We start from the raw sequence: 55983 nt of genomic DNA, 5'->3' as shown, positions 1-55983 counted from the left end.
CGATTAGAAGAAGTCGTGAGCATCGTCCGCTCGACAGGCGCCCTGGACGTTACCCGCGCCGCAGCCTTCGCTGAAGCGCACCGCGCCATGGCTGCCGCCCGACTATTACCCGCAAATGCCTATTCGAAGGGTTTGCTAGACTTGGCAGCCCAATTGCTGGGGCGGCGAAATTGAAAGAGGCACTAGATCATTCGCGAGTGCTTTTACAAGCTGCGGGGTGTAGCTTAGCCTGGTAGAGCGCTACGTTCGGGACGTAGAGGCCGGAGGTTCGAATCCTCTCACCCCGACCATATATCGCAGTATGGTCGCCTACCAAAATCCCACCCGTTTGTGGCGCCGTTGCCAATATGCGCCGCTGTACAGCCCATGGTTGATCGGTGATGATAGGATGGTTTCTTTTCCACACCTAACACATTCTCGGTTACATGGCCGCTGTTGATACTGCCCTCAAAGAAGCCTCTGCAGTAGCCCTGCCCGGGCTCGGCCGCGCCCTGATGTCTGCGGGCAAGCTGACCCAAAAGTCAGCAGAAGACATTTACAAAAAATCACAAATAAGCCGAACCAGTTTCATTGCTGAGCTGACGGGCTCTGGAGCTGTTTCTGCAGCGGATCTGGCGCACACGGTATCTGCGGTTTTCGGTGCACCCCTGCTCGACTTGGACGCCATTGATCCTTTGCGCCTGCCGAAGGAGCTCTTGGATAACAAGATATGCCAAGCATATCGCGTGGTGGTCCTGAGCAAGCGCAACAACCGGCTGATCGTCGCAACAGCCGACCCGACTGACCAAGAAGCTGCAGAGAAAATCAAATTCACCACCCAAATGGGTGTGGATTGGATTATTGCGGAATATGACAAACTCAGCCGGCTCGTAGAAGCCACCACCAAATCCGCAAGCGAATCCATGGATACGCTAATCAGCGGAGGAGGTGACTTCGCTTTCGATGACGTCTCCATTGAAGATGCGCCTGAAGAAGCGGATACAGGAACAACGGAAGTTGAAGATGCGCCGATCGTCAAGTTCCTGCACAAAATGCTGCTCGACGCCTTCAATATGCGCGCCTCCGATTTGCATTTTGAGCCTTACGAACACCAATACCGAGTCCGTTTCCGCATTGACGGAGAACTCCGCGAAATAGCCTCTCCACCGATCGCGATCAAGGACAAGCTCGCGTCCCGCATCAAGGTGATTTCACGCCTAGATATTTCCGAGAAGCGTGTGCCTCAGGACGGTCGCATGAAGCTCAAGGTGGGGCCGGATCGCGTGATCGATTTTCGGGTAAGCACTTTGCCCACCCTGTTTGGCGAGAAAATCGTGATCCGTATTTTGGATCCGAGCAGCGCCAAGCTTGGGATCGATGCACTTGGCTATGAACCCGTGGAGAAGGAACGATTGCTCCAGGCGATTGGTCGTCCTTACGGAATGATTCTGGTCACAGGCCCTACGGGCTCTGGCAAGACGGTATCTTTATACACCTGTCTGAATCTGCTGAACAAGCCGGGGGTCAATATCGCAACCGCCGAAGACCCTTCTGAAATCAATTTGCCTGGCGTCAATCAGGTGAACGTGAATGAAAAAGCCGGTATGACCTTTGCTGTGGCACTGAAGTCGTTTCTGCGCCAGGATCCCGACATCATCATGGTGGGTGAAATCCGGGATCTGGAAACTGCAGATATTTCCATCAAGGCGGCGCAGACAGGTCACCTTGTGCTTTCCACGCTGCACACGAACGACGCGCCCACGACGCTCACGCGGATGCGCAACATGGGTATAGCGCCATTCAACATCGCTTCCAGCGTGATTTTGATCACTGCGCAACGTTTGGCGCGTCGATTGTGCCCCGTATGCAAGGTTCCCGCAGATATACCCCATGAGACTTTGGTGGAGGCGGGATACGAGGAACATGACATTGACGGCTCCTGGGTGACCTATCGTCCCGTAGGATGCTCGGCCTGCAATAACGGCTACAAGGGCCGACTCGGCATCTATCAAGTAATGCCTATTTCCGAGGAGATCCAGCGCATCATTTTGCGCGACGGGAGTGCACTGGAGATTGCAGAGCAGGCACGCGCCGAGGGTGTTCGTTCGCTGCGCGAATCCGGGCTCTACAAAGCCAAATTGGGCCTGACTTCCCTTGAGGAAGTTCTGGCCGTCACCAACGAATAGCATCCACGGACGAGGGCACCATGGCGACCGCAGCATCAACCAAAGATATCAAGGATTTTGTCTTCGAGTGGGAGGGCAAGGACCGCAACGGAAAGATCGTTCGTGGCGAAATCCGCGCGGTCGGAGAAAACCAAGTGCAGGCGACTTTGCGTCGCCAAGGGGTTTTCCCCACCAAAATCAAGAAGCGCCGCATGCGTTCGGGCAAAAAAATCAAGCCCAAGGACATTGCGCTGTTTACCCGCCAGCTGGCAACCATGATGAAGGCTGGCGTACCTCTGCTGCAGTCCTTCGACATTGTGGGTCGAGGCAATACCAATGCCAGCGTCACCAAGCTGCTCAATGACATCCGGTCCGATATCGAGACAGGGACATCACTCAACGGGGCTTTCAGAAAGTACCCGATGTACTTTGACAGTCTCTACTGCAACTTGGTAGAGGCGGGCGAGGCTGCGGGTATTTTGGAAGCCCTGCTGGATCGGCTGGCTACGTACATGGAGAAAACCGAGGCGATCAAATCGAAGATCAAGTCGGCACTCATGTACCCCATTTCCGTGGTGATTGTGGCTTTCGTGGTGGTGACCGTCATCATGATTTTCGTCATTCCAGCGTTTAAAGAGGTCTTCACTTCGTTTGGAGCCGACCTCCCCGCCGCCACCTTGTTTGTGATGGCGATCAGCGAGGTATTTGTCAAATGGTGGTGGCTGATTTTCGGTGTCATCGGAGGGGGCTTCTACTTTTTCATGCAGGCATGGCGCCGCAGTGAAAAGATACAGATGTTCATGGATCGGCTTCTATTGCGGCTTCCTGTGTTTGGTGCCTTGATCGATAAGTCCTGCGTTGCGCGCTGGACTAGGACGTTGTCCACCATGTTCGCCGCGGGCGTGCCGCTGGTGGAGGCGCTTGACTCGGTGGGTGGGGCCGCTGGTAACTCGGTGTACTCTTTGGCCACAGATAAGATCCAGCAGGAGGTTTCCACGGGTACCAGCCTCACCGCCGCAATGGGCAACGCTAACGTTTTCCCCTCCATGGTGCTTCAGATGTGCGCGATTGGCGAAGAATCCGGCTCTATCGACCACATGCTTGGCAAGGCTGCCGACTTCTATGAAGCTGAGGTGGATGACATGGTGGCTGGCCTGTCCAGCCTGATGGAGCCCATCATCATCGTGTTTCTGGGTACGCTCATCGGCGGTATCGTGGTATCTATGTACCTTCCCATCTTCAAGCTCGGTCAGGTCGTGTAATGGCGCTGGAAGCATGGTTGGATGCCGCTATCGGTGGCGTGATTGGTTTGCTTTTCGGCAGTTTTCTGAATGTGGTGATTTATCGCCTTCCCAAAATGATGGAGAGGCAATGGGCGGCAGAGCTGGCGCAAGTCGAGGTATCCAACCAGGGCAAAGAGCTACCCGAGGACACGCAGCCCACCTTCAACCTCATGACACCTCGCTCCCGCTGCCCGGCTTGCGGGCATGTGGTGCGGTGGCATGAAAACATTCCTGTCTTAAGTTATCTGTTGTTGCGCGGACGTTGCTCGTCCTGCAAAACACGCATCAGCCCCCGCTACCCGATGGTCGAACTGGCAACGGGAGCGCTGTTCTTTTTTTGTATCCACCGCTGGGGCGCGACGCCTGCGGGGTTGGCATGGTGCGGCTTTTCGGCGGCCCTGATTGCTCTGGCGTTCATTGACTGGGACACCACGCTTTTGCCCGATGACATCACCTTGCCTTTGCTCTGGGCAGGGTTGCTGGCGTCCGCCCTGCAATGGACGAACGTACCGTTGTTTGCTTCCGTCATGGGCGCTGCGGCAGGATACCTGTCGCTCTGGCTGGTCTACTGGGGCTTCAAGTTGGCGACAGGCAAAGAAGGCATGGGCTACGGCGACTTCAAGCTGTTTGCAGCATTGGGCGCATGGTTTGGCTGGCAGGCGCTGGTGCCGATCATTTTGATGTCTTCAGTGATTGGCGCCATCATTGGGATTGCAATGAAAGTTTTCAGCAGCTTGCGTGAGGGTGGCTACATTCCGTTCGGCCCCTTCCTAGTGGGTGCAGGGCTCACCGCGATGGTGTTCGGCCCCAACGCCATTTTGGGTACAGTGCTCGGTCTTCTGGGGCTCTGACGAACTCTCATGGCAACCCACCGACAGCCCTTGCGCCTGGGTCTGACCGGCGGCATCGGTAGCGGCAAGAGCACCGTAGGCCAGATGATGGCGTCCTTGGGTGCAAGCCTCATCGACGCCGACCAGATCTCCAGGGAGGTGACTGGGCCGGGCGGTGCGGCCATGCCTGCCATTCGAACTACCTTTGGTGAAGCATATGTTGATGCATCGGGTGCGCTGGATCGTGCGCGCATGAGGCAACTGGCCTTCAGCCAACCGCAGGCGCGCAGCCAGCTGGAGGCCATCGTGCACCCCTTGGTGGCCTTGCAAAGCCAGCAAAGGATTCAACAAGCCCTACAGTCTGGCTGCCGATGGATCGTGCACGACATCCCGCTGCTGACGGAGTCCGGGCGGTGGGCGCGCCAACTCGACGCCGTGGTCGTGGTGGACTGCACAGAGCAGACCCAGATCGCGCGAGTCATGCAGCGCAGCGGTCTGTCTGCCGAAGCCGTGCAAGGCATCATTGCCTCACAAGCTACGCGCCCAGCGCGCAGGGCGGTGGCCGATGTGGTGATTGCCAACGAAGCACATTGCTCACTGGAGCAGTTACAGGCTGAGGTGGGGCAAGTGGCCACACTGTTCGGGCTATGATGCGTACGAAACCGTTTGTGCTTTCACCCCATGCCGTGCGCCACCGGCGTCAGAATACTGCCTGAGCCTCCAGGAACCCGCCAGCGTGATCCTTTACGAATACCCCTTTAACGAGCGTCTCAGAACCTATCTGCGGCTGGAGCAGCTGTTCCGCCGCTTGGGGGAGTTGATCCCCCGGCCTCACGCGCTGGATCACCATTTCGCCCTGGTGACGATTTTCGAGATCATGGATGTGGCCGCCCGGGCCGATCTGAAGTCGGATGTGCTCAAGGACATCGAAAAGCACAAGCACCAGCTCGACACGTACCGAGGCAACCCCTCCATTTCTGAAGCAGCACTGGACGCGGTGATCAGCCAGCTGGACCGGTGCTTCGTGGCACTCAACACCCAAAGCGGCAAGTCGGGCCATGCACTGACGGAAAACGACTGGCTGATGAGCATTCGTAGCCGCATCGGCATTCCGGGCGGGACCTGTGGCTTTGACCTGCCAGCCTATTACGCGTGGCAACACCATCCCCCGGCGGTGCGTCAGCAGGCTCTGGAAGAATGGGCCTCCACGCTGGCGCCCCTCGCTGAGTCGATCTATGTGCTGCTCAAGCTGCTGCGCGATTCAGGCGTACCCCAAAAGGTAGCGGCCGAACGAGGTCAGTTTCAGCAGAATCTGCCCCAGGGCCGCACCTTCCAGCTGCTGCGGCTTCGCATCGACCCAGCGCTGAACCTGATCCCGGAAATCAGTGGCAACCGTCTGATTGTCTCGGTGCGGCTCATGCGGCTGGAAGGCGATGGACGCCTGCACGCCTGCAACGAAGATGCGGCGTTTGAACTGACCCTGTGCGCGTAGGCCTTAGCCAGCCCTAGCCCAGAGACTGAATCGCGCCAAAGCCCGCTAAAGATCGGGCGGGCCGACTTGAGCAAGAGGATCACCCCAGGATGCCCCACTCACCAGCCCCTTCCTCGCAGGCGCGCATCGTCACCTGCCCCAGCTGCGGCGGAGATAGCGTGTACAGCGCCGCGAATGTGTACCGTCCGTTTTGCAGCGAGCGCTGCAAGCAGATAGACCTAGGCGCATGGGCCAGCGAAAGCTTTCGCATGCCCACCGAAGCGCCTCCAGACGACGCCCCCCATGGCGACCCGCGCCAGCAGCATTGACCAAGGTCATAGGCGCCATTCAAGAGCCATTTCACCAAAAACCAGCGGTAGCGCTAATGCTGCACGCCTGAGAAGCTACCAATTCAATAGCAAATCAGTCCCACACAGGCGGGAGTCTCACTCCACCGCAGACTGCAGACCCCGCTCCTCAGCCAGCCATTGCAACACCGGATAGGCACCGGGCAACACCGGGGACACCGTGATCGGCATTTGCTGCCAGGCCATGGCCTGGCCTTCACGCATCTCGAATTCGCCAGTCCACTCCCAGACCTTGCACCAGTGCAGCCGCACCAGTGCGTGGGGGTAATCGTGTTCGGTCACTTTCCAGACGCTTGCCGGGCCGATGGTCACGCCCAGCTCCTCGATCAGTTCGCGGCGCAGCGCCTGCTCCACGGTCTCGCCCGCCTCCAGCTTGCCACCCGGAAACTCCCAGTACCCCGCGTAGGGCTTGCCCGGCGGGCGGGTGGACAGCAGCATCGCGCCGTCTGCGCGCAGCAGGATGCCCACGGCCACTTCGGTGTGTTTGCGTTCGGCAGTGGCCGGGACGCTGTCTGGAGCGAGATGTTCAGCCGCCATGTCGCCCCGCATAGTCACGCGCAAACTGGTACGCCACACGGCCGCTGCGCGAGCCACGCTCCAGCGCCCAGACCAGGGCCTCAGGCCGCGCCTCCTCAATGGCCTGTGCGGGCACACCGAACGACGACAACCACTGCGCCACGATGGTCAGATACTCCTGCTGGCTGAACGGGTAGAAGCTGACCCACAGGCCAAAACGCTCCGACAGCGAAATCTTCTCCTCCACCACCTCGCCCGGGTGCACCTCGCCGTCTTCGGTGTGGGTGTACGTGAGGTTGTCAGCCATGTACTCCGGCAGCAGGTGGCGCCGATTGCTGGTGGCGTAGATGAGCACGTTCGGCGTGGCGGCCGCCACCGAGCCGTCCAGGATCGACTTGAGCGCCTTGTAGCCTGGCTCGCCTTCCTCAAAACTCAGGTCATCGCAGAAGACGATGAATTTCTCGGGCCGGTCAGACACTACGTCCACGATGTCCGGCAGGTCGGTCAGGTCGGCCTTGTCCACTTCAATCAGGCGCAGGCCTTCGGCTGCGTAAGCGTTCAAGCAGGCCTTGATCAGCGACGACTTGCCAGTACCGCGCGCACCCGTCAGCAGCACGTTGTTGGCGGGCTTGCCCTGCACAAACTGCTGCGTATTGCGCTCGATCTTTTCTTTTTGCGGATCGATTTCCTTGAGGTCTGCCAGCCGCATCGCCCCCACGTGGCGCACGGGTTCCAGCGTGCCATGCCCACTGCTGCGCTTGCGGTAGCGCCAGGCAATGGAGGCGGACCAGTCAGGCGCTCCCAGCGGCTGGGGCAGCACCGACTCGATGCGGGCGATGAGCTGCTCGGCACGCTCGACCAAGCGTTCAAATTTTTCGTTCATTATGGCGAAATGCGCTAGTGGAATATGCCTCAACAGCTATCACAAAGATAGCAAGACCCAACTCACGAGCGGTAGTCGGCGTTGATGGTCACGTACTCGTGGCTGAAGTCGCAAGTCCACACCGTGTCCGCTGCGGTACCGCGCCCGAGTAGCACCCTCACGGTGATCTCGCTCTGCTTCATCACCCGCTGGCCGTCTTCTTCGCGATAGGCGGGGTTGCGCCCCCCTTGCAGCGCCACATGCACATCGTCCAGGTACAGGTCGATGCCGGTCTGGTCCAGGTCGTCAATGCCGGCGTAGCCCACGGCCGCCAGGATGCGGCCCAGGTTGGGGTCGCTGGCAAAAAAGGCCGTCTTGACCAACGGCGAATGAGCAATGGCGTAGGCCACCTTGCGGCACTCGTCGCCAGTCTTGCCGCCTTCGACCCGCACTGTGATGAACTTGGTCGCACCCTCGCCGTCCCGCACGATCGCCTGCGCCAGCTTTTGTGACACCGAGAGCATCGCAGCCTTGAGGGCTTGGCCGTCCGTGCTGTCGAGCGAGGTCACGGGCGCATGCGCTGCCTTGTTGGTGGCAACGACCACGAAGGAATCGTTGGTCGATGTGTCACCGTCAATGGTGACGCGATTGAAAGAGCCGTCAGCCAGATCACGCGCCAGTTGCTGCATGACGGCGGGCGCCACGCAGGCGTCCGTGGCCAGGAAGCCCAGCATGGTGGCCATGTTGGGGCGGATCATGCCCGCACCCTTGCTGATGCCCGTGATGGACACCGTGGCGCCACCGATCTGCACCTGCGCAGAGAACGCCTTGGGCAGTGTGTCGGTGGTCATGATGCCCTCGGCGGCACGGGCCCAGTGGTCGGGCTGCGCATCGGCGATGGCGGCGGGCAGTCCCGCTTCGATGCGGTCGTTGGGCAGCGGCTCCATGATCACGCCGGTCGAGAACGGCAGGATCTGCTCGGGCGCCACGCTCAGCTGACGAGCGAGCGCAATGCAGGTGGCGCGCGCACGCGCCAGGCCGTCAGCTCCGGTACCTGCATTGGCGTTGCCCGTGTTGATGACCATGGCGCGAATGGGCTGGCCGCTGCTCAAGTGCTCGCGGCTGATCTGCACCGGCGCTGCGCAAAAGCGGTTCTGCGTGAACACGCCAGCCACGCTGGCGCCCTCGTCCAGCAGGAACACGGTGAGGTCCTTGCGGTGGGCCTTGCGGACACCAGCTTCGGCAACACCGATGCGCACACCGGCGATGGGGTGCAGATCGGCAGCAACGGGAGCGACTAGATTGACGGGCATGAAGGTCTTTCTCAAAAAACTGCGGCCGATTATCCGGAAAACCGTGGCGCGCCAATGAAAACACGGGCCGAAGCCCGTGTTGTCTGGATCAGGAAATCAAGCCAGCTTGCCGTGGCACTGCTTGTATTTCTTGCCGCTGCCACAGGGACAGGGGTCGTTACGGCCCACACGCATACCTTCGGGCAGCGCTTGCTGGGCCACGGTCTGTGCATCCACCGTGGTCTCCACCTCGCCAGTTTCGGTGGGTGCGGTATAGGTAACGTTGGCAATGCTCTCGGCGCGCTGTTCCATGTCTTGCGCGGCCTGGTCGAGCTGCGCCTGCGACTGCACCTGCACGGTCATGAGGATCTTGGTGACCTCGTTCTTGACCTGGTCGATGAGCTGGCGGAAAAGCTCGAAGGCCTCGCGCTTGTACTCCTGCTTGGGCTGCTTTTGCGCATAGCCGCGCAGATGGATGCCCTGGCGCAGGTAATCGAGTGCGCTCAGGTGATCGCGCCAGTTGGAGTCAAAGTTCTGCAGCAGCACCACACGCTCAAACTGCGTGAAGTTTTCGCGGCCCACCTGCTCGACCTTGGCATTGAAGGCAGCGTGCGCGGCCTGCAAGACCTTGTCCAGGATCTCGTCGTCGGTGATCGCATTGGCGCCCTGCACTTCCTGCTGCAGCGCGATTGGCACCTGCCATTCTTCTGCGAGCGCCTTTTCCAGCGCGGCCAGATCCCACTGCTCTTCCACCGATTCGGCAGGCACGTACTGGCGCACCAGATCGGTCATGCAGTCTTCGCGCATGGCCGCAATCACATCCGACAGGTCAGACGCGTCCAGGATGTCGTTGCGCTGCTGGTAGATCACCTTGCGCTGATCGTTGGCCACATCGTCGTACTCCAGCAACTGCTTGCGGATGTCGAAGTTGCGGGCCTCCACCTTGCGCTGGGCCGATTCGATGCTGCGCGTCACGATGCCCGCTTCAATGGCTTCGCCATCGGGCATCTTCAGGCGGTCCATGATCGCCTTCACGCGGTCGCCCGCGAAGATGCGCATGAGCGAATCGTCCAGGCTCAGATAGAAACGCGACGAACCTGGGTCGCCCTGGCGGCCCGAACGGCCACGCAGCTGGTTGTCGATGCGGCGCGACTCATGGCGCTCGGTGGCGATGATGCGCAGGCCGCCCAGCGCCTTGACCTTCTCGTGGTCCACCTTCCACTGCTCACGCAGCGCGGCCACCTTGGCGGCACGGTCGGACTCGGACAGGGATTCGTCGGCTTCGATGGCCGCCACATCCTTCTCGATATTGCCGCCCAGCACGATGTCGGTACCACGGCCAGCCATGTTGGTGGCGATGGTGATCATGCCCTCGCGACCGGCCTGGGCCACGATGTCGGCCTCACGGGCGTGCTGCTTGGCATTGAGCACCTGGTGGGGCAGGCCTTCCTTGTTCAGCAGCTGGTCGATGATTTCGGAGTTCTCGATCGACGTCGTGCCCACCAGCACGGGCTGGCCGCGCTCATGGCATTCGCGAATGTCCTTGATGGCGGCTTCGTACTTCTCGCGCGTGGTCTTGTAGACGCGGTCCAGCTGGTCGTCGCGCTTGCTGGGCCGGTTGGGTGGGATGACCGTGGTTTCCAGGCCATAGATTTCCTGGAACTCGTAGGCTTCGGTATCGGCCGTACCCGTCATGCCGGCGAGCTTGTTGTACAGGCGGAAATAGTTCTGGAACGTGATGGAGGCCAGTGTCTGGTTCTCGGCCTGGATGTTCACGCCTTCCTTGGCTTCCACGGCCTGGTGCAGACCTTCACTCCAGCGGCGGCCCGACATCAGGCGGCCGGTGAACTCGTCCACGATCACGATCTCGCCGTTTTGCACCACGTAGTGCTGATCGCGGTGGTACAAGTGATTGGCCCGCAGCGCTGCATACAGGTGGTGCATCAGCGTGATGTTGGCCGGGTCGTACACCGAGGCGCCTTCGGCGATCAGGCCGTGGGACGCCAGAATGCGTTCGGCAGTTTCGTGGCCTTGCTCGGTCAGAAACACCTGGTGGGTTTTTTCGTCCAGCGTGAAGTCGCCGGGCTTGGTCACACCCTCGCCTGTGCGGGGGTCCGCCTCGCCTTCCTGACGCACCAGCAGGGGCACCACTTTGTTCATCGCGATGTACATCGCCGTGTGGTCTTCGGCCTGGCCACTGATGATGAGCGGCGTGCGGGCTTCGTCGATCAGGATCGAGTCCACCTCGTCCACGATGGCAAAGTTCAGGCCCTGTTGCACACGGTCCTGCGCTTCATAGACCATGTTGTCGCGCAGGTAGTCAAAGCCGTATTCGTTGTTGGTGCCGTAGGTGATGTCGGCACGGTACGCAGCCTGCTTTTCTTCACGGGGCATGTTGGGCAGGTTGATACCCACCGTGAGGCCCAGGAAGTTGTACAGGCGCCCCATCCACTGCGCATCGCGGTTGGCGAGGTAGTCATTCACCGTCACCACGTGCACGCCCTTGCCAGAAAGGGCATTGAGGTACACCGGCAGCGTGGCCGTCAGGGTCTTGCCCTCGCCAGTGCGCATTTCGGCGATCTTGCCGAAGTGCAGCGCCATGCCACCGAGCAGCTGCACATCAAAGTGCCGCATCTTCATGATGCGCTTGGACCCCTCGCGCACCACGGCGAAGGCTTCGGGGAGGATGCTGTCCAGCGACTCGCCCTTGGCCACACGGTCCTTGAACTCCTGCGTCTTGGCCCGGAGCTGCTCGTCCGACAGCTTCTCGTAATCGGGCTCCATCGCATTGATGCGGGTCACCGTCTTGCGGTACTGCTTGAGGAGCCGGTCATTGCGGCTGCCGAATATTTTGGTGAGGAAGTTGGTGGCCATGCGAACAGGACCGCCTGCCCCGCTGCAATCAGCGCGCCAAGCGACCGAAATCCCTAAGATGAATTGAGTTCAGATGGGTCCTGCGACCGATATTGCAAGCATTGCAACTGCGGGCAGAGAACGCCGGACCCGCGATTTTACCTGCCCGGTGCCGGCGCGGCCGGCTGTCCTGCCAACGTGGAGGGCTGAATGGCGGCTACCTGTGCGCCAGTGGCCGTACCGCCCGCATTCAGGAACTTCTGTGGGTCCTGGAAAACCCCCTGCACCAGCACCTCAAAGTGCAGATGCGGCCCCGTCGAGCGGCCGGTGGTACCGATCTCCGCAATCTTTTGCCCGCGGCGCACGATGTCGCCCTGCTTGATCAAGACGCGCGAGGCATGGGCATAGCGCGTCACCAGCTGGTTGCCATGGTCTACCTCGATCATGTTGCCGTAGGCGGGGTGGTACTCCTGGGTAACAACCACGCCTCCGGCGGCCGCCAGGATGGGTGTACCGGTGTCGGCCTGGAAATCCAGCCCGGTGTGCAAGGCCGACTGCCCCGTAATGGGATCGACCCGCCAGCCAAAACCCGACCCTGCGACACGCCCCGTGACGGGCGCATGGGTCGGAATCATCTTCTTGCGGATGTGCTGGTCAAACAGACGGGACTCCAGCACCGTCATCAGGTCCACACGCTGGTTGGTCAGGCGCTCCAGATCATCCAGGGTGGTTTGCAGCTCTTCCATGGACAGATTGCGCGCGCTCACGAGGGCTCCGCCGCGGGCATCCGCTTTCTGAATGTCAGCAGGTGCCATGCCCGCAAGGCCCAGCACGCGATCCCCCAGGGACTCCAGCTGCACCATGCGCGCTTGCATTTCACCCACACGCCGGGCCATGGCATCGAGATTGGCGCGCATGAATCGGTCACGCTCGGCAAACTCATCCTTGACCACAAGGCGCACCAGCGAGCCCACGATGGGCCACCCTTCACGCGCCCCTTTCAGAAAAACCCAGTGGTAGAGCCCGGCAGCCACCACCATCAGGCACAGCGACACAGCAAGCCCCGCCAGGACCAAGCGCGTGCCAGACAAATGAATGGCCCGGCTGCGCGCCAGTCTGGCGTCCGTGATAATCAAATGCACTGCCAATACTCCACGCCCGAAGACGCCACACCATGAATCGCCGCCACTACGCCGTCACCCTGCAGCAAGCCAGCGAGGAATCCCCCACGCTGGCAAAGCTTACAGCGCTGACACGCGACTCCAGTGATCGGCTCAAGGCCATTGAATTGCTGATTCCCGCCGCGTTGCGCCCAGCGGTGCAGGCAGGCCCCATTGACGGGGACAGCTGGTGCCTGCTGGTCAAGAGCAATGCTGCGGCGGCAAAAATACGCCAACTGCTGCCTGCTTTGCAGGCGCATCTGCGCAGTCGGGGGTGGGAGGTTAACGCGATTCGCCTGAAAGTTCAAACCTGACGGCCAGGGCGTCAGTGCCAGGGAATGCAAAAAGCAAGAGAAATGGTGCCGGTTGTCGGAATCGAACTGACGACCTACCGCTTACAAGGCGGGTGCTCTACCAACTGAGCTAAACCGGCGAAGGCGGTATTTTATCCTGTAAAAACCGCCCGAAATTTGAAACTGCAGCTATTTGATGCGCTTCAGCGAGGGGCGTGCTCCACCTTGAGCAGGCGGCGGCCGAGGAGCGTCGCCCCCATCATCCTTGTGGCCCTCTTCCACACCCACCAGCTGCACGACACGGTCTTCGGCAGGCACGGCAGCAGTCGCCTCTTCCGCTTGCATCGGCGCGGGGGACGCAGCAGCAGACAGTGCGGAGGGAGCCCCCTCCGCAGAAGTCAACAGATCCACCGGTGGCGGGAACGCCATACCTTGACCGTTCTCACGGGCATAGATGGCGATCACACGGCCGACCGGCACCAGTATTTCGCGGGGCTTGCCACCAAAACGCGCCTTGAATTCAATGAGTTCATTGCCCAATTGCAGCGCGCTGGTCGCATCAAAACTGATGTTCAGAACGATCTCGCCATCCTTCACATACTCGCGCGGCACCTGCACGGAGTCGTCCACACGCACCGCCACGTAAGGCGTGAGCCCGTTGTCGGTACACCATTCGTACAGGGCGCGAATGAGATAGGGGCGCGTGGAGGTCGATTCCTGTGCGGTCATGGATGGCGGTACTACAGCTGCGATGGAAAGAGGGAAGTCTGCAGGCCGCTGCTTACTTGCGCATGACCTTTTCGGACGGCGTCAGCGCTTCAATGTAAGCCGGGCGCGAGAAGATGCGCTCAGCGTACTTGAGCAGCGGGGCCGCATTCTTGGACAGATCAATGCCGTAGTAGTCGAGGCGCCACAGCAGCGGCGCGATGGCCACGTCCAGCATCGAGAAGTTGTCGCCCAGCATGTACTTGTTCTTGAGGAACACCGGGGCCAGCTGCGTCAGGCGGTCACGGATGTGGGCGCGCGCCTTTTCCAACGCTTTCTCATTGCCCTTGGTCGCACGCGATTCGAGCGTGTTCACATGCACAAACAATTCCTTCTCGAAGTTGAGCAGGAACAGGCGCACGCGGGCGCGGTCCACCGGGTCACCAGGCATCAGTTGCGGGTGAGGAAAACGCTCATCGATGTACTCATTGATGATGTTCGACTCGTACAGGATCAGGTCGCGCTCGACCAGGATCGGCACCTGGCCGTACGGGTTCATCACGCTGATGTCTTCGGGCTTGTTGTACAGGTCCACATCGCGGATTTCAAAGTCCATGCCTTTTTCAAACAGGACAAAACGGCAGCGGTGGGAGAAGGGACAGGTCGTACCCGAGTAAAGCACCATCATGGTGGGAGGCTCCTAAAAATCAAAAGAGTGGGACGCCAAAAGCGCCCACTCTGTAATAAATCCGGCGGCACCCCGCAGGGTGCTAGCGATGGATCTGGCGTTTACTTGACGTCCTTCCAGAACGCAGCGTTCAAGCGCCAAGCAATGATCGTGAACACGCCCAGGAACAACAGCACCCAGACGCCCACGCGCCAACGGGTGTTCTGCGCGGGCTCGCCCATCCACTGCAGATAGTTCACCAGATCACCAATATTCTGATCGAATTGCAAAGGCGTCATCGTGCCAGGCGTGATCTGCTCCCAGCCCTTGAACACATGGGTCTTGTGGCCGTGGCTCTCGTGTTCTTCAAACACGGGACGACGTTCGCCCTGCAACTGCCACAGAACATGGGGCATACCGACGCTGGGGAAAGCCAGGTTGTTCCAGCCGGTGGCCTTGGTGTCGTCGCGATAGAAGGTGCGCAGGAAGGTGTACAGATAGTCAGCCCCCGTGCCGCCGTGGCCTGCACGTGAGCGTGCAATCACGGTGAGGTCAGGCGGATTGGCACCAAACCATTCCTTGGCCTGCTTGGGATCGATCGACGCCTTCATGGTTTCACCCACCTTGTCGGTGGTGAACAGCAGGTTGTCCTTGATCTGCTGCTCGGTCAGGCCGATGTCGCGCAGGCGATTGAACCGCATGTAGGCCGCCGAGTGGCAGCTCAGGCAGTAGTTCACGAACACCTTGGCACCGTTTTGCAGCGAGGCCAGGTCGTTGGTCTTGTTGGGCGCCTTGTCCCAGGCAATGGTGTCGCCACCCGCCGCATGGGCAGCACCGGCGACCAGACCCACAGCGGCGATCAACGTGAGGATGATTTTCTTCATTGTTGTTATCTCCAGGCTCAGTGCGCCACAAAGGTCACGCGGTCGGGCACGGGCTTGGCTTCGCCAATGCGGCTCCACCAGGGCATCAGCAGGAAGAAGCCGAAGTAGAACAGCGTTCCGACTTGCGACACCCGCTCGCCGATCGGCGATGGTGGCTGCACACCCAGGTAGCCCAGGATCAGGAAGATGATCACGAACACGCCGTACAAATACTTGTGCCAGTCAGGACGGTAGCGGATCGACTTGACAGGGCTGTGATCCAGCCAGGGCAGGAAGAACAGGATGATCACAGCGCCACCCATCACCACCACGCCCCAGAACTTGGCATCGATGGACAGCATCATGGCGATGACCACCACGGCCGCACCGGCGATACCCGCCTTCACGAAGCTGGGCAGCTTGGCCTTGAGCACACCAAAACCGGCGCCAGCGACCACGCACAGCACGAGCACGTACATCATCTCAGTGGTGATGGCACGCAGCATCGAATAGAACGGCGTGAAGTACCAGACCGGAGCAATGTGCGCAGGGGTCTTGAGCGGATCGGCAGGGATGAAGTTGTTGTATTCGAGGAAGTAACCACCGAACTCAGGAGCAAAGAACACCACGGCCGTGAATGCCATCAGGAACATGCTCAGCGCGAAGATGTCGTGCACCGTGTAGTAGGGATGGAAGGGCACGCCGTCGAGCGGCTTGCCGTTGGCATCCTTGGGAGCCTTGGGGCCCTTGATTTCCACACCGTCGGGGTTGTTGGAGCCCACGTCGTGCAGCGCCAGCAAGTGCGCCACCACAAGGCCCAGCAGCACCAGGGGCACGGCAATCACGTGGAAGCTGAAGAAGCGATTCAGCGTCGCATCGCCCACCACATAGTCGCCACGGATCAGCAGAGCCAGATCAGGACCAATGAAGGGGATGGCTGCGAACAGGTTCACGATCACCTGGGCGCCCCAGTAAGACATCTGTCCCCAGGGCAGCAGATAACCCATGAAGGCTTCAGCCATCAGGCACAGGAAGATCGCGCAACCGAAGATCCAGACCAGCTCGCGCGGCTTGCGGTAGCTGCCGTAAATGAGGCCACGGAACATGTGCAGGTACACCACCACAAAGAACGCCGAAGCGCCCGTGGAGTGCATGTAGCGGATCAGCCAGCCCCAGGGCACATCGCGCATGATGTACTCGACCGACGCAAACGCCAGGTTGGCGTCCGGCTTGTAGTGCATGACCAGGAAGATGCCGGTCACGATCTGGATCACCAGCACGACCAGCGCCAGCGAGCCGAAGATGTACCAGAAGTTGAAGTTCTTCGGAGCGTAGTACTCCGACATGTGCACCTTGTAGGCGTCAAAGGCCGTCGGGAACCGGTTCTCGAACCAGTTGGTGACCTTGGCGCCTGCGGAGGCGTTCGGCGAGATTTCTTTGAATTCGTGGGCCATGTCGTTCTCCGTCAAGCCTTCTTGTCTTCACCGATCAGCAGGCGCGTATCGGACAGGTACATGTGCGGAGGCACCTCAAGGTTGTCGGGTGCTGGCTTGTTCTTGAAGACGCGGCCTGCCATGTCGAACGTGGAGCCGTGGCAAGGACACAGGAAGCCGCCCTTCCAGTCGTCGGGCAGCGAAGGTTGTGCACCCGTCTGGAACTTGTCCGACGGCGAGCAACCCAAGTGCGAGCAAATGCCCACACCCACAAAAATTTCCGGCTTGATGGAGCGCGCCTCGTTGCGGGCGTACTCAGGCGTGAGTTCAGAGGGCTTGCGCTCCGACTTGGGATCGGCGAGCTGGCCGTCGAGCTTGGGCAGCTCTGCCAGTTGCTCCGGCGTGCGCTTGATGATCCAGACGGGCTTGCCGCGCCACTCCACAGTGACCTTTTCTCCAGGTTTGAGGGCGGAGATATCCACCTCGACAGCAGCACCAGCGGCTTTGGCACGCTCTGAGGGCTGGAAAGTACTCACGAAAGGAACGGCGGTTGCCACGCCGCCCACCGCACCAGCACATGCTGACGTGATGATCCACGTCCGCTTGCTGGAGTCGATTGGAGTGTCACTCATGGGGATCCTCGATGAACATCGCTAGATTGGGGTCAACCGCGAATTGTAGCGGAGTGAAAATGGTTATTTCCAAGTGGTTTGCTGGCTTGACAGGGGTGCGAACCGGGCAATACTCGCCCATCACCGTTTTACAAGGAGAAACTACATGGGGATGATGCAAGAGTTCAGGGAGTTCGCGGTCAAGGGCAATGTGATTGACCTCGCGGTGGGCGTCATCATTGGCGGTGCCTTTGGCAAGATCGTGGATTCGGTGGTAGCGGACCTGATCATGCCCGTGGTGGGGCTGGTCTTTGGCAAGCTCGATTTTTCCAACCTGTTCATCGTGCTGGGCAACGTGCCCCCGGGCACGGGCACCACGCTCGATGCCCTGAAAAAAGCCGGTGTGCCAGTGTTTGCCTATGGCAACTTCCTGACCGTGGCGGTCAACTTTGTGATCCTGGCGTTCATCATCTTCATGATGATCAAGCAGATCAACCGCCTCAAGCGCGAAGCCCCTGCCGCCCCCACCGCGCCGGCAGCCCCTCCCGAAGACATTGTGTTGCTGCGCGAAATTCGCGACAGCCTGAAGAAGTAAACCCTTGGGCCAGCGGCCTTAGTGGCCACATAAAACGCCACCGCTGCGCTGCCTCCACCAGCCGCCGGTGGCGTTGGCTTTTGGGGGTAGCGCCGCCCGCACACCCGCGTCCAGGCTGGCGCAATTTTCAGCAGTTCGTTTGATATCGATCAGCGCTGGGCCCCAAGGCTTCAGCGGCTGACGTCATCCACACAGCGACCGCGCCATGCGCACCGCCTCGATCAGGCTGGAGGCATCTGCAACGCCCTGCCCTGCAATATCAAACGCCGTGCCATGGTCGGGGCTGGTGCGCACCAGGGGCAGGCCCAGCGTCACGTTCACGCCCCTTTCCACCCCCAGGTATTTCACCGGGATCAGGCCCTGGTCGTGGTACATGGCGACGACCACATCGAACTCGCCCGCGCGCTGCGGGGTGCTGCGCGCGCGCATGAACACCGTGTCAGGCGCAAACGGGCCGTGCACATCCAGCCCCTGCGCGCGCGCCGCCGCGATGGCCGGGGCGATCACCTCCAGCTCCTCGCGGCCAAACAATCCGCCCTCGCCCGCATGGGGATTCAACCCTGCCACACCCATGCGGGGCACACGGCCCAGGCTGCGCTGCAAGGCGGTGTGGGTGATTTGCAGCGTCTGCAGCACGTTGTCCTGCGTCACCGCTGCAATCGCGTCGCGCAGCGACACATGGATGCTGACGAGCACGGTGCGCAGCTCGTCATTGGCCAGCATCATGCGCACGGGCATCCGCGCCAGCGGCACCCCCCGGTGCGCAGCAGCCTCTGCCTGCAAGAGCTCCGTATGCCCCGGGAAGTCCACCCCTGCGGCCGACAAGGCCTCCTTGTGCAAAGGGGCTGTCACCAACGCTGCCACCGCCCCACGCAATGCGGCACGCGCCGCCCAGACCACGCTGTCCGCCGCGGCACGGCCGGCGGCGGCGCTGATCTCGCCCCAAGGCTGGGGCCCCGGGATCCCGGGCAGTTGGAGCACGGGGATGCAGCGGGGCGGAGCATCCGCTGCTTCGCCCGGTGACCCGATCTGCGCAACGGGCACACCGGGCACACCGGGGCGCGTGATGGCGTCCGCAGCGCGTCGCACAGTGGCCAGGTCACCGACGACAAAGCAGTGGCGCAGCGCATCGGGCGCATCGCGAAAGGCCTTGGCCACGATCTCGGGGCCGATGCCGGCGGGATCTCCCTGGGTGATGGCGATGGGTTGCATGGGTTTGGAGCCAAAAGTGCTTGTAGCGCTAGTTGTTCATGCGCTATCAGCTATGAATAAATGAGCAAAATGGACCGGATATCCGCACGATGTGATTGCTTGCCGTGCGGTGTCTTGCCATGGGCTAGGCGGGGTTGTCGATCTCGATGAACTGGTGGCTCAGCCCGCACTGGGCTGCCACATGCGCCGCCACAGCGGGGGCGCCATAGCGCTCCGTGGCATGGTGCCCGGCGGCAATAAAGCCCACCCCCGTCTCACGCGCCAGGTGCGCCTGGGGCTCGGAGATTTCGCCGGTGATGAAAACATCCGCCCCTGCGGCAATGGCCGACTCGAAATACCCCTGCGCGCCGCCCGTGCACCACGCCACGCGGCGCACGGGGCGCCGTGCAGCGGCACCACCGCCCACCTCACACGGCGACACCAGGGTCACGGGGCGGCCGAGCGCCTGGGCAACATGGTCGGCCAGAGTCTGGACATTATCGAAAGCCGCTGGCGCTGCAAAGCCCAGGTCCTGCTCGCCAAACCGCGCATCGGCGGCAAAACCCAGCACCCGGCCCAGCTGTGCGTTGTTGCCCAGTTCGGCATGGGCATCGAGCGGCAGGTGGTACGCAAACAGGTTGATGTCGTGCGCCAGCAGCAGCTGCAGCCGCTGCTTCATCCAGCCCGTGATGCGGCCATCCTGCCCGCGCCAGAACAGGCCGTGGTGCACAAAAATAGCATCGGCCTGCGCGGCAATGGCGGCTTCGATCAGTGCACGACTGGCAGTGACGCCACTGACCACTCGCCGGATCTCGGCCTTGCCCTCGACCTGCAGGCCGTTGGGGCCGTAGTCCTTGAAGCGCTCGGGTTGCAGCAGGCTGTCAAACGCCTGCAAAAGTTGACTGCGGTGAATGCTCATGCCGCTATTGTGGCGCGCCGTTCGCGCCCCCACATTCGGAGACAATCCTGTGTGAGAGGGAGCGCCCAGGCCGCCACGGCGAACCTGCAGCGTCCACCTCCATCGCCCACACCCTGTACTACCACCGGCAAGCACCTTTCATGAAGCGACTCTGGCTGTTGTTTTCCCAGTCCGTGACGGTCCTCGTTGCGGCCTACTTTGTTGTCGCCACGCTCCAGCCTGACTGGCTGGGCCGGGGCACCACGCGCTCCGGGGCGGGTATTGCGCTGCTGGAGGCCCCTGCCACGCCACCGTCGCAGCCTGCGGCGGGCAGCTTCAGCGGTGCGGCGCGCAAGGCGGCACCGGCCGTGGTCAGTATCAACACCAGCAAAGAAGTGCGCCACCCGCGCAGCAACGACCCCTGGTTCCAGTTTTTCTTTGGTGACCAAGGCAGCCAGGCGCAGGCCGGCCTGGGCAGCGGCGTGATCGTGAGCCCCGAGGGCTACATCCTCACCAACAACCATGTGGTGGAAGGTGCTGACGAGATCGAGGTGACCCTCACCGACAGCCGCCGCGCCCGTGCGCGCGTGATCGGCACCGACCCCGACACCGACCTGGCCATCCTCAAGATCGAACTGGACAAGCTGCCCGTGATCGTGCTGGGCAACTCCGACGCCCTGGATGTGGGCGACCAGGTGCTGGCCATCGGCAACCCCTTCGGCGTGGGGCAGACCGTGACCAGCGGCATCGTGAGCGCGCTGGGCCGCAGCCAGCTGGGCATCAACACGTTTGAAAACTTCATCCAGACCGACGCGGCCATCAACCCCGGCAATTCGGGCGGTGCGCTGGTCGATGTGAACGGCAACCTCATGGGCATCAACACCGCGATCTACTCGCGCTCGGGCGGCAGCATGGGCATCGGGTTTGCCATTCCGGTGTCCACAGCCCGCATGGTGCTCGATGGCATCGTGAAGGACGGCCAGGTCACACGCGGCTGGATTGGCGTGGAGCCCAACGAGCTGTCGCCCGAACTGGCAGAAACCTTTGGCGTCAAAAAGGCCACCGAGGGCGTGATCATCACCGGCGTGCTGCAGGACGGCCCCGCTGCCCAGGCTGGCATGCGCCCGGGGGATGTGATCGTGAGCGTGGACGGCAAGAGCGTGGGCAATGTGTCGCAGCTGCTGACCGCCGTGGCGGCACTCAAGCCGGGCCAGGCTGCGGCGTTTGACGTGCAACGGGCCGATAAGCGCGTGGAGCTGAGCATCAACCCAGGCGTGCGCCCCCGGCCACAGCGCAATGTGAGGCGCTGAGCCCCTTCAGCGAGCCCGGCTCTGCGCGGTAATCGCCGGGCGGGTACAAGCCATCACCACTGCCGATTGGGGGCGAAGCAGGCGAAGGTCGTCGGCTTTGGGGCCCCTCTGGCAGGGCCAAACCGGGGTGAAGAACAGGCCAACCGAAAGGGTCCAGATGCGGGTGAGGAGTGTCCCTTCCTCTGACGGGCTGCAGTCCTCATACCACTATAAAAAACGTAGCTGCCAGCGCATATCACACTAGCGCTTGTAGCTATTTTTATTGTATTTTCTGTCTCATCGCCCAGGTGGAGCCTCACGGACGCGATCCGCGCATCACCCCCCAGGCAACCCCGCCAGCCTGCGCGGCTGGAAGGTCAGGATGCGGAAGCGGATTCCCCGGGCTCTTCGGGCGCCTGGGTGTGCTTGATGAAGATCTGAGCGGCCCAGATGCCCACCTCGTACAGCAGGCACATGGGCACGGCCAGCGACAGCTGCGACACCACATCGGGCGGTGTCACGACAGCGGCCACCACGAAGGCCAGCACGATGAAATAGCCGCGAAACTCGCGCAGCTTTTGCACGCTCACGATGCCCATGCGGGCCAGCACCACCACGGCAATCGGCACTTCAAACGCCATGCCGAACGCCAGGAACATGGACAGCACAAAACTCAGGTAGGCCTCGATGTCGGGGGCGGCCGTGATGCTCTTGGGGGCAAAGCTCTGAATGAACGCGAACACCTGGCCAAACACCAGGTAGTAGCAAAACGCCACCCCGATGAAGAACAACAGCGTGCTGGACACCACCAGCGGCAGCACCAGCTTTTTCTCGTGCGAATACAGGCCGGGCGCCACAAAAGCCCAGATCTGCCACAGCACAAAAGGCAGCGCGAGCAGGAACGCCGACATCAGCAAGATCTTGAGCGGCACCATGAACGGCGAAATCACCGAAGTGGCGATCAGCGTGGCCCCCTTGGGCAGGTGGGCTACCAGAGGGGCGGCCAGAAAGTCATACAACGCGCCGGGACCCGGAAAGAAGAACAGGATCGCTGCCGCAATGGCGATGGCGATCATGGCCTTGACCAGCCGGTCGCGCAGCTCCATGAGGTGCTGTACGAACGGCTGCTCAGTGCCGGCCAGTTCGTCTTCTTTGGTGGGGGTTTCGGACATGGTGGGTTTTCGTGGGCGTCAGGGCCGCCCATGCAGCGCACGGGGCGCCGCAGGCTGCGTCAGTGGAATTTTTGGGGGCGGTAACGTGCTACGCGGGCTGCGCCAGACTGTGCCTTGGTGCGCACACCACTGCGGGCCTTGTACCACTGGGGCACCGCACCACGCTTGAGGCGCCAGTTCTTGCCGGGGTGCTTGTAGGCAGGCACCACGGCCGCCTGCTCCCGCAGGTCGGCGTTGTTGCTGGAATCGATGGCATCGGTCCAGTCTTTCTCGAACTCGCTGGCGCTGGTCTGGATGGTGTTGTGCACGTCGCGCGCGGCGTTCTCCACCGTGTCCTTCATCTTCTTGAGCTCATCGAGCTCCATGGACCGGTTGACCTCCGCTTTCACATCGGACACGTAACGCTGCGCCTTGCCGAGCAAGGTGCCAACGGTACGGGCCACACGGGGCAGCTTCTCGGGGCCGATGACGATCAACGCCACGGCGCCAATCAGCGCCATTTTGGACAGGCCAATATCAATCATGGATCAGGCGCCAGCGCAATGCAGGCCAAGGCAGCGGGTCAGCAGCACCAGCTCAGCTCTTTTGCTTGGCTTCGACATCGATGGTGGTCTTGTCGGCGGCCTGGCTGTTGGCCACCTGGCCAGCGGGGGGCGTGGCAGCAGCAGGTGCGTCAGACGAGCCATCCTTCATGCCGTCCTTGAAGCCCTTGACGGCGCCGCCCAGGTCAGAGCCCATGTTCTTGAGCTTCTTGGTACCGAACACCATCACAACGATCAACAGCACGATCAGCCAGTGCCAGATGGAAAAAGAGCCCATGAAATATCTCCTAACGAATTGCAATCATTTTAGACGGGGGGCGTGACAGGAGTTCAGTGCCGGGGCAAGCCGACACCTCTCAACATGGCACGATCGTCAGCCTGGTTCAGCCTTTGAGCCACGGACGGGGGCCGCCCATGACATGGATATGCAGGTGGTGAATTTCCTGCCCACCTTCAAGCCCCGTGTTTACCACGACGCGAAAGCCACCATCCGGGTACGGGTTGCAGCCCTGCTCCAGTGCCAGCTTTGGCGCCAGCGCCATCATGCGCCCCAACACCCCGGCATGCTCCGGGGTGACCTGTGCCATGGAAGGGATATGCAGCTTAGGCACCATCAAAAAATGCACTGGCGCCCACGGGTGGATGTCGTGGAAGGCGAAGATTTCTTCGTCCTCATAAACCTTCTTGGAGGGGATCTGGCCCGCGATGATTTTGCAGAAAAGGCAGTTCGGATCGTGCATGGGAGGGATCGGAGCAAAAGGAATCAGGGGTACAGGCGCGGATCAACCCTGAGGGTGCCTCGCGCGCAAGCGAGGGATGTCCTGCATAACCCTCGCGAGTCGGTGTAGTGCGGATCGGGATGGGCCGCAAGGCGTCTTTTTGCAGGCAATAGCTGTGCTATTGGCCAAAAAAGCAACGCAGCGGACCGCCCGAGACCGCGCTATCACGGACCGCAGGGAGTTATGCAGGACATCCCTAGGCATTGTCAGCGATCTTGATACTGGGGCGCACGCCCACGTCCTTGCGGTGCGCGTGCAGCCACTCCTGCCCCGCTGTGCGGCCCAGCGCAAACAGCTTGCGCACAAAGGCCAGGTCCGCACGCAGTTTGCTGTCGGCCCCGAAGGGCGCCAGCACCGAGCCGCCATCGATGCGGTGCATGCGCACGCTTTTGTAGCGGCGGGCATCGAGCTTGCCCTCGGCGAGCAGGCGGCGCACAAACTCGATGGCGCGCAGCTCGGCCAACAGGCTGGCGTTGAAGGTGACTTCGTTCATGCGCTCCATGATCTCGGAGGCGCTGCTGGGCACGTCCAGGTGCTCGACGGGGTTGATCTGCACCAGCAGGATGTCCGAGGTGTCGGTCTGGTAGATCAGCGGATGCAGCGCGGGGTTGCCGGAATAGCCGCCGTCCCAGTACGCCTCGCCCTCGATCTCGACCGCCTTGAACAGCATGGGCAGGCAGGCCGACGCCATCACGGCATCCGCACTGAGCCGGGGCCCAAAAAAAATCTCGCCCCGGCCGGTGCGCACGTTGGTGGCACACACAAACACCTTGGGGCCGACCACGCCGGTGCGGGCGGAGCACAGCAGGCTGAAATCCACCTCGCGCTCCAGCAGCTTGCGCAGGGGGTTGATCCCCAGCGGATTGGTCTGGTAGGGCGAGAACCACTGCGACATCATGCCCACCAGCGGATTAGCGGCAGACAACGGCGTTCCCCAGGTCAGGCTGCCCAGCGCGCCCACCCCTTCCCACAGGCGGGTGAGCGATTCGCGGGCCAGGGTGCAGCCTGCGAGGTGGGCGTCTTCGGGGTCCTTGTGCTGCTGCGCTGCCTGCGCAAACCCGTGCGCCAGGGCCACTGCGTTCATGGCGCCTGCGCTGGTGCCACTGACACCGTCGAACTGCCACTGGCCGTCCTCCAGCAGCGCATCCAGCACGCCCCAGGTGAGCGCGCCGTGCGAGCCGCCGCCCTGCAGCGCCAGGTTCAGACGCGGGCGGGGACGGGCTGCTTCATGCATCCACGGCTTGGCTCTTGTTCATGGCGACCATGCCGCGCACGATGCGGTACAGAAACCAGATGGAGATCAGGCCCCAGGCGATCCAGCCGGGCAGGAAGAACAGCAGCCACAGCGGCGCCGTGACGATGTAGAGCACGCCTGCCCAGATCACGGTGCGGATGCGCCATGAGAAATGGTTGGCCTGCCAGGTGCCTTCGGCATCGCCTTTTTTCACCAGGTCGATCACCAGCGCCACGATCAGCAGCGCAGCGCCGGGCTGCGCGCCCGGGATGACCGCCCCCAGCGCCACGATCAGGTGCAGCACATAGCTGACCCAGCCGATGGCCTTGAGGTCCTCGGCCTTCTGGTCGTTGGTCTGCACATCGATGATGTCGCTCACGGCGTGCCTTCTTCGGCAGCGCGTTCCGCCACCTTGCGCAGGGCCTTTTCCTCGATGCCGCTGGTGCCTTCGCGGCGCTCCAGCTCGGCCACCACATCGGCGGGCGTGAGCCCGTAATGGGCCAGCGCCACCATGGTGTGAAACCACAGGTCGGCCACTTCATAGACGATCTTGGACTTGTCGGCGCCGTGGTCCACATCCTTGGCGGCCATCACCACCTCGGTGGCTTCTTCACCGATCTTCTTCAGGAAGGAATCAGGCCCCTTGTGCAGCAGGCGCGACACATAGCTGGTGGCCGGGTCGCCGCCGTTGGCGGGCTTGCGGCTTTCGATGACGGCGGCCAGGCGCGCCAGGGAATCGTGGGAACTCATGCTCTTGTCGTCCATTGCCATTACTTGTAGATGGATTCGGGGTCTTTCAAGACCGGATCGACCGCGTGCCAGGCACCGTCCTTGAGCACGCTGAAAAAGCAGCTGTGGCGGCCCGTGTGGCAGGCGATGCCGGGCTCGTGGCCCTGCTGGGTGACCTTGAGCAGCACCACGTCGTTGTCGCAGTCCAGGCGGATCTCGTGCACCGTCTGCACGTGGCCGGACTCTTCGCCCTTGAACCACAGCTTTTTGCGCGAGCGGCTGAAGTACACGGCGCGGCCCAGTTCAGCGGTTTTCGCCAGGGCCTCGCGGTTCATCCACGCAAACATCAGCACGTCGCCCGTGCCCTGCTCTTGCGCAATCACGGGCACCAGGCCCTGCGCATCCCATTTCACTTCGTTGAGCCAGTTCATGGGGGTCATTGTCGGTGATCCGTGTGGCGCGCCAGCGCCAACCAGGGCGCGCACCTGCACTTTTCAATTGTTTTTGATTACAAGCGCAGGTATTACATGCGCTTGAAGCTATCAAATCAGGAGCAAATGCCGATCACATCCGCACGGGGATGCCGCGCTCTGCCATGCGCTGCTTGGCCTGGCCCACGGTGTATTCGCCGTAGTGGAAGATGCTGGCGGCCAGCACCGCGTCGGCGCCACCGGTCTGGATGCCGTCGGCCAAGTGGTCAAGGTTGCCCACGCCGCCCGAGGCGATCACGGGCACGCTGACCGCGTCACTCACCGCGCGGGTCAGTTCCAGGTCAAAACCCGCCTTGGTGCCGTCGCGGTCCATGCTGGTCAGCAGGATCTCGCCCGCACCGCGCTGCGCCATCTCGGTGGCCCAAGCAATGGCGTCCAGGCCGGTGTTCTTGCGCCCGCCGTGGCTGTACACGTCCCAGCCCGCACCCACGGGCTGGCCGTTGGCACCCAGGCGCAAGGCGTCCTCGGCAGAGCGGCGCTTGGCGTCGATGGCCACCACGATGCACTGCGCGCCGTATTTGGCCGACACCGCGTTGATCACCTCAGGATTGGCAATCGCGGCCGAGTTGAAGCTGGTCTTGTCCGCGCCGGCATTGAGCAGGCGGCGCACATCGTCCACGGTGCGCACGCCACCACCCACGGTGAGCGGAATGAACACCTGGCTGGCCACGGCCTCGATGATGTGCAGGATGAGGTCACGGCCATCGCTGGTGGCGGTGATATCGAGGAAGGTGAGCTCGTCAGCGCCCTGCGCGTTGTAGCGCGCAGCAATTTCGACCGGGTCGCCTGCGTCGCGCAGCTCGACGAAATTGACGCCCTTGACCACACGGCCTCCGGTGACGTCAAGACAGGGAATGATTCGTTTTGCGAGCATGTCAGTGAGCGATTCGTTGATAAGGCGCTACCGAGGCCAGCAGACGCCGTGGAACTGGCTTCGCCAGGCCACTGGCGTCGTCCCCTGGGGGAAGCGGCGAAGCCGCTCAGGGGGTGATCGGTTTCAGCCGTTCAGTTCGTCGGCACGTGCTTGTGCCGCCGCAAAGTCCAGGTCGCCGCTGTAGATGGCGCGGCCGCAGATCACGCCCTCCACGCCCTCGTCTTCGACGGCGCACAGCTGCTCGATGTCGGCCATGTTGGACAGGCCGCCCGAGGCGATCACAGGGATGCTCAAAGCCTGGGCCAGCTTCACCGTGGCGTCGATGTTGATGCCCGACAGCATGCCATCGCGGCCGATGTCGGTGTAGATGATGGATTCGACGCCCCAGTCCTCGAACTTCTTGGCCAGGTCCACGACCTCGTGGCCGGTGAGCTTGCTCCAGCCGTCGGTAGCCACCTTGCCGTCCTTGGCGTCGAGCCCCACGATGATGTGGCCGCCGAACGCGCTGCAGGCGTCTTTGAGGAAGCCGGGGTTCTTCACGGCCGCCGTGCCGATGATCACGTAGCGCAGGCCGCCGTCGATGTATTTCTCGATGGTGTCCAGGTCGCGGATGCCGCCGCCCAGCTGCACGGGGATGTCGTCACCCACCTCTTTCAGGATGGACTTGATGGCGCTGTAGTTCTTGGGCACGCCCGCAAACGCACCGTTCAGGTCCACCAGGTGCAGGCGGCGTGCGCCGGCATCCACCCATTTGCGCGCCATGGCGGCAGGGTCTTCACCAAAGGTGGTGGATTGGTCCATATCGCCTTGCTTGAGGCGTACGCAGTGGCCGTCTTTGAGGTCGATGGCGGGGATGAGCAGCATGGTGGTGAAGTTCGGGTGAAAAAGGGCGAGACGCAGCTCGGCCCGAACGGGTGGGGGTTAAGGGATCAGGGATTCCAGTGCAGAAAATTGCGGTACAGGGCCAGGCCGTGCTCCGCGCTCTTCTCCGGGTGAAACTGAGTGGCAAAAATATTATCGCGTGCAACCGCGGCAGCAAACAAACCGCCGTAGTCGGCCTGCCCGGCGCAATGGGCAGGATTTTGCGGCACAGCGTAGAAACTGTGCACGAAGTAGAAGTAACTGTTGTCGGGCACACCGGCCCACACCGGGTGCACGCCGCCGCCGTGGTGGGCGTGGGGCATCTGCCGCACCTGGTTCCAGCCCATCTGGGGCACCTTGAAACGGCTGCCATCGGGCTGTGTGCGGCCTGCCAGGTCAAACTTGAGCACATCGCCAGGGATCAGGCCCAGGCCAGGCGTGTTGCCTTCGGCGCTGTGGTCCAGCAGCATCTGCATGCCCACGCACACGCCAAACATCGGCTTGGTGGCAGCGGCTTCGAGCACCGATTCCTGCAGGCCGGACTCGCGCAGCTCGCGCATGCAATCGGGCATGGCGCCCTGCCCTGGCAGCACGATGCGCTGGGCGGCGCGCACGTCGTCGGGGCGCTGGGTGACGACCACGGTCCAGCCCGTGCCCTCGGCGGCGGCCTGCACGGCCTGCGACACCGAGCGCAGATTGCCCATGCCGTAGTCCACGACCGCCACTGTTTTTGCTTCCATATTCATAGCTGCTAGCGCATACAAATCAAGCGCTTGCGCCTGATTTGACTGAAAAATTCACAGAGAACCCTTGGTGGAGGGGATGACACCGGCCGAGCGCGGATCACGCTCCAGCGCCGCACGCAGCGTGCGTCCGAACGCCTTGAAGATGGTCTCGCACTGGTGGTGTGCGTTGACGCCCTTGAGGTTGTCGATGTGCAGCGTCACGCCCGCGTGGTTCACAAAGCCCTGGAAGAACTCGAACACCAGTTGCGTGTCGAGCTGGCCGATGCTCCCGGCCGTGAACTTCACGTCCATGTGCAGCCCGGGGCGGCCCGAAAAATCGACCACCACGCGCGACAGCGCTTCATCCAGCGGCACGTAGGCGTGGCCGTAGCGGCGGATGCCTTTCTTGTCGCCCACGGCGCGTGCAAAGGCCTGGCCCAGGGTGATGCCCACGTCTTCCACCGTGTGGTGGCCGTCGATGTGCAGGTCGCCTTCGCAGTCGATGTCGAGGTCGATCAGCCCATGGCGGGCGATCTGGTCGAGCATGTGGTCAAAGAAACCGATGCCGGTGTGCAGCTTGGCCTGGCCGGTGCCGTCGAGGTTGATGCGCACACGGATGCGCGTCTCGGCGGTGTTGCGGCTGACCTCGGCAATGCGGTCGGCCATCGGGTCGGCCGATGGAGCGGAAGGTACGAGTGCGGAGGAAGTCATAGGGAGGCTTGGAGTGCGGCCAGCATCTGCGCGTTGTCTTCGGCATTGCCTACCGTCAGGCGCAGGCAGTTGGCCAGCAATGGGTGCATTGTAGAAACGTTCTTGACGAGCACCTTGCGGTTTTTCATGCCCTCGTAGGCCTTGGCGGAATCCGCCACACGGATCAGCACCATGTTGGCCTCGCTGTCCCAGCACTTTTCGACCCCCGGCATCTGGCGCAGCGCGGCGATGAGCGTGGTGCGTTCGGCACGGATTTCCGCCGCCTGGGCGGCGAAAACCTCGGCGTGTTCCAGCGCAAACAGGGCGGCTTCGCAGTTGAGCACGCTCACGTTGTAGGGCGGGCGCACCTTGTCGATCTCGCTCACGAACGCCGAGGGCCCGATGAGGTAGCCCAGGCGCACGCCTGCGAGGCCAAACTTGCTGAGCGTGCGCATGAGCAGCACGTGCGCATTGCGCGCAGGCTCGGCACGCATGCGGTCGATCCAGGTGCGGCTGGCAAAGGGCTGGTAGGCCTCATCCATGACCACGATGCCGCCCTGCGCGCCCGCAGCGTCGATGATGCGCTGCACCGCGCCCTCGTCCCACAGCGTGGCCGTGGGGTTGTTGGGGTAGGCGATGTAGGTGATGGCCGGGCGGTGCTGTTCGATGGCGGCCAGCATGGCAGGCTCGTCCAGCTCAAAATCAGGCGTGAGCGGCACGCCGACAAAGTCCAGGCCCTGCAGCTGCGCCGACAGCGGGTACATCACAAAACCGGGCATGGGTGCCAGCATCGTGGCGCGCTGACCCGTGCCGGGCTGTGCGCAGGCCAGGGCCAGCAGGGTGATGAGCTCGTCCGACCCGTTGCCCAACACGATGCCATAGCCCTCGGGCATGCCCGCGTACTGCGCCAGGGCCGCCTTCAGGTCGGCAATGCGGTCGCCGGGGTAGCGGTTGAGTGCCACCGAACCCAGGCGCTGGCCCAGCGCGGCCTGCAAATGCGCGGGCAGGCGGAAGGGGTTCTCCATCGCGTCCATCTTGAGCATGCCGGTGGACGGCTGCACGACATAGGAATGCATCGCGCGCACGTCAGGGCGGATGCGGGCCAGGGCCTGGAGGGGGGACGACGCGGGAGTAGTCATTCGGTGGTGTCCAGTTCGTTGGGGGTGACAAGGAAAGGGTTGATGGGGCGCACGGCGTCCATCGGCTGATCGTGCGGCAGTGCCTCGGTCAGCAGGTAGCGGCAGCCTTGCTGGTGGGCGGACGAGAGGATGAGTGCATCCCAGTAGCCCAGGCGGTAGCGGTCCTGCAGGTCCCAGGCGCCGTCCACGGTGTAGGAGTCCAGGTGCGGCGGCAGCCACACGCGCAGGCGGCGCACCTGGGCGCGCACCTGCTGCAGCACGTGGGGGCCATCAAAACGCTGGATGGCCTGGTTGTACAGCTCGTTGAGCACCTGCGAGCTGATGCGGCCGCTGCGCGTCTGCCAGCAAAAGCTGATCCATTCGCGCGCCCGCGCCTGGCGCTCGGCATCGCGGTCGTCCACGCTGGCGAGCAGGATTTCGGTATCGACAAAGATAGGGACGGTGGCCATGCGTTTTGCCCCGTTCAGCGCAGAAACAGGGTCTCGCGCGGCACATAGGGCCCGCTCGAAGCACCCCAGCTTTCAAAACTCAGCGCCTCGCGCATGGCCTGGGCATAGGCGTCTTCCTGGCGCATCTTTTCGGCCAGCCATTCACCGAGCAGGCGGGACACGCTGCTGCCGCGCTTGGCGGCTTCCACGCGCACCCATTCGGCAACGGTGTCGTCCATGGTAACGGTGATGTTTTTCATGGGTTAAATATTACACGAACTTCGTGCGCCACGAATTTCGTGTTGATTAAAACACCACATTCAAGCCGCCTTGCGCTGTGCCCCGCTTTGCAGCATCTGGCACGCCATGTCACCCACGGTGCGCAGCGCCTCCAGGTGGGCGGGCGTCCAGTCGCCTCCCACGCCGATGCGCAGGCAGTTGCGGAACCGTCCGCTGGCGCTGAACACCGTGCCGGGTGCGATCAGGATCTGCCGGGCCAGGCAGGCCTCGTGCAGTTGCACCGAATCGAGCGCGCGCGGCAGCTCCAGCCAAAGCAGCAGGCCGCCGGGCGGGTCACTCACGCGGGTACCCTGCGGGAAGTGCGCGGCAATCACATGGCGCACCTCGTCCATGCGCGCCGCCACGGCCGCGCGCAGCTGGCGCATGGCGGCGGCGTGGCCCGCCTGGGTGATGAGATCGGCCAGGGCCAGTTCCAGCACGGCGGACTGGCCGCCCGCCTGCAGGTCCTTGATGGCGCGCAGCTTGTCGGCCCAGCGGCCGGCCTCCAGCCAGCCCAGGCGCAGGCCCGGCGCCAGCGTCTTGGAGAACGAGTCGCACAGCATCACATGGCCGGTGGTGTCGTAGGACTTGACGGTGCGGCGCATCTAGTCCACCTCGACCAGGTCGTTGTAGATCGCGTCCTCGATCACCGCCATGTCGTACCGCGCCGCCATCTGCACCAAGCGCTTGCGCTCGGCCTGGGGCATGCAGCTGCCCAGCGGGTTGCTGAGCGTGGGCACCACCATCACCGCCTTGACGGGCTGGGTGTCCAACGCCAGTTGCAGCGCATCCAGCGAGAGGCCGTTGCGCGGGTGGGTGGGAATCTCCAGCGCCTTGAGGTGCAGACCCTGCAGCACCTCCAGAAACGAAAAATGCGTGGGCGACTCCAGAGCCACCACGTCGCCCGGCTGCGTCACCGCGCGCAGGCACAGCGCAATGCTGTCCATGCAGCCTCCGGTGATCACGATGTTCTCGGGGTCCAGGCTGCAGCCCAGGCTGACGGCATAGCGCGCCAGGGCGCGGCGCGCGTCCTCATGGCCCGACGAACCGGGGTAGGTGCACAGCAGGTTGCGGTGGCGCTGCGCGGCTCGCACCACGGCGCGGCGCACGCGGTCAGGGTTGAACAGCTCGGGGCCAGGCGTGCCGCTGCTGTACGAAATGATGTCCACCGGCTGGTTGCGCCCCAGGATGCGCTGGCCCAGCCAATCCACCGACACCTCGCGGGGGCGGCGCATCGGGCGCGGCGTGCTGGGCTCGGGCAGGCTCACCGGCCGCGCCGCCACAAAAAAGCCGGAGCGCGGGCGCGCGGTGATCAGGCGCGCATCTTCGAGCCAGTGGTAGGCCTGCACCACCGTGGTCTGCGCCACGCCGTGCTGGCGCGCCAGCTCACGCACCGAGGGCAGCTTTTCGCCGCGCGCCAGGGTGCCGTTGCGGATCAGCTGCGCAAGCTGTTCGGCGATTTGAAGGTACAGCGGGGGTGCGTCATCGGTGGCCATGCTGCATTCTGTACTGGCATCTTGGCCGGCAGACAGTACAGAGACTGCCCAGTGCGTACAGTACAGATGGGCCGGTTCGCTGTTCTGTACTGGGCCAGATCGCACGCACCTGTGGCTGGTGGCCCACGGCAGCTGGCCGCACAGTGAAGGCATGAACACGCTGCACACCCCCACCCCACCGTCGCCCACGCTGCCCACCCAGCCTGCGGTGCCCCTCACCCTGCAATGGAAGCGCCAGCCCCTGCCGCCGCTGCAGGCCGTCCAGGTGCTGGACTTCCGCGCGGGCGAGATCGCCCTGCTCGAAGTCGAACAGGGCCGCGTCTGGGTGACCTGTGATGGTCTGCTGGAGGATTATTTTCTGGAGGCTGGACAGCGCCTGTCGTTCGCCGGACCGGTGCGGCTGCGCGTCAGCGCCGAAGGCCACCGGCCAGCACGGCTCAACTGGGCGCAGCACCGGGCAGTGGAAGGCGCCGCGTATCCGCCAGCGCCCTCTACAACCGCAGCGCCGGCCGCACCCCCTCAGCCCAGGACAGCAGCCCCCACGCAGGGCGCCCTGCCCCGGGGTGCCATCAGCGCGGCTTGACGGGCGTGGTCAGCCGCATCTCTGCGGCTTGTGCGTGGGCCTGCAGGCCCTCGCCATAGGCCAGCTCGGCGGCAATGGTACCCAGCACCTGGGCACCGGCCTCGCTCACCTCGATGAGGCTGCTGCGTTTCTGGAAGTCGTACACGCCCAGCGGCGACGAGAAGCGCGCCGTGCCGCTGGTGGGCAGCACGTGGTTGGGGCCTGCGCAGTAGTCGCCCAGGCTTTCGGAGGTGTAGGCCCCCAGGAAGATCGCGCCCGCGTGGCGCAGCAGCGGCTCCCAGCGGTGTGGGTCGGTGCTGCTCACTTCCAGGTGTTCCGGTGCGATGCGGTTGCTGATCGCGCAGGCTTCTTCCATGTCCCTGGTGAGGATCAGCGCGCCGCGGCCGGTGAGGCTCTTGGCGATGATCTCGGCGCGCGGCATGGTAGGCAGCAGGCGGTCGATCTCGCGCTGCACGGCGTCGAGGTAGGCGGCGTCGGGGCACAGCAGGATGCTCTGCGCCAGCTCGTCATGCTCGGCCTGGCTGAAGAGATCCATCGCCACCCAGTCGGGCGGCGTGGTGCCATCGGCCAGCACCAGGATTTCGCTCGGGCCCGCGATCATGTCGATGCCCACGGTGCCGAACACCCGCTTCTTGGCGCTGGCCACGTAGGCGTTGCCGGGGCCGGTGATCTTGTCCACCTTGGGCACGGTCTCCGTTCCATACGCCAGCGCAGCCACGGCCTGGGCGCCGCCGATGGTGAAGGCACGGGTCACACCGGCCACGTAGGCGGCTGCCAGCACCAGCTCGTTGCGCTCGCCCTTCGTCGAGGTGCCCTCGCCCGTTCCGCCGGTTGCCACGCTGCCGCGCACGGGCGTGGGCACAACCATGATGATTTCCTGCACACCCGCCACATGGGCCGGGATGGCGTTCATCAGCAGGCTCGACGGGTAGGCGGCCTTGCCGCCGGGCACGTAGATGCCCACACGGTCCAGCGGCGTGACCTTCTGGCCCAGCAGCGTGCCGTCTTCGTCGCGGTAGCTCCAGCTCTCGCCCGAGGCCTTCTTCTGCGCTTCGTGGTAGCTGCGCACGCGCTTCGCTGCAGCCTGCAGGGCGTCGCGCTGAGCCTGTGGAATGGCGTCGAACGCGGCCTTGAAGTCGGCCTGGGTCAGCTCCAGCGCGGCCATGTTGGGGGCGCTGAGGCCGTCGAAGCGGGCGGTGTACTCCAGCACCGCCGCGTCGCCGCGCTTTTGCACGTCGGCCAGGATGTCGGCCACGCGCTGCTCAATGGCCGCGTCGGTGTCGGCAGACCAATGCAGGCGGGCTGCAAAATCAGCCTCAAAAGTGGCCGCAGCGGTGGACAGACGGGCGGGAGCAGCTACCAAAGTCATAGTGTCAGTCGTTGGGTGGAGGTCAGTTCTTTTCGGCCGGTATGGCCGAAGCAAACGCATCGATGATGCGGCGCAGTGGCGCCTGCTTGAGCTTGAGCGCGGCCTGGTTCACGACCAGGTAGGAGCTGATGTCCATGATGCGCTCCACTTCGATGAGGTTGTTGGCCTTGAGGGTGTTGCCGGTGGAGACCAGGTCCACGATCGCATCGGCCAGGCCCGTGAGCGGCGCCAGTTCCATGCTGCCGTAGAGCTTGACCATGTCCACGTGCACGCCCTTGCTCGCAAAAAAGTCGCGCGCAATGCCGGTGTACTTGGTGGCGACCTTGAGGCGCGAGCCCTGCTTGACGGCCTGGGCGTAGTCGAAGTCATTGCGAACGGCCACGCTCACGCGGCACTTGGCAATGCGCAGGTCCAGCGGCTGGTACAGGCCCTGGCCGCCGTGCTCGATGAGCGTGTCCTTGCCAGTCACGCCGATGTCGGCGCCGCCGTATTCCACATAGGTGGGAACGTCGGTGGCGCGCACCAGCACCACGCGCACATTGGGCTGGTTGGTGGGGAGGATGAGCTTGCGCGATTTTTCGGGGTCTTCGAGCACCTCGATGCCTGCAGCGGCCAGCAGCGGCAGGGTTTCGTCAAAGATGCGGCCCTTGGAAAGCGCCAGGGTGATCATGTTGCTGCTCATGCTTTTACTCGTTCGATGTCGGCGCCAATGCCGCGCAGTTTGGCTTCCATGCAGTCGTAGCCGCGGTCCAGGTGGTAGATGCGGTCCACCACGGTTTCGCCGTCGGCCACCAGGCCGGCAATGACGAGGCTGGCCGATGCACGCAGGTCGGTGGCCATCACGGTGGCGCCGGACAGGCGGGGCACTCCTTCGATGACCGCCACCTTGCCATCCACCTGGATTTTGGCGCCCAGGCGAACCAGCTCGTTGACGTGCATGAAACGGTTTTCAAAAATCGTCTCGGTCACCGTGGCCGTGCCCTGGGCGATGCAGTTGAGCGCCATGAACTGGGCCTGCATGTCAGTAGGGAACCCGGGGTACTCCGTGGTGCGAAAGCCCTGGGCCTTGAGCGTGGCGCCGCCGGCGGTTTGCACACGGATGCCGCCCTCGACCGCCTGCACGGTAGCACCGGCCTCGCGCAGCTTTTCGATCACGGCGTCGAGGTGGTCGGCGCGGCCATGGCGCAGCACCACATCACCGCCCGTGGCGGCCACAGCGCACAGGAAGGTGCCGGCCTCGATGCGGTCGGCCACCACGCGGTGGGTGCAGCCGTGCAGCTGGTCCACGCCCTGGATGCGGATGCGGCTGGTGCCGTGGCCTTCGATCTTCGCGCCCATGGCGATCAGCATCTCGGCCAGGTCCGAAATCTCGGGCTCTTGCGCGGCGTTTTCCAGCACCGTCTCGCCCTCGGCCAGCGCAGCGGCCATGAGGAAGTTCTCGGTGCCCGTCACCGTGACCATGTCGGTGGTGATGCGCGCGCCCTTCAGGCGCTTCCAGCCCACGGGCAGCTTGGCGATCATGTAGCCGTGCTCGACCACGATCTCGGCGCCCATGGCGGCCAGGCCCTTGATGTGCTGGTCCACCGGGCGCGAGCCGATGGCGCAACCACCGGGCAGCGACACTGTGGCCTCGCCAAAGCGCGCCAGCAGCGGGCCCAGGGCCAGCACGGAAGCGCGCATGGTCTTGACGAGCTCGTAGGGCGCCTCGGGCGTGCTCAGCGCGCTGGCGTTGATGCGCACCGTGCCGTCATCGGCCCGCTCCGCCGCCACACCCATGTTGCGGATCAGCTTGAGCATGGTGCTCACGTCCTGCAGCTGGGGCACGTTGAGCAGTGTCACGGGCTCGGCCGTGAGCAGGGCGGCGCACAACTCCGGCAAGGCGGCGTTCTTGGCGCCGGAGACCAGCACCTCGCCTTGCAAGCTGCGTCCGCCGCGAATCAGGAGTTTGTCCATCTCAAATCACCAAAATAGGGGTCAAAAGTGCTGCATGCGCTAGTGGAACATGCGCCAGCAGCTATCAAAAAGTGAGTTCTAGTGGGTATGCAGGCGCTACTGCGCCTGGGCGGCCCATTCGGCCGGGGTGAAGGTCTTCATCGACAGCGCGTGCACTTCGTCGGTGTGCATTTTCGCGCCCAGCGTGGCGTACACGCGCTGGTGGCGCTGGATGGCGCGCTTGCCCTCGAACTCGGCCGAGACGATGGTCGCGTACCAGTGGCGGCCGTCGCCTTCGAGCGTGATGTGTTCGCAGGCCAGGCCAGCGGTGATGATGTCTTTGAGTTGGTCAGCGGTCATGGTGGGGCGCTCTGGATCAATGAGGACTGACGCAAATCGGGATGCAACAACCGCCTCGCACTGGAGGGGAGCGCTTGCCTGAACCTTGTTTTGCGTAAGTCATGTCAGTTACGGATTTTGTAGCCCGTGCGCAGCAGGTGCACGGCCAGGGCGCTCACGGCCAGCCAGGCGATGCCCACGATGCCCAGGCTGAGCCAGGGCGAGGTGTCGCTCTGGCCGAAGAAGCCGTAGCGGAAGCCGTCGATCATGTAGAAGAACGGGTTGAGGTGGCTCACGGCCTGCCAGAATGGCGGCAGCGACTGGATCGAATAGAACACGCCCGACAGGAAGGTCATGGGCACGATGATGAAGTTCTGGAAAGCGGCCATCTGGTCGAACTTGTCGGCCCAGAGCCCCGCAATCAGCCCCAGCGTGGCCAGCAATGCCGCGCCCAGCAAGGCGAAGGCCAGAATCCACAGCGGCGCAGCAAATTCGGGCCGCGCAAACGCCAGCGTGACGATGAACACACCCAGGCCCACCACCAGCCCGCGCACGATGGACGAGCCCACGTAGGCGCAGAACCAAGCCCAGTGCGACAGCGGCGTGAGCAGCACAAACACCAGGCTACCCATGATCTTGCTCTGGATGATGCTGGACGAGCTGTTGGCAAAGGCGTTCTGCAGCACGCTCATCATCACGAGGCCCGGCACCAGGAACGCGGTGTAGCTGATGCGGTCGTAGACCTTGACGTGGTCTTCGAGCACATGGCCGAAGATCAGCAGGTACAGCACAGCTGTGAGCACCGGGGCGGCGACGGTCTGGAAGCTGACCTTCCAGAAGCGCAACACCTCTTTGTAGAACAGAGTCTGCCAGCCGGTCATCGTTGTGCCCCCACGCTCGGCACTGCCGTGTCCTCGCTGCCCCCCAAGGGGGCCGCGCCTTGCTTGGGGCGGCCCGGTGCGGCGGCGGACGCCACCCCTTCCTGCGGGATGTTGGACGCCGATGTACCGGACATCACCTGCAGGAACACATCCTCCAAATCGGGCCGGCGAATCTCCATGTCCTGCACCTCGACCCCGGCCACGCGCAACGCAGCCAGGTGGTTTTCGATCTCTGCCGCGTCGTGCGCCGGCAACTGGACGATGCGACCGGTGACCCGTGCCACGGCAGCCAGCGCGGGCGGCAGGGCCGTGTCGGTCTTGAACTGCAGCACGCTGCCCGAGGCGGCCTTGAGCAGCTCGCTGGTGCGGTTGAGCGCCACCACCTGCCCCGCCTTGAGCATGGCGATGCGGCCGCACAGGGCCTCGGCTTCTTCGAGGTAGTGGGTGGTGAGCAGCACGGTGTGCCCCTCCTTGTTCAGGCGGGCGATGAAGTGCCACAGCGTCTGGCGCAGTTCTACATCGACACCGGCCGTGGGTTCATCCAAAACGATGATGGGCGGCTTGTGCACCAGCGCCTGTGCGACCAGTACGCGGCGCTTCATGCCGCCCGACAGCTGACGCATGTTGGCGTTGGCCTTGTCGGCCAGGCCCAGGTTTTCGAGCAGCTCGTCGATCCAGGCATCGTTGTTCTTCACGCCGAAGTAGCCGGACTGGATGCGCAGCGCCTCGCGCACGTTGAAAAAGGGGTCGAACACCAGCTCTTGCGGCACGATGCCCAGCTTGCGGCGGGCATCGGCGTACTGGGCCTGCACATCGCTGCCCTGCACCAGCACTCGGCCGCTGGTGGCACGCGCCAGGCCTGCGAGGATGCTGATCAGGGTGGTTTTGCCGGCACCATTGGGCCCCAGGAGCCCGAAGAACTCGCCCTCCTCAATGTCCAGATTGACCTGGTTCAGTGCCTGAAAAGGGCCTTTGGGCGTGGCAAAGGTCTTGGAGATGGCTTGGAAGGAGACTGCGGGCATGAAGCCTTCGATTTTAAGGCCTCAGCCCTCTGCGGGCGGGGCGGCCGCTTCAATGGCCCCTGGCGGGCGCTGTGGGCCCTCCGTTTCATGGCTTGGGGGCAGAGCCACCCGGGACCATGAAAGCTATTTCATATCAAGGTGCGGCGACCAGCAGCGCATCCACCCCATACAACCCTGCCATGCCCGCCAAACCTGCAGGCATGCCTTGCACTGCAAACTGCTTGCCTTCGGACAGGGCTTCACGCCGACATTCGAGCAGCACGGCCAAGGCCGAGGTGTCGAACACCGTCAGCCCATGGGCATCCACCACCACCGTGCTGTCGCGGTGCACCCGCAACCCCTGCTTGAGCATGTGCAGGCAGGCAGTAGCCTGGCGGTGGGTGAGTTCGGGGGGCAGGACCAGCATGGCGAGGGGGCTGTCAGCCCTTGGCAGTGCCCGCATTGGTCTTGTTGCGGGCGGCCAGTGTCTCGATCAGGCCGTCGATGCCCTTGGCATTGATCTCCTGCGCGAACTGGCCCCGGTAGGTTTCCACCAGCCAGACACCCAGCACATTCAGGTTGTAGATCTTCCAGCCTGCGCCATCACCAGGAGTCTTTTCGAGGCGGTAGTCGAGCTGGATGGGGTCGCCCCGGCCCACGATTTCGGTGCGCACCAGCACGTCCTTGTCTTCGGCCGCCGCGCGCAGGGGCTTGACCTGGATGCTCTGGTCATTGACCTGGGCCAGCGCGCCGGCATAGGTGCGCACCAGCAGGATCTTGAACTCGTCCTGCAGGCGTTTTTGCTGCTCGGGCGTGGCCTGGCGCCAGCCGGGGCCGACGGCTGCGGCCGTCATGCGGCGGAAGTTGACGTTGGGCATCACCGTTTTATCGACCAGGGCGATCACCTTGCTCAGGTCCCCGGCCTGGATGGCCTTGTCGGACTTCACCGTGTTGAGCACATCGGCGGAGAGCCGCTTGATCAGCACGTCGGGCGCCTCGTCGGCTGCGAGGGCAGACAACGGCAGGCTCAGCACGGCACTGGCTGCAATGCAAAGGGCGGCACGGCCCAGGGAACGTCGGTTCATCATCTTCTCGGCTTTCATCGGTGCGGGCTTGTGCCCGTCAAATCATTGTGGAGGTGCGGGCCCACTGGCATGCGTCGCAGCGGTTGCGGATTGCAAGCAAGTGCAACAGGGCCAGACCCAGGGCGGCGCATCGGAACATGCACCCCGCCCGGCATGCCATCAGCGCGCAGGAGGTTCCTCGGGCAGCACGCCATTGCTGGCGCCGCCGTCGTCCTTGCCGTCCGCATTCTGTACCTCACCTGCATGGCTGCGTACTTGCAGGTAGACATCACGCGTAAAGCTGTATTTGTCGAGCGCGGCGCTGTCGAGCACCGAGCTGGCGCGCAACAGGTTGGCCCGCGTGTCCACCACGCGCAGGGCATACAACGAGTTGCGGGCGGAGACCGGGTCCACGTAGCTCACCACGTTGCCCTTCATGTCCACCGGCAGCGCGAATGTGTCGCGCACGGTGGAAGGCCCCAGGATGGGCAGCACCAGATACGGGCCAGTACCCACGCCCCAACGCCCCAGGGTCAGGCCGAAGTCCTGCTTGTAGCGGTCGATGCCCAGCTCGCTGGCGATGTCCAGCAAACCACCCAGGCCCATGAACGTGTTCACATTGACCCGCATGAAGCTGGACGCAGCGGCTTCACCGCGCAGCTGCAGCACGTTGTTCACAAACGACCAGACGTCGCCCAGGTTCCCGAAGAAATTGCTGACCCCCGTGCGCACGGGTGCGGGCGTGACCTCCTTGTAGGCCGTCGCCACGGGCTTGAGCACCATGGCATCGACCTGTTCATTGAAGTTGGTCATGCTGCGGTTGTAAGACTCCAGCGGGTCGCGGGGATCAGGGTTGGCCACCGTGGCGCACCCGGTGAGCAGCACAGCCCCCAGCAACAAGGCCAGGCTGGCTGCAAGGCGGGACATCGACAACCTGCCGTCATCAATGCGGGCACGGAGTGTATGGAGTGAATGCATCATTTTTTCCCACCTGTCCCTGCAGGTTTTGCGCCGTCTTCGGCTTTGCTGTAAAGAAATTGTCCGATAAGGTTCTCAAGCACCACCGCCGACTGGGTGGACGTGATCGTGTCTCCCGCCGCCAGATTTTTTTCGTCGGCACCCGCCTCAATTCCGATGTACTGCTCGCCGAGCAGGCCGCTGGTCAGGATCTTGAGGGAGCTGTCCTTGGGGAAGGCGTAGCGGTCTTCCATGGCCAGCGTGACCCGCGCCTGGAAGGTCTTGTCGTCAAAGGTGATGGACTCCACGCGCCCCACCACCACCCCAGCGCTGCGCACCGCCGCCTGGGGCTTGAGACCGCCGATGTTGTCGAACTTGGCGGTGACACGGTAGCCCGAATGGAATTGAAGGCTCAGCAGGTTGGCCGACTGCAGCGCCAGAAACACCAGTGCCACCGCGCCCAGCATCACGAAGAGCCCTACCCACAGATCGTTTTTGGAGCGTTGCATATGTTTGATTCCTAGAACTGCCAGCACCGCCAGCGTCAGATACTGAACATCAGTGCGGTGAGCACGAAGTCCAGTGCCAGCACCGCCAAAGACGCCATGACCACGGTGCGCGTGGTGGCGCGCGACACACCCTCAGGGGTGGGTTTGGCTGCATAGCCCTGCAGCAGCGCCACAAAAGTTACCGTGAAGCCAAAGACCACACTCTTGAGCACGCCGTTGCCCAGGTCTTTCCAGACATCCACCCCGCCCTGCATCTGGCTCCAGAACGCCCCGGGGTCAATGCCGATCATGAGCACCCCGACGATCCAGCCGCCGATGATGCCCACCGCACTGAACACCGCCGCCAGTAGGGGCATGGTGATCACCCCTGCCCAGAAGCGAGGCGCCAGGATGCGCTGCACCGGGTCCACCGCCATCATCTCCATGGCGCTGAGCTGCTCCCCCGCGCGCATGAGGCCAATTTCTGCTGTGAGCGACGTGCCTGCGCGGCCCGCAAACAGCAGCGCCGTGACCACGGGGCCCAGCTCGCGCACAAGACTCAGTGCCACCAGCAAGCCCAGGGCCTCTGACGAGCCATAGCGCTGCAGCGTGTAGTAGCCCTGCAAGCCCAGCACAAACCCCACGAACAGGCCCGACACGGCAATGATGGCCAGCGAATAGTTGCCCAGGAAATGCACCTGGTCGCGCACCAGCGAGGGCCGCGTCAAGGTCGCACCCAGGAGCCGCACCAGCCGCCCAAACAACCGCGCGCCCATGCCAATGTCAGCCAGCTTGTGGCGCACAGCAAAACCGACGTCGGAGGGCTTGTACCAACTCACAGCGCACGTCCTCCTGCAGGTCCGAAATCCTCGGCAACGGCCGGGCCGGGGTAATGGAACGGCACCGGGCCAGTCGGTAGAGCGTTGACAAACTGGTGCACCAGCGGGTCACGGCTGGCGAGGACCTCCTCAGGCGTGCCCTGCGCCGCCACAACGCCTTCGCCCAGGATGATCACATGGTCCGCCAAGCGGAAAGTCTCCTCCAGGTCATGCGACACCACGATGCTGGTGAGGCCCATGGCGTCGTTGAGCTGACGGATCAACTGCGCAGCCGTGCCCAACGAGATGGGGTCCAGGCCCGCAAAGGGTTCGTCGTACATGACCAGTTCTGGGTCCAGCACGATCGCTCGGGCCAGCGCCACGCGGCGCGCCATGCCACCCGATATCTGGCCGGGCATCAGGTCGCGTGCACCACGCAGGCCCACCGCATGCAGCTTCATCAGCACCACATCGCGGATCAGTTCCTCGGACAAATCGGTGTGCTCACGCAGCGGAAAGGCCACGTTCTCAAACACGCTCAGGTCGGTGAACAGCGCCCCGAACTGGAACAACATGCCCATGCGCCGGCGCGCAGCGTACAAGGCCTGCACGTCCATGCGCCCCACTTCCTGACCGTTGACCAACACCTGGCCACTCTGGGCCCTGTGCTGCCCCCCAAGCAGACGCAGCACCGTGGTCTTGCCCCCGCCCGATGCGCCCATCAGCGCCGTGACCTTGCCGCGCGGCACCGCCAGGGTCACGTCGCGCAGGATCACGCGGTCACCGTACGAAAACGTGACGTTGCGCAACTCGGCAAGAAATGTGGACTCGGCCATGCAAGAAATGGATGTCTGATCTGAGGCCTGCCAAAACGACATCCGCCCCCGGAAAATGGAGCGCAGATGGTAGCCGAAGACACAAACATACATTCATGTATGTTTGTAAAGAAAAAGCACAACCGCCAGCGATCCCGACCGAGCGAGACCGAGGCAAGCCCGGATTGACAGAACCCCTGATTGTGCCAACAAAGCGTCCAGAAGGCTGACGCCCGGCCATTGCCCCACCGTCAAAGGCCCCATCAACACAAACGGCGCCCGAAGGCGCCGTTGCTTGGAGGGTGCGAGAAACCGCAGGATCAGCGGGGCAGGTCCGAATATCCCATCAGGAACTCGTCCACCGCACGCGCGGCCTGGCGGCCTTCACGGATGGCCCAAACCACCAGTGACTGACCCCGGCGGATATCGCCCGCCGCAAACACCTTGGGCACGTTGGTGGCATAACCGCCGTCAAAGTCCGTGGTGGCGCGGGCATTGCCTCGGGCATCCTTCTCGACACCGAAGGCCTCCAGCACCGGCGCGACCGGGCTCACAAAACCCATGGCCAGCAACACCAGATCGGCCTGGTAGTGTTTTTCGGTGCCAGGAATCTCGACCAGCTTGCCGTCCTTGAACTCGACCTGCACCGTAGTCAGGCTCTTGACCTTGCCCTTTTCGCCCGTGAACTCCTTGGTGGAGATCGCGAACTCACGCACGCAACCTTCTTCGTGGCTGGAGCTGGTGCGCAGCTTGAGCGGCCAGTAAGGCCACGTCAGGGGGCGGTTTTCCACTTCAGGGGGCTGGGGCATCACCTCGAACTGGGTGACGCTGGCTGCACCATGGCGATTGCTGGTACCCACGCAGTCGCTGCCGGTGTCGCCGCCGCCGATCACGATGACATGTTTGCCCGTCGCCATGATCTGGCCCTTGAGCTTGTCGCCCGCGTTGACCTTGTTCTGCTGGGGCAGGAATTCCATGGCGAAGTGAATACCGTCAAGTTCACGGCCTGGCACAGGCAGGTCGCGCGACTGCTCGGCGCCACCGGTGAGCAGCACGGCGTCAAACTCCTTGTTCAGCTGTTCGGGCGTGACGGTTTCCTTGGCCCAGTTGGTGACTTTGGAATCCTTGCCCAGGCCGTCCTTCGCGGCGCCCACGAATACGCCGGTGCGAATCACCACACCTTCGGCTTCGAGCTGCTTCACGCGGCGGTCGATGTGCGACTTCTCCATCTTGAAGTCGGGGATGCCGTAGCGCAGCAGGCCGCCCACACGGTCGTTTTTCTCGAACAGCGTGACGCTGTGACCAGCGCGGGCCAGTTGCTGCGCAGCCGCCAGACCTGCGGGGCCGGAGCCCACCACAGCCACCTTCTTGCCCGTCTGGTGCTTGGCGGGGCGCGGCTGCACCCAGCCTTCGGCCCAGGCGCGGTCGATGATCGCGTGCTCAATGCTCTTGATGCCCACAGCGTCGTCGTTCACGTTGAGCACACAGGCAGCCTCGCAAGGTGCGGGGCAGATGCGGCCGGTGAACTCAGGGAAGTTGTTGGTGCTGTGCAGCACCTCGATCGCGCTCTTCCAGTCCGCGTGGTACACGAGGTCGTTGAAGTCGGGAATGATGTTGTTCACCGGGCAGCCGTTGTTGCAGAACGGCGTGCCGCAGTCCATGCAGCGCGCGCCTTGCACCTTGGCCTGACTCTCATCGAGCCCGACGACAAATTCCTTGTAATGCTTCAGGCGCTCGGGCACGGGCTTGTAGCCCTCTTCGATGCGCTCGTATTCCATGAAGCCAGTAGTTTTTCCCATGACGATGTCCTTGTCTATGAATGCTGTGCGAAGGGTGTGGCGACGCCTTACTTGGCGGGGGCCACTTCTTTTTTGGTAGCAGCTACCGCTGGTGTAGCGGACTCCTCCAGCACTTTTCGTTCATAAATTTCAGCCAACGCACGCTTGTACTCGGTCGGGAAGACCTTGACGAACTTGCTGCGCGATGCGGCCCAGTTGTCCAGCAGCTCGCGCGCGCGCTTGCTGCCCGTCCAGCGGTTGTGGTCTTCCAGCAGCTTCTTGAGCTGGGCCTCGTCCGTCTGGCCGTTGTGCCAGATCGAGCGGGGGACCGTAGCTTCCTGCTCGGTGGCGGGCAGGATGCGCTCCAGCGTCACCATCGACAGGTTGCAGCGTGTGTCGAACTGTCCGTCTTCGTCGTACACATACGCTACGCCGCCGCTCATGCCTGCTGCAAAGTTGCGGCCGGTCTTGCCGAGCACCACCACCGTACCGCCAGTCATGTACTCGCAGCCATGGTCGCCCGTACCTTCGACGACGGCCGTGGCACCCGACAGACGCACCGCAAAGCGTTCACCGGCCACGCCGCTGAAGAAAGCCTCACCGGTGGTGGCGCCGTACATCACGGTGTTACCCACAATGGTGTTGCGCACCGCCTCACCCCGGAAGTCGATGCTGGGGCGCACGATGACACGGCCACCCGACAGGCCCTTGCCCGTGTAGTCGTTGGCGTCGCCGATCAGGTACAGCGTGATGCCGCGCGTCAGAAACGCGCCGAACGACTGGCCGCCCGTGCCTTCCAGCTGGATGCGGATGGTGTCGTCAGGCAAGCCTTCGGGGTGCACACGGGTGACAGCGCCGGACAGCATCGCGCCGACCGAGCGGTTCACGTTGCGCGCCACCTCGATGAACTGCACGCGCTCACCCTTTTCGATGGCAGGCTTGCTGCGCTCGATGAGCTTGCGGTCCAGTGTGTGCTCGATGTTGTGATCCTGCACGTCCACGTGGAAGCGAGGCACATCGGCGGGCACGTTCGGCTGGGCAAACAGGCGGCTGAAGTCCAGGCCGCGTGCCTTCCAGTGTTCCAGGCCCTGGCGCATGTCGAGCAGGTCGGTGCGGCCGATCAGGTCGTCAAACTTGCGAATGCCCAGCTGGGCCATGATCTGGCGCACTTCTTCGGCGATGAAGAAGAAGTAGTTCACCACATGCTCTGGCTTGCCAGAGAACTTCTTGCGCAGCTCGGGGTCCTGCGTGGCCACGCCCACGGGGCAGGTGTTCAGGTGGCATTTGCGCATCATGATGCAGCCTTCCACCACCAGTGGTGCCGTGGCAAAGCCGAACTCGTCAGCACCCAGCAGTGCGCCGATGGCGACGTCGCGGCCGGTCTTCATCTGGCCGTCGGCCTGCACACGGATGCGGCCGCGCAGGCGGTTCAGCACCAGCGTCTGCTGGGTTTCGGCCAGGCCGATTTCCCATGGGCCGCCCGCGTGCTTGATGGACGACCAGGGCGAAGCGCCCGTGCCGCCGTCGTGCCCAGCGATCACCACGTGGTCGCTCTTGCACTTGGCCACGCCTGCCGCGATAGTGCCCACGCCCACTTCAGACACCAGCTTGACACTGATGCCAGCATGCGGCGCAACGTTCTTCAGATCGTGGATCAGCTGGGCCAGATCTTCGATCGAATAGATGTCGTGGTGCGGCGGTGGCGAAATCAGGCCCACACCCGGCACGCTGTGGCGCAGCTTGCCGATGTAGTTGGACACCTTGCCGCCAGGCAGCTGACCGCCCTCGCCGGGCTTGGCCCCCTGGGCCATCTTGATCTGGATCTGATCGGCGGACGACAGGTACTCCGCCGTCACGCCGAAGCGGCCCGACGCCACCTGCTTGATGCGGCTGCGCAGCGAATCGCCGTCCTGCAGGGGCAGATCGACCTCGACGTTCTCGGCGCCGATCACGCTCTTCAGGGTGTCGCCCTTCTTGATCGGGATGCCCTTGAGTTCGTTGCGGTAGCGTGCCGCGTCCTCGCCACCTTCACCGGTGTTGCTCTTGCCGCCAATGCGGTTCATGGCCACCGCCAGGGTGGCGTGCGCCTCGGTGGAGATGGAGCCCAGCGACATGGCGCCCGTGGCGAAGCGCTTGACGATTTCCTTGGCAGGTTCGACCTCATCAATCGAGATCGCCTTGGACGGATCGATCTTGAACTCGAACAGACCGCGCAGCGTCATATGGCGCTTGCTCTGGTCGTTGATGATCTGTGCGTATTCCTTGTACGTGTTCCAGTTGTTGGCGCGCGTGCTGTGCTGCAGCTTGGCAATCGCGTCAGGTGTCCACATGTGGTCTTCACCACGGGCGCGCCAGGCGTACTCGCCACCGGCGTCCAGCATGGTTTCGAGCACGGGGTCGTCGCCAAACGCGGCCTTGTGCATGCGGATGGCTTCTTCGGCGATCTCGAACACGCCGATGCCTTCCACACGGCTGGCGGTGCCAGTGAAGTACTTGCCCACGGTTTCCGTGTTCAGGCCGATGGCCTCGAACAGCTGGGCGCCGCAGTAGCTCATGTAGGTGCTCACGCCCATCTTGGACATGATCTTGGACAGGCCCTTGCCGATGGCCTTGACGTAGTTGTAGATGGCCTTGTCGGCCGACAGGTCGCCGCCCAGGTCCTTGTGCATTTCGGCCAGGGTTTCCATGGCCAGGTAGGGGTGCACAGCCTCGGCGCCGTAGCCCGCCAGCACGGCGAAGTGGTGCACCTCGCGCGCGGTACCCGTTTCGACCACCAGGCCGGCCGTGGTGCGCAGGCCTGCACCCACCAGGTGCTGATGGATGGCCGACAGCGCCAGCAGCGCGGGGATGGCCACCTGCGTGGCGCTCACGGCGCGGTCGCTGATGATGAGGATGTTGGCACCGCCCTTGATGGCGTCCACCGCCTGCGCGCACAGCGAGGCCAGCTTGGCTTCCACGCCCTCACGGCCCCAACTCAGCGGGTAGGTGATGTCGATGGTCGCGCTCTTGAACTTGCCTTGCGTGTACTTCTCGATGTCGCGCAGCTTGGCCATGTCGGCAAAGTCGAGCACGGGCTGGCTCACTTCGAGCCGCATCGGTGGGTTGACCTGGTTGATGTCCAGCAGGTTGGGCTTGGGGCCGATGAAGCTGTTCAGCGACATCACGATGGCCTCGCGGATCGGGTCGATCGGCGGGTTGGTCACCTGGGCGAACAGCTGCTTGAAGTAGTTGTACAGCGGCTTGTTCTTGCCCGACAGCACGGCCAGCGGGCTGTCGTTGCCCATGGAGCCGATGCCTTCTTCGCCGTTTTTGGCCATGGGGGCCATCAGGAACTTGATGTCTTCCTGGGTGTAGCCAAAGGCCTGCTGGCGATCCAGCAACGGCAGGCCGGCAGCTGCAGGGACTGCGGCGGCTTCGCCCGTCTCGATGCTGTCCAGCTTGATCCGCAGGTTTTCGATCCACTGCTTGTAGGGCTTGGTGTTGACGATGTTGGCTTTCAGCTCGTCGTCGTCGATCATGCGGCCTTGTTCCAGGTCGATCAGGAACATCTTGCCGGGCTGCAAGCGCCACTTGCGCACGATCTTGTTCTCGGGCACAGGCAGCACGCCTGACTCGGAGCCCATGATGACCAGATCGTCGTCGGTGATGCAGTAACGCGAGGGGCGCAGGCCGTTGCGGTCCAGCGTGGCGCCGATCTGGCGGCCGTCGGTGAACACGATGGAGGCCGGGCCGTCCCAAGGCTCTAGCATGGCGGCGTGGTATTCATAGAAAGCACGGCGGCGCTCGTCCATGGTGGTGTGCTGCTCCCAGGGCTCTGGGATCATCATCATCACGGCCTGGCTGATGGGGTAGCCGGCCATGGTCAGCAGTTCGAGGCAGTTGTCGAACGTGGCCGTATCAGACTGGTCGGCGAAGCTGATGGGGTAGAGCTTTTGCAGGTCAGCAGCCAGCACGGGCGATGCCATCACGCCCTCGCGGGCCTTCATCCAGTTGTAGTTGCCCTTGACGGTGTTGATTTCACCGTTGTGCGCCACGTAGCGGTACGGGTGGGCCAGCGGCCATTCGGGGAACGTGTTGGTGGAGAAGCGCTGGTGCACCAGGCCGATGGCCGAGACGCAGCGCTCATCCGACAGGTCTTTGTAGTACACGCCCACCTGGTCGGCCAGCAGCAGGCCCTTGTAAACCACGGTGCGGCTGGACATGGACGGAACGTAGTATTCCTTGCTGTGCTTGAGCTTGAGCGCCTGGATGTTGGCGCTGGCCGTCTTGCGGATCACGTACAGCTTGCGCTCCAGCGCGTCCTGCACGATCACGTCATTGCCACGGCCGATGAACACCTGGCGCAGGATGGGCTCCTTCTTGCGCACGGTGGGGGACATGGGCATGTCCACATTCACCGGCACATCGCGCCAGCCCAGCAGCACCTGGCCTTCGGCCTTGATGGCGCGCTCCATCTCCTGCTCGCAAGCCAGACGCGAGGCATGCTCCTTGGGCAGGAAGATCATGCCCACACCGTATTCGCCAGCCGCTGGCAAGGTCACGCCTTGCTTGGCCATCTCTTCGCGGTACAGCGCGTCAGGGATCTGGATCAGGATGCCGGCGCCGTCGCCCATCAGCGGGTCGGCACCCACCGCGCCACGGTGGTCGATGTTTTCCAGAATCTTCAGAGCCTGCGTCACGATATCGTGGCGCTTGATGCCCTTGATGTGGGCCACAAACCCGAGGCCGCAGGCGTCGTGTTCGTTACCCGATGAATACAAACCGTGTTGTTGCAGATGCTGGATCTCGGCAGCCGTGGTCATGGCGCACTCCTATATTTTTCGCAGGGGAGCCGAGGTTAGTGCATTGCAGCATATTTTGGCAAGCAATTTAATTGGGGTCAGATTCTCATTAAACAAACCAGAACTCACACAAGCATATTATTGGGGACATATTAAAATTAATAGCAATGAGGCCAATAATTTCATGCGCCTCCGTCGGTTTTCGCATGATTTTTTTCCATTCGAGGCCTGCCAGGCATTCCTCGAGTCACGCGTCGCAGGGTCTGCTGTTGCAGGCCCGCAAGAAACTCGGTATCGCCCAAAGCCCAACCGCTGAGCGCCGAGTCGGTCAAAGCCGTTTGCACCGACGCCCCCAGGCCCGCCTGAACCAGTGCGGCATAGGCGGCCTCGCGCGCAAACGGGGTGTTGCCTAAAGCCCAATACAGCGCATGGGGCGTCAACCACCGGTCGTTTCGCAAGCCCAACCAGTGTGCATGGCTGGACCAGGCGTAGTCAGCGGGCTGCTGCACCAATCCGGCCCGTACAGGGTTGAGGTCCAGGTACACCATGCACGCCAGCAAATACCGTTCCGGCTGCAATACCGTGGAACGGTAGCGCCCCTCCCACAAAGTACCAGTGCGGGCATGTCGGCGGTTGAAGTACTGCACATACCGGCGCCCCACCGCCTGCATCATCTGAGGCAGTCCGTCTTGTGAGGCTGGCGTAACCAGCAGGTGAAAGTGGTTATCCATCAGCACATAGGCATGGACGGCCACGGCATATTTCTGCGCGTTGTCCATCAACAGCGCCAGCAGCGCGTCGAAATCTTCCACTCCGTGGAAGATCGGCTGGCGGTTGTTGCCCCGCAGGATGACGTGGTGCAAATGACCCGGCAGGGTCAGGCGTGGCAAACGGGCCATGGGTCTTGATCAGGAATATGGGAGTTACGATCATAGACCTGTCCCCTATTTCTCATCGATGCAAGCTGGCAACGCCCATCTTCCGCCACGAAGATAGCGAGGCGCGTGCTTGATTCTGGCCTGCCCTCGCGCGCCTTTTGGGCACGCGTCAATGCGTAGCCAAGTTCTCCCCTTGGTCTGCCACCACACCGATGCCAAACCGCGCCCCCATGGCGTGTTCCAGGCCAAATTCGCCGAGAAGCGCCCGCAACCGGTCGGCCGCGCTGCGTTTTTTCTGTCCGGTGTAGCGCGCGATGATGAGTTCATTCTTCATGCTGTGCTCCCATCCCACCAGCTCGGTCACAGTGACCTGGTAGCCATTGGCCTCTAGGTACAGGCAGCGCAGCACATTGGTCACCTGGCTGCCGAGTTCGCGGGTGTGCAAGGGGTGACGCCACAGTTCCGCCAGGGGCGTGCGCGCCAACTGCAAGGCCTTGCCTTGGCGCAGGCAGGCTGCCATCTCCGCTTGGCAACAGGGCACCAGAACCATGGCCCGGGCCTTTTTTTGCAGCCCGAAGGCAATCGCGTCGTCAGTGGCGGTGTCGCAAGCATGCAAGGCGGTGACCACATCGATCTGGTCGGGCAACTCACGGGCATCCGCAGACTCGGCCACGGATAGATTGAGAAACGACATCCGCTCAAAATGAAGCCGCTGCGCGAGCACCCGCGACTTCTCTACCAGTTCCGCCCGGGTCTCCACCCCGTAGATACGCCCGTGGCCCAGCGCCCTGAAGTACAGGTCGTACAGGATGAAACCCAGATAGGACTTGCCCGCGCCGTGGTCCGCCAACGTGGGCCCACCGCCTTGGGCGGACAGCTCCGTGAGCAGGGGCTCGATGAAGTTGAACAGGTGGTACACCTGCTTTAGCTTGCGGCGTGAGTCCTGATTGAGACGGCCATCCCGGGTGAGGATGTGCAGTTCCTTGAGCAGCTCTACCGATTGGCCAGGGCGCAGTTCCTGCAGCTCAGCACTCTCGTTCTTGGATTTGCCCGCATCGCGAATTCGCTTGTCGGTCGTCACTGCAGATGGGTTCTTTTTATTCATAAACCGGGGCCTTGTGCTGGCGGATTGTCATCGCTGGCGGCAGTGGCGGCCATGTTCGCACCACCTTTGTCATGAGGGCCCACGTCCAGCGCCAGCCAACCGGCCATGCCCATCTCTTCAAGTACTTCCATGTTGCGCTCAAAGATGGTTTCCGCCTCGGGAAAGACCGACACCGCCCGATCGATGCTGGCCTCGCGCAACAAATGCAGCGTGGGGTATGGAGCGCGATTGGTGCAATTGGTCACGTCGTCCGCGTCGGTGCCGGCGAACTGAAACTGCGGGTGAAAGCTTGCGACCTGCAGCGTGCCCTCCAACCCGAGAACGTGCACCATGTCCTCCACTTCACCAAGAAAGTCATTGAAATCCAGGAAATCCTGCTGGCAATGCGGCATCACCAGCAAGGTGGTGTCCCTGACTTCTGCGGGTGTGTTTGCGAGCGCTTGAAGTTCTTCGCGCAACACCTCCAGCACATCCTTCCCGGTCGTGGCCAAGCTCACCACGTAGTGAATTTGCCCTTTGACATGCACCGACTTAGCAAACGGACAGAGATTCAATCCAATGACGGCCCGCTCCAACCACCGGACAGTGTCCTGGACGTAGGTATCAGTGGATACAAAATGGGGGAGCGCCTTAGCGGCGTTGGTGGAGGAAGATGTCATGGGTGCGCGCAGAAGCGCAAGGATAGAGGTGGGATTTTATCGGTGTGAGTTGTTGGCAGATCTCGCGATAGCGGCGGTCCAATCTGGAAGCCTCATGGACTCCTCAGTGCACGCTCACATCGGCGGGAGGGCAGCGGAGAAAATGAATAGATGCGTAAGCCCACACAGCAAACACGCTTCAGGCGGCCACATCTAACGCAGCCTGAAGTCGCGCTACACCAGCGACTAACCACCCCAAAATCAACGCATCTCGCTCCACCCCGGAACCGGGCGCTATTCCTGCAGCGGTCGGCGCCCTGTCAGGCGCTCATGCTCCCGCACCGCAAAGCGGTCCGTCATCCCGGCAATGAAGTCGGCCACCGCCCGCGCTCTTCCATACCTGTCGCCCTCCAGGGCTCGCGCGGTGAAGGCAGCTTTCATTTCGTGAGGCTGGGCCATATAGGCATCGAACAACTCACGCACGATTTCTTGGGCATGGCCCGTAGTCTCCATGACCCGGGGATGCCGGTACAGATGCTTGAAGAGGAACCGCTTGAGTATGGTAGAGCGCTCGCGCATCTCACCACTGAAGCTCACCAGAACTGGGAGCTTCCGCACCTCATCGGGATGGGCTGGTGCATGCTCGTGCAGCGCGGCTTTTGTGGTGTCAATGACGTCGTACACCTGCGCACTCAGCATCCTCCGTATCGCCTCGTACAACAAGCGGCGCTGCATGGATGGGGTGGAGAGGTCGGGATGCTCCATCTGGGCTGCCGAACGGTACGCATCAAACAAGGGGACTTCTTGCAGCTGCGTCAGAGTAATCAACCCAGAGCGCACGCCGTCATCGATATCGTGTGCGTTGTAAGCAATCTCGTCGGCCAAATTGCACAACTGCGCCTCCAGGCTCGGCCGCTCATTGCGCAGGAAGCGGGCACCAACACCATTGGGCTCCTCGCTCTCCAACTGCAAAGCATGAGTGCGCGAGCAGTGTTTGAGAATCCCTTCTCGGGTCTCGAATGTGAGATTGAGTCCGTCATACAACGGGTATCTTTCTTCCAGCTTGTCCACCACTCGCAAGCTCTGCAAGTTGTGTTCAAAGCCTCCAAAGTCGGCCATGCAGCCATTCAAGGCGTCCTGCCCCGCATGCCCGAACGGGGTATGCCCCAAGTCGTGGGCTAACGAGACGGCCTCAACCAAGTCTTCGTTAATCTGTAGCGACCGTGCGATGGATCGCCCGAGTTGCGCGACTTCTAACGAATGAGTTAGCCGGGTACGAAATAGATCCCCCTCGTGGTTGAGGAAGACTTGTGTCTTGTAGACAAGCCGTCGGAATGCCGTGGAATGGACGATTCGGTCGCGGTCGCGCTGGTATTCAGTTCGAGTGGGCGGCGGACACTCTGAATGACGCCGACCGCGGGTCTGCGCGGGGGCAGATGCGAAGGGCAACAGATCTACGAGCCCAATCACCTTAGTAGCCCCTCATCAAACGGCACCTACGCTTCTCGAAAAAGCAATCCAAGCAACCACAAATATTCACTCGCAGCAGGCATCAATAACTTCACGGACTAAGGAGTCTGGCGCCGAGCGCACAAGTGCTCTACCGGGGCCATCGATCACAACAAACCGGATCTCGCCTGCTTCGGCTTTTTTATCAATCCGCATCAACTCCAAATATCGACCGGCGTTGTCGTTAGCATCTAATACTGGCCCTTTGGTGGGTAAACCAGCAAGCTGGATCAAAGAGATCAGCCGCCGAACAAAGTCAGCGTCTACCAACCCCAAGCGTCGGGAGAGTTCAGCGGCCATGACCATCCCGGCCGAAACGCCCTCTCCATGTAACCAAACACCGTAGCCCATCCCTGCTTCGATGGCATGACCAAAAGTGTGACCAAAGTTCAATATAGCGCGCAAGCCTGACTCCTTCTCATCCTTGCTTACGACCCAAGCTTTGATCTCACAACTACGCTGAACCACATGAGCAAGTGCCGCGGCCTCCTTGGCCATAACTGCGTTCAAGTTTTGCTCCAGCCATTCCATGAAGGCGATATCTGCAATCGGCCCATATTTAATAACCTCAGCTAAACCAGCGCGAAGCTCACGATCAGGCAGAGTACTCAATGTACAAAAATCGCAGATGACCAGTTGAGGCTGGTAAAAAGCCCCTATCATATTTTTCCCCAACGGATGATTAATCGCAGTTTTCCCACCTACCGAAGAGTCAACTTGAGCGAGCAATGTCGTAGGCAACTGTACAAATGGTATACCACGCATATAGGTGGCAGCCGCGAAGCCTGTTAGATCACCAACCACACCGCCACCAAGCGCGAACAGAGTCGTCTTTCGATCACATTGCCAACTCAAAAGTGAGTTAAATATATTGTTTAAAGAATCCCAACTCTTATGAGACTCACCATCTGGCAGCTCGATAACACGAACGTCCTCGAATATTCGAGCTAGAGAGTTTCTTACTCGATCTAAATGATACCCAGCAACAATAACATTTGTGACAATTACAGCAACCCGAAAATCGGAAACAATACCGTTGAGAGACTGAACTAAGTCGATGTTTTCACCCACTAGTATTTCATAAGTTCTATCACCCAAATCAATATTGATCACATTCATATTTTATCACCCATACCAAATTACAGTCACCAAAACAAAAAAGGCCAATATAAAATTGGCCTTTTATTCAGACTACAGCATCATCATGGGCAAACCACAGCGCCGCCATCTTTAATCGTCACTGAAACAGTTTGCTTAACGAGTTTTGAGTCGTAAACGTCGATTGGAATCACCTTATCAGCAGTTACACATCTCGGACCCGTGGTGGAATCAGGAAGGATCGCTGTCAGCGTGTTGGCAGCTACGGAGAGTGTGGTGAAAAAGGCTTTGTCAGCCGGACTCACCAGGGGAGTATAAGGCGCAGTGCCTCCTGCGATCAAATAAGTAAGCGTTGTGGAGGTCGCACTCTTTTCATCCACTGTTTGACTAGCAGGTGAAACCTGCAAAACATTAGTGGTCACAGTAACAGAAACCACCACTGAGGTACCAGCTGCATCCGTAATCTTGATGTCAGATGCACCTTGAGAGACCAGTGATACCGACACAGATGAGCCGGAGATAGTCGCTGTAGCAACAGCGGTGTTAGTTGAACTCACGGTGTACGGAGCCACGCCACCGTTGACAGTCACGGAATTACTGGTACCAGCGGGCCCAGTGATAGAGGCAGGCGAAACCGACATCGTGCCCACCTGCACTGTGGCCGTGACACTCAACGTAGCACCTGCCGCATCAGTGATCAAAATAGTCGCAGTTCCTGCTTTCGGAAGTCCGAGAAGCGTCACCGTAGATCCAGAGATAGATGCGCTGACAGTGCTTGCATCTGAACTGTTAACAGAATATGGACCAACACCACCCCGCACATTGAACTGAAGGGACTGATTTGGCCGCAATGTAACCGCAGTTCCGGCACTGCTGACCAATGGAACCGCTTTGGCGGTCACAGTAATTTTCACTTGCTGAACAGGGAGACTCTCGTCGTACACCGTTAACGTTGAAGTCCCGTCACTATTTCCAGAAATAAATAGTATCCCGTCAGCTGAAAGGAACGCACTAACGGAAGCATCGGAGCTGATTACACCGTAAGGTGCTTTACCGCCACGCACTTCAATATCTGTGGACCCGCTAGCGCCCACAGGCAAACTAATTGCACTTACAGGGGGGTAGACTCTCAAGGTTGCGGATGGACCATTAGGGGTACCACCTCCGCCCCCCCCGCCTCCACAAG

58 protein-coding genes, 2 tRNA genes and 1 pseudogene (1 of these 61 only partly in view) are annotated in these 55983 nt (G+C 62.3%); 12 read left to right on the top strand and 49 right to left on the bottom strand.

Annotation, left to right across the window (positions count from 1 at the left end; genetic code table 11):
- The 8 genes from AC07X4_RS01820 to AC07X4_RS01785 all read left to right on the top strand — a co-directional run.
- Window positions 1-174 carry the 3' end of a polyprenyl synthetase family protein gene (locus AC07X4_RS01820; protein ID WP_494739040.1) on the top strand. It extends 756 nt beyond the left edge of the window, so only the last 174 of its 930 coding nucleotides appear in the window; the start codon falls outside the window, past its left edge; it ends in the stop codon at window positions 172-174.
- Window positions 175-213: 39 nt separating this feature from the next.
- A tRNA-Pro gene (locus tag AC07X4_RS01815) sits at window positions 214-290 on the top strand.
- A gap of 135 nt (window positions 291-425) precedes the next feature.
- Window positions 426-2165 (top strand): type IV-A pilus assembly ATPase PilB, encoded by a 1740-nt coding sequence (gene pilB / locus AC07X4_RS01810; RefSeq protein WP_056060313.1) that lies wholly within the window; start codon window positions 426-428, stop codon window positions 2163-2165.
- Between the two features lie 20 nt (window positions 2166-2185).
- Window positions 2186-3406, top strand: coding sequence for a type II secretion system F family protein (locus AC07X4_RS01805; RefSeq protein WP_494739039.1), 1221 nt, complete (start codon window positions 2186-2188; stop codon window positions 3404-3406).
- Window positions 3406-4278: a prepilin peptidase gene (locus AC07X4_RS01800; RefSeq protein ID WP_494739038.1), complete on the top strand. Its 873-nt coding sequence runs from the start codon at window positions 3406-3408 to the stop codon at window positions 4276-4278. Before AC07X4_RS01805 ends, AC07X4_RS01800 begins: the two co-directional genes overlap by 1 nt.
- 9 nt (window positions 4279-4287) lie before the next feature.
- Window positions 4288-4908, top strand: coding sequence for a dephospho-CoA kinase (gene coaE / locus AC07X4_RS01795; RefSeq protein ID WP_056747273.1), 621 nt, complete (start codon window positions 4288-4290; stop codon window positions 4906-4908).
- An 85-nt stretch (window positions 4909-4993) separates the two neighbouring features.
- Entirely contained in the window at window positions 4994-5749 is a 756-nt protein-coding gene (gene zapD, locus AC07X4_RS01790; RefSeq protein ID WP_056060302.1) for a cell division protein ZapD, read from the top strand.
- Window positions 5750-5838: 89 nt separating this feature from the next.
- A complete protein-coding gene (locus AC07X4_RS01785) occupies window positions 5839-6057 on the top strand; it encodes a DNA gyrase inhibitor YacG (RefSeq protein ID WP_082522383.1) in 219 nt (72 codons plus the stop codon).
- A 117-nt stretch (window positions 6058-6174) separates the two neighbouring features.
- On the opposite strand, the gene AC07X4_RS01780 is transcribed toward AC07X4_RS01785, so the two are convergent.
- From AC07X4_RS01780 to AC07X4_RS01760, 5 genes are all read right to left on the bottom strand, one after another.
- Entirely contained in the window at window positions 6175-6633 is a 459-nt protein-coding gene (locus AC07X4_RS01780; protein ID WP_099732210.1) for an NUDIX domain-containing protein, read from the bottom strand.
- Window positions 6623-7495, bottom strand: coding sequence for an ATP-binding protein (locus AC07X4_RS01775; protein ID WP_288851303.1), 873 nt, complete (start codon window positions 7493-7495; stop codon window positions 6623-6625). The genes AC07X4_RS01780 and AC07X4_RS01775 overlap by 11 nt, the downstream gene beginning before the upstream one ends.
- A 62-nt stretch (window positions 7496-7557) precedes the next feature.
- Complete coding sequence (gene argJ / locus AC07X4_RS01770) at window positions 7558-8787, bottom strand: bifunctional glutamate N-acetyltransferase/amino-acid acetyltransferase ArgJ (RefSeq protein ID WP_494739037.1); 1230 nt, start codon at window positions 8785-8787, stop codon at window positions 7558-7560.
- Between the two features lie 96 nt (window positions 8788-8883).
- Entirely contained in the window at window positions 8884-11640 is a 2757-nt protein-coding gene (gene secA / locus AC07X4_RS01765) for a preprotein translocase subunit SecA (RefSeq protein WP_056747269.1), read from the bottom strand.
- Between the two features lie 137 nt (window positions 11641-11777).
- Window positions 11778-12761, bottom strand: coding sequence for a M23 family metallopeptidase (locus AC07X4_RS01760; protein WP_108498321.1), 984 nt, complete (start codon window positions 12759-12761; stop codon window positions 11778-11780).
- 32 nt (window positions 12762-12793) lie between these two features.
- Between AC07X4_RS01760 and AC07X4_RS01755 the strand changes: the two genes are divergently transcribed.
- Window positions 12794-13093: a hypothetical protein gene (locus tag AC07X4_RS01755; RefSeq protein ID WP_056060290.1), complete on the top strand. Its 300-nt coding sequence runs from the start codon at window positions 12794-12796 to the stop codon at window positions 13091-13093.
- 43 nt (window positions 13094-13136) lie between these two features.
- Here AC07X4_RS01755 and AC07X4_RS01750 read toward each other — a convergent pair.
- The 6 genes from AC07X4_RS01750 to petA form a co-directional block, all read right to left on the bottom strand.
- Window positions 13137-13212 (bottom strand) — tRNA-Thr (locus tag AC07X4_RS01750).
- Between the two features lie 49 nt (window positions 13213-13261).
- Window positions 13262-13801, bottom strand: coding sequence for a ClpXP protease specificity-enhancing factor (locus AC07X4_RS01745; protein WP_494739036.1), 540 nt, complete (start codon window positions 13799-13801; stop codon window positions 13262-13264).
- A 52-nt stretch (window positions 13802-13853) separates the two neighbouring features.
- Window positions 13854-14465 carry a glutathione S-transferase N-terminal domain-containing protein gene (locus AC07X4_RS01740; RefSeq protein ID WP_005794209.1) on the bottom strand — a complete coding sequence of 204 codons (612 nt, stop codon included), beginning with the start codon at window positions 14463-14465 and terminating at the stop codon, window positions 13854-13856.
- A 101-nt stretch (window positions 14466-14566) separates the two neighbouring features.
- Entirely contained in the window at window positions 14567-15328 is a 762-nt protein-coding gene (locus AC07X4_RS01735; RefSeq protein WP_494739035.1) for a cytochrome c1, read from the bottom strand.
- A gap of 17 nt (window positions 15329-15345) precedes the next feature.
- Window positions 15346-16761 carry a cytochrome b gene (locus AC07X4_RS01730; RefSeq protein WP_056747267.1) on the bottom strand — a complete coding sequence of 472 codons (1416 nt, stop codon included), beginning with the start codon at window positions 16759-16761 and terminating at the stop codon, window positions 15346-15348.
- Between the two features lie 11 nt (window positions 16762-16772).
- A complete protein-coding gene (gene petA / locus AC07X4_RS01725) occupies window positions 16773-17372 on the bottom strand; it encodes a ubiquinol-cytochrome c reductase iron-sulfur subunit (RefSeq protein ID WP_056060279.1) in 600 nt (199 codons plus the stop codon).
- 145 nt (window positions 17373-17517) lie between these two features.
- Between petA and mscL the strand changes: the two genes are divergently transcribed.
- Window positions 17518-17946 (top strand): large conductance mechanosensitive channel protein MscL, encoded by a 429-nt coding sequence (gene mscL, locus AC07X4_RS01720; protein WP_494739034.1) that lies wholly within the window; start codon window positions 17518-17520, stop codon window positions 17944-17946.
- 183 nt (window positions 17947-18129) lie between these two features.
- Here the strand turns inward: mscL and pdxA are convergent, their stop codons facing one another.
- Both pdxA and AC07X4_RS01710 read right to left on the bottom strand, forming a co-directional pair.
- A complete protein-coding gene (gene pdxA, locus AC07X4_RS01715) occupies window positions 18130-19158 on the bottom strand; it encodes a 4-hydroxythreonine-4-phosphate dehydrogenase PdxA (protein ID WP_494739033.1) in 1029 nt (342 codons plus the stop codon).
- A gap of 124 nt (window positions 19159-19282) precedes the next feature.
- Window positions 19283-20056 carry a Nif3-like dinuclear metal center hexameric protein gene (locus AC07X4_RS01710; RefSeq protein WP_494739032.1) on the bottom strand — a complete coding sequence of 258 codons (774 nt, stop codon included), beginning with the start codon at window positions 20054-20056 and terminating at the stop codon, window positions 19283-19285.
- Between the two features lie 140 nt (window positions 20057-20196).
- Here AC07X4_RS01710 and AC07X4_RS01705 point away from each other — a divergent pair, with 140 nt between their 5' ends.
- Window positions 20197-21345, top strand: coding sequence for a trypsin-like peptidase domain-containing protein (locus AC07X4_RS01705; RefSeq protein WP_056060267.1), 1149 nt, complete (start codon window positions 20197-20199; stop codon window positions 21343-21345).
- Window positions 21346-21701: 356 nt separating this feature from the next.
- On the opposite strand, the gene tatC is transcribed toward AC07X4_RS01705, so the two are convergent.
- The 16 genes and pseudogenes from tatC to AC07X4_RS01625 all read right to left on the bottom strand — a co-directional run bounded on the left by tatC (window position 21702) and on the right by AC07X4_RS01625 (window position 32763).
- Window positions 21702-22496 carry a twin-arginine translocase subunit TatC gene (gene tatC / locus AC07X4_RS01700; protein ID WP_056060263.1) on the bottom strand — a complete coding sequence of 265 codons (795 nt, stop codon included), beginning with the start codon at window positions 22494-22496 and terminating at the stop codon, window positions 21702-21704.
- A gap of 59 nt (window positions 22497-22555) precedes the next feature.
- Window positions 22556-23020 carry a Sec-independent protein translocase protein TatB gene (tatB, locus tag AC07X4_RS01695; RefSeq protein WP_056060260.1) on the bottom strand — a complete coding sequence of 155 codons (465 nt, stop codon included), beginning with the start codon at window positions 23018-23020 and terminating at the stop codon, window positions 22556-22558.
- A gap of 52 nt (window positions 23021-23072) precedes the next feature.
- Entirely contained in the window at window positions 23073-23315 is a 243-nt protein-coding gene (gene tatA, locus AC07X4_RS01690; protein WP_056060256.1) for a Sec-independent protein translocase subunit TatA, read from the bottom strand.
- 106 nt (window positions 23316-23421) lie between these two features.
- Entirely contained in the window at window positions 23422-23778 is a 357-nt protein-coding gene (locus tag AC07X4_RS01685) for a histidine triad nucleotide-binding protein (protein WP_015012693.1), read from the bottom strand.
- Window positions 23779-24013: 235 nt separating this feature from the next.
- Window positions 24014-25051 (bottom strand): patatin-like phospholipase family protein, encoded by a 1038-nt coding sequence (locus AC07X4_RS01680; protein ID WP_116749031.1) that lies wholly within the window; start codon window positions 25049-25051, stop codon window positions 24014-24016.
- On the bottom strand, window positions 25044-25430 hold the full coding sequence (locus AC07X4_RS01675; protein ID WP_056060250.1) for a DUF4870 family protein: 387 nt from the start codon (window positions 25428-25430) through the stop codon (window positions 25044-25046). Before AC07X4_RS01675 ends, AC07X4_RS01680 begins: the two co-directional genes overlap by 8 nt.
- Window positions 25427-25801: a phosphoribosyl-ATP diphosphatase gene (locus AC07X4_RS01670; protein WP_056062032.1), complete on the bottom strand. Its 375-nt coding sequence runs from the start codon at window positions 25799-25801 to the stop codon at window positions 25427-25429. The genes AC07X4_RS01675 and AC07X4_RS01670 overlap by 4 nt, the downstream gene beginning before the upstream one ends.
- A gap of 20 nt (window positions 25802-25821) precedes the next feature.
- A complete protein-coding gene (gene hisI / locus AC07X4_RS01665; protein ID WP_494739031.1) occupies window positions 25822-26220 on the bottom strand; it encodes a phosphoribosyl-AMP cyclohydrolase in 399 nt (132 codons plus the stop codon).
- 124 nt (window positions 26221-26344) lie between these two features.
- Window positions 26345-27145, bottom strand: a complete 801-nt coding sequence (gene hisF, locus AC07X4_RS01660) for an imidazole glycerol phosphate synthase subunit HisF (RefSeq protein ID WP_056747261.1) — start codon at window positions 27143-27145, stop codon at window positions 26345-26347.
- Between the two features lie 123 nt (window positions 27146-27268).
- Complete coding sequence (gene hisA, locus AC07X4_RS01655; RefSeq protein ID WP_056060243.1) at window positions 27269-28009, bottom strand: 1-(5-phosphoribosyl)-5-[(5-phosphoribosylamino)methylideneamino]imidazole-4-carboxamide isomerase; 741 nt, start codon at window positions 28007-28009, stop codon at window positions 27269-27271.
- Between the two features lie 65 nt (window positions 28010-28074).
- Window positions 28075-28752 (bottom strand): imidazole glycerol phosphate synthase subunit HisH, encoded by a 678-nt coding sequence (hisH, locus tag AC07X4_RS01650; protein ID WP_099731109.1) that lies wholly within the window; start codon window positions 28750-28752, stop codon window positions 28075-28077.
- 51 nt (window positions 28753-28803) lie between these two features.
- A complete protein-coding gene (gene hisB / locus AC07X4_RS01645; RefSeq protein ID WP_056747259.1) occupies window positions 28804-29442 on the bottom strand; it encodes an imidazoleglycerol-phosphate dehydratase HisB in 639 nt (212 codons plus the stop codon).
- A complete protein-coding gene (gene hisC, locus AC07X4_RS01640) occupies window positions 29439-30560 on the bottom strand; it encodes a histidinol-phosphate transaminase (RefSeq protein WP_260666391.1) in 1122 nt (373 codons plus the stop codon). Before hisC ends, hisB begins: the two co-directional genes overlap by 4 nt.
- On the bottom strand, window positions 30557-31009 hold the full coding sequence (locus AC07X4_RS01635) for a PIN domain-containing protein (protein ID WP_056060234.1): 453 nt from the start codon (window positions 31007-31009) through the stop codon (window positions 30557-30559). Before AC07X4_RS01635 ends, hisC begins: the two co-directional genes overlap by 4 nt.
- A gap of 14 nt (window positions 31010-31023) precedes the next feature.
- Complete coding sequence (locus AC07X4_RS01630) at window positions 31024-31248, bottom strand: CopG family transcriptional regulator (protein ID WP_069103652.1); 225 nt, start codon at window positions 31246-31248, stop codon at window positions 31024-31026.
- A 60-nt stretch (window positions 31249-31308) separates the two neighbouring features.
- Window positions 31309-32763 (bottom strand): annotated as a pseudogene (locus tag AC07X4_RS01625) (aminotransferase-like domain-containing protein).
- A gap of 151 nt (window positions 32764-32914) precedes the next feature.
- Here AC07X4_RS01625 and AC07X4_RS01620 point away from each other — a divergent pair.
- Window positions 32915-33346 carry a DUF2917 domain-containing protein gene (locus AC07X4_RS01620; RefSeq protein WP_099732211.1) on the top strand — a complete coding sequence of 144 codons (432 nt, stop codon included), beginning with the start codon at window positions 32915-32917 and terminating at the stop codon, window positions 33344-33346.
- Here AC07X4_RS01620 and hisD read toward each other — a convergent pair.
- The 20 genes from hisD to AC07X4_RS01520 all read right to left on the bottom strand — a co-directional run.
- A complete protein-coding gene (hisD, locus tag AC07X4_RS01615) occupies window positions 33333-34715 on the bottom strand; it encodes a histidinol dehydrogenase (RefSeq protein ID WP_494739030.1) in 1383 nt (460 codons plus the stop codon). The two genes, AC07X4_RS01620 and hisD, sit on opposite strands and share 14 nt — an antisense overlap.
- 22 nt (window positions 34716-34737) lie before the next feature.
- Window positions 34738-35397: an ATP phosphoribosyltransferase gene (gene hisG / locus AC07X4_RS01610; RefSeq protein WP_233584296.1), complete on the bottom strand. Its 660-nt coding sequence runs from the start codon at window positions 35395-35397 to the stop codon at window positions 34738-34740.
- The gene (gene murA, locus AC07X4_RS01605) at window positions 35394-36668 is read right to left on the bottom strand and encodes a UDP-N-acetylglucosamine 1-carboxyvinyltransferase (protein WP_494739029.1); all 1275 of its coding nucleotides are present in this window, start codon (window positions 36666-36668) and stop codon (window positions 35394-35396) included. The genes hisG and murA overlap by 4 nt, the downstream gene beginning before the upstream one ends.
- 96 nt (window positions 36669-36764) lie before the next feature.
- Window positions 36765-37007 (bottom strand): BolA family protein, encoded by a 243-nt coding sequence (locus tag AC07X4_RS01600; protein WP_015012677.1) that lies wholly within the window; start codon window positions 37005-37007, stop codon window positions 36765-36767.
- A 104-nt stretch (window positions 37008-37111) separates the two neighbouring features.
- A complete protein-coding gene (locus AC07X4_RS01595; protein ID WP_056060224.1) occupies window positions 37112-37867 on the bottom strand; it encodes an ABC transporter permease in 756 nt (251 codons plus the stop codon).
- Window positions 37864-38889: an ABC transporter ATP-binding protein gene (locus AC07X4_RS01590; RefSeq protein WP_494739028.1), complete on the bottom strand. Its 1026-nt coding sequence runs from the start codon at window positions 38887-38889 to the stop codon at window positions 37864-37866. Before AC07X4_RS01590 ends, AC07X4_RS01595 begins: the two co-directional genes overlap by 4 nt.
- A gap of 133 nt (window positions 38890-39022) precedes the next feature.
- Window positions 39023-39295 (bottom strand): STAS domain-containing protein, encoded by a 273-nt coding sequence (locus tag AC07X4_RS01585; protein WP_291445503.1) that lies wholly within the window; start codon window positions 39293-39295, stop codon window positions 39023-39025.
- 13 nt (window positions 39296-39308) lie between these two features.
- Window positions 39309-39956 (bottom strand): MlaC/ttg2D family ABC transporter substrate-binding protein, encoded by a 648-nt coding sequence (locus tag AC07X4_RS01580; protein ID WP_494739111.1) that lies wholly within the window; start codon window positions 39954-39956, stop codon window positions 39309-39311.
- Window positions 39957-40112: 156 nt separating this feature from the next.
- Window positions 40113-40859 carry an MlaA family lipoprotein gene (locus AC07X4_RS01575; protein WP_056060218.1) on the bottom strand — a complete coding sequence of 249 codons (747 nt, stop codon included), beginning with the start codon at window positions 40857-40859 and terminating at the stop codon, window positions 40113-40115.
- Between the two features lie 50 nt (window positions 40860-40909).
- Complete coding sequence (gene mlaD, locus AC07X4_RS01570) at window positions 40910-41398, bottom strand: outer membrane lipid asymmetry maintenance protein MlaD (RefSeq protein ID WP_056060215.1); 489 nt, start codon at window positions 41396-41398, stop codon at window positions 40910-40912.
- Between the two features lie 35 nt (window positions 41399-41433).
- Window positions 41434-42216, bottom strand: a complete 783-nt coding sequence (mlaE, locus tag AC07X4_RS01565; RefSeq protein WP_146869878.1) for a lipid asymmetry maintenance ABC transporter permease subunit MlaE — start codon at window positions 42214-42216, stop codon at window positions 41434-41436.
- The gene (locus AC07X4_RS01560; RefSeq protein ID WP_146869879.1) at window positions 42213-43031 is read right to left on the bottom strand and encodes an ABC transporter ATP-binding protein; all 819 of its coding nucleotides are present in this window, start codon (window positions 43029-43031) and stop codon (window positions 42213-42215) included. Before AC07X4_RS01560 ends, mlaE begins: the two co-directional genes overlap by 4 nt.
- Window positions 43032-43330: 299 nt before the next feature.
- The gene (locus AC07X4_RS01555; RefSeq protein ID WP_056060207.1) at window positions 43331-44809 is read right to left on the bottom strand and encodes a glutamate synthase subunit beta; all 1479 of its coding nucleotides are present in this window, start codon (window positions 44807-44809) and stop codon (window positions 43331-43333) included.
- Between the two features lie 47 nt (window positions 44810-44856).
- Window positions 44857-49590 (bottom strand): glutamate synthase-related protein, encoded by a 4734-nt coding sequence (locus AC07X4_RS01550; RefSeq protein WP_494739027.1) that lies wholly within the window; start codon window positions 49588-49590, stop codon window positions 44857-44859.
- A gap of 161 nt (window positions 49591-49751) precedes the next feature.
- Window positions 49752-50468 (bottom strand): REP-associated tyrosine transposase, encoded by a 717-nt coding sequence (locus AC07X4_RS01545; RefSeq protein ID WP_056747245.1) that lies wholly within the window; start codon window positions 50466-50468, stop codon window positions 49752-49754.
- Between the two features lie 148 nt (window positions 50469-50616).
- Window positions 50617-51552 carry a class I SAM-dependent methyltransferase gene (locus AC07X4_RS01540; protein WP_494739026.1) on the bottom strand — a complete coding sequence of 312 codons (936 nt, stop codon included), beginning with the start codon at window positions 51550-51552 and terminating at the stop codon, window positions 50617-50619.
- Window positions 51549-52211, bottom strand: coding sequence for a DUF1415 domain-containing protein (locus tag AC07X4_RS01535; RefSeq protein WP_494739025.1), 663 nt, complete (start codon window positions 52209-52211; stop codon window positions 51549-51551). The genes AC07X4_RS01540 and AC07X4_RS01535 overlap by 4 nt, the downstream gene beginning before the upstream one ends.
- A gap of 273 nt (window positions 52212-52484) precedes the next feature.
- Window positions 52485-53657 carry a deoxyguanosinetriphosphate triphosphohydrolase gene (locus AC07X4_RS01530; RefSeq protein WP_494739110.1) on the bottom strand — a complete coding sequence of 391 codons (1173 nt, stop codon included), beginning with the start codon at window positions 53655-53657 and terminating at the stop codon, window positions 52485-52487.
- A 69-nt stretch (window positions 53658-53726) separates the two neighbouring features.
- The gene (aroB, locus tag AC07X4_RS01525) at window positions 53727-54818 is read right to left on the bottom strand and encodes a 3-dehydroquinate synthase (protein WP_440597487.1); all 1092 of its coding nucleotides are present in this window, start codon (window positions 54816-54818) and stop codon (window positions 53727-53729) included.
- Window positions 54819-54901: 83 nt separating this feature from the next.
- Window positions 54902-55983 (bottom strand): 3-phosphoshikimate 1-carboxyvinyltransferase (locus AC07X4_RS01520; protein WP_494739024.1); only part of this gene is annotated, 1082 nt, incomplete at its 5' end.

The sequence above is a fragment of the Acidovorax sp. GW460-11-11-14-LB4 genome (assembly GCF_059423685.1).
This window is presented reverse-complemented; position numbering and strand designations above follow the sequence as displayed.

Coding starts and splice junctions, on each gene's coding strand:
- hisI (WP_494739031.1), bottom strand. CDS start 26,220: ATGACCCCCATGAACTGGCTCAACGAAGTGAAATGGGATGCGCAGGGC.
- mlaD (WP_056060215.1), bottom strand. CDS start 41,398: ATGCAACGCTCCAAAAACGATCTGTGGGTAGGGCTCTTCGTGATGCTG.
- tatA (WP_056060256.1), bottom strand. CDS start 23,315: ATGGGCTCTTTTTCCATCTGGCACTGGCTGATCGTGCTGTTGATCGTT.
- AC07X4_RS01575 (WP_056060218.1), bottom strand. CDS start 40,859: ATGTCCCGCCTTGCAGCCAGCCTGGCCTTGTTGCTGGGGGCTGTGCTG.
- AC07X4_RS01535 (WP_494739025.1), bottom strand. CDS start 52,211: ATGACATCTTCCTCCACCAACGCCGCTAAGGCGCTCCCCCATTTTGTA.
- AC07X4_RS01550 (WP_494739027.1), bottom strand. CDS start 49,590: ATGACCACGGCTGCCGAGATCCAGCATCTGCAACAACACGGTTTGTAT.
- AC07X4_RS01540 (WP_494739026.1), bottom strand. CDS start 51,552: ATGAATAAAAAGAACCCATCTGCAGTGACGACCGACAAGCGAATTCGC.
- hisB (WP_056747259.1), bottom strand. CDS start 29,442: ATGACTTCCTCCGCACTCGTACCTTCCGCTCCATCGGCCGACCCGATG.
- AC07X4_RS01580 (WP_494739111.1), bottom strand. CDS start 39,956: ATGATGAACCGACGTTCCCTGGGCCGTGCCGCCCTTTGCATTGCAGCC.
- coaE (WP_056747273.1), top strand. CDS start 4,288: ATGGCAACCCACCGACAGCCCTTGCGCCTGGGTCTGACCGGCGGCATC.
- pdxA (WP_494739033.1), bottom strand. CDS start 19,158: ATGCAACCCATCGCCATCACCCAGGGAGATCCCGCCGGCATCGGCCCC.
- AC07X4_RS01600 (WP_015012677.1), bottom strand. CDS start 37,007: ATGACCGCTGACCAACTCAAAGACATCATCACCGCTGGCCTGGCCTGC.
- secA (WP_056747269.1), bottom strand. CDS start 11,640: ATGGCCACCAACTTCCTCACCAAAATATTCGGCAGCCGCAATGACCGG.
- AC07X4_RS01735 (WP_494739035.1), bottom strand. CDS start 15,328: ATGAAGAAAATCATCCTCACGTTGATCGCCGCTGTGGGTCTGGTCGCC.
- AC07X4_RS01545 (WP_056747245.1), bottom strand. CDS start 50,468: ATGGCCCGTTTGCCACGCCTGACCCTGCCGGGTCATTTGCACCACGTC.
- AC07X4_RS01805 (WP_494739039.1), top strand. CDS start 2,186: ATGGCGACCGCAGCATCAACCAAAGATATCAAGGATTTTGTCTTCGAG.
- argJ (WP_494739037.1), bottom strand. CDS start 8,787: ATGCCCGTCAATCTAGTCGCTCCCGTTGCTGCCGATCTGCACCCCATC.
- hisF (WP_056747261.1), bottom strand. CDS start 27,145: ATGCTCGCAAAACGAATCATTCCCTGTCTTGACGTCACCGGAGGCCGT.
- AC07X4_RS01620 (WP_099732211.1), top strand. CDS start 32,915: ATGAACACGCTGCACACCCCCACCCCACCGTCGCCCACGCTGCCCACC.
- AC07X4_RS01780 (WP_099732210.1), bottom strand. CDS start 6,633: ATGGCGGCTGAACATCTCGCTCCAGACAGCGTCCCGGCCACTGCCGAA.
- hisD (WP_494739030.1), bottom strand. CDS start 34,715: ATGACTTTGGTAGCTGCTCCCGCCCGTCTGTCCACCGCTGCGGCCACT.
- AC07X4_RS01710 (WP_494739032.1), bottom strand. CDS start 20,056: ATGAGCATTCACCGCAGTCAACTTTTGCAGGCGTTTGACAGCCTGCTG.
- hisG (WP_233584296.1), bottom strand. CDS start 35,397: ATGAGCAGCAACATGATCACCCTGGCGCTTTCCAAGGGCCGCATCTTT.
- AC07X4_RS01800 (WP_494739038.1), top strand. CDS start 3,406: ATGGCGCTGGAAGCATGGTTGGATGCCGCTATCGGTGGCGTGATTGGT.
- murA (WP_494739029.1), bottom strand. CDS start 36,668: ATGGACAAACTCCTGATTCGCGGCGGACGCAGCTTGCAAGGCGAGGTG.
- AC07X4_RS01685 (WP_015012693.1), bottom strand. CDS start 23,778: ATGCACGATCCGAACTGCCTTTTCTGCAAAATCATCGCGGGCCAGATC.
- AC07X4_RS01595 (WP_056060224.1), bottom strand. CDS start 37,867: ATGACCGGCTGGCAGACTCTGTTCTACAAAGAGGTGTTGCGCTTCTGG.
- AC07X4_RS01755 (WP_056060290.1), top strand. CDS start 12,794: ATGAATCGCCGCCACTACGCCGTCACCCTGCAGCAAGCCAGCGAGGAA.
- AC07X4_RS01745 (WP_494739036.1), bottom strand. CDS start 13,801: ATGACCGCACAGGAATCGACCTCCACGCGCCCCTATCTCATTCGCGCC.
- petA (WP_056060279.1), bottom strand. CDS start 17,372: ATGAGTGACACTCCAATCGACTCCAGCAAGCGGACGTGGATCATCACG.
- aroB (WP_440597487.1), bottom strand. CDS start 54,818: ATGAATGTGATCAATATTGATTTGGGTGATAGAACTTATGAAATACTA.
- mscL (WP_494739034.1), top strand. CDS start 17,518: ATGGGGATGATGCAAGAGTTCAGGGAGTTCGCGGTCAAGGGCAATGTG.
- pilB (WP_056060313.1), top strand. CDS start 426: ATGGCCGCTGTTGATACTGCCCTCAAAGAAGCCTCTGCAGTAGCCCTG.
- AC07X4_RS01635 (WP_056060234.1), bottom strand. CDS start 31,009: ATGGCCACCGTCCCTATCTTTGTCGATACCGAAATCCTGCTCGCCAGC.
- AC07X4_RS01585 (WP_291445503.1), bottom strand. CDS start 39,295: ATGCTGGTCCTGCCCCCCGAACTCACCCACCGCCAGGCTACTGCCTGC.
- hisC (WP_260666391.1), bottom strand. CDS start 30,560: ATGACTACTCCCGCGTCGTCCCCCCTCCAGGCCCTGGCCCGCATCCGC.
- AC07X4_RS01560 (WP_146869879.1), bottom strand. CDS start 43,031: ATGGCCGAGTCCACATTTCTTGCCGAGTTGCGCAACGTCACGTTTTCG.
- AC07X4_RS01670 (WP_056062032.1), bottom strand. CDS start 25,801: ATGAGTTCCCACGATTCCCTGGCGCGCCTGGCCGCCGTCATCGAAAGC.
- AC07X4_RS01680 (WP_116749031.1), bottom strand. CDS start 25,051: ATGCATGAAGCAGCCCGTCCCCGCCCGCGTCTGAACCTGGCGCTGCAG.
- AC07X4_RS01730 (WP_056747267.1), bottom strand. CDS start 16,761: ATGGCCCACGAATTCAAAGAAATCTCGCCGAACGCCTCCGCAGGCGCC.
- AC07X4_RS01630 (WP_069103652.1), bottom strand. CDS start 31,248: ATGAAAAACATCACCGTTACCATGGACGACACCGTTGCCGAATGGGTG.
- AC07X4_RS01775 (WP_288851303.1), bottom strand. CDS start 7,495: ATGAACGAAAAATTTGAACGCTTGGTCGAGCGTGCCGAGCAGCTCATC.
- tatB (WP_056060260.1), bottom strand. CDS start 23,020: ATGATTGATATTGGCCTGTCCAAAATGGCGCTGATTGGCGCCGTGGCG.
- AC07X4_RS01740 (WP_005794209.1), bottom strand. CDS start 14,465: ATGATGGTGCTTTACTCGGGTACGACCTGTCCCTTCTCCCACCGCTGC.
- AC07X4_RS01705 (WP_056060267.1), top strand. CDS start 20,197: ATGAAGCGACTCTGGCTGTTGTTTTCCCAGTCCGTGACGGTCCTCGTT.
- AC07X4_RS01590 (WP_494739028.1), bottom strand. CDS start 38,889: ATGCCCGCAGTCTCCTTCCAAGCCATCTCCAAGACCTTTGCCACGCCC.
- tatC (WP_056060263.1), bottom strand. CDS start 22,496: ATGTCCGAAACCCCCACCAAAGAAGACGAACTGGCCGGCACTGAGCAG.
- hisA (WP_056060243.1), bottom strand. CDS start 28,009: ATGCTGCTCATCCCCGCCATCGACCTCAAAGACGGCCACTGCGTACGC.
- AC07X4_RS01555 (WP_056060207.1), bottom strand. CDS start 44,809: ATGGGAAAAACTACTGGCTTCATGGAATACGAGCGCATCGAAGAGGGC.
- AC07X4_RS01785 (WP_082522383.1), top strand. CDS start 5,839: ATGCCCCACTCACCAGCCCCTTCCTCGCAGGCGCGCATCGTCACCTGC.
- hisH (WP_099731109.1), bottom strand. CDS start 28,752: ATGAATATGGAAGCAAAAACAGTGGCGGTCGTGGACTACGGCATGGGC.